The organism is Neptuniibacter marinus (assembly GCF_001597725.1).
GTDB classification, from domain to species: Bacteria; Pseudomonadota; Gammaproteobacteria; order Pseudomonadales; family Balneatricaceae; genus Neptuniibacter; species Neptuniibacter marinus.
Genome location: NZ_LUTR01000021.1, coordinates 1 through 57,671, shown reverse-complemented (window position 1 = coordinate 57,671; position 57,671 = coordinate 1). Strand labels below are relative to the sequence as shown.

56 protein-coding genes and 2 tRNA genes (1 of these 58 running past the window's edge) are annotated in these 57,671 nt (G+C 43.1%); 25 read left to right on the top strand and 33 right to left on the bottom strand.

The window, feature by feature from the left end:
- From A3774_RS13115 to nfuA, 5 genes are all read right to left on the bottom strand, one after another.
- Positions 1-1,587, bottom strand: the 5' portion of a protein-coding gene (locus tag A3774_RS13115; RefSeq protein ID WP_067868346.1) for a SurA N-terminal domain-containing protein. The gene continues 297 nt to the left of window position 1, outside the view; 1,587 of the gene's 1,884 nt are visible here — the first part of the coding sequence; its start codon is at positions 1,585-1,587; its stop codon lies off the left edge, out of view.
- A gap of 83 nt (positions 1,588-1,670) precedes the next feature.
- A tRNA-Asp gene (locus A3774_RS13110) sits at positions 1,671-1,747 on the bottom strand.
- A 29-nt stretch (positions 1,748-1,776) separates the two neighbouring features.
- Positions 1,777-2,052: an HU family DNA-binding protein gene (locus A3774_RS13105; RefSeq protein ID WP_007020114.1), complete on the bottom strand. Its 276-nt coding sequence runs from the start codon at positions 2,050-2,052 to the stop codon at positions 1,777-1,779.
- Between the two features lie 130 nt (positions 2,053-2,182).
- Positions 2,183-4,606, bottom strand: coding sequence for an endopeptidase La (lon, locus tag A3774_RS13100; protein WP_067868343.1), 2,424 nt, complete (start codon positions 4,604-4,606; stop codon positions 2,183-2,185).
- 242 nt (positions 4,607-4,848) lie between these two features.
- Positions 4,849-5,442, bottom strand: coding sequence for a Fe-S biogenesis protein NfuA (nfuA, locus tag A3774_RS13095; protein WP_067868339.1), 594 nt, complete (start codon positions 5,440-5,442; stop codon positions 4,849-4,851).
- A gap of 194 nt (positions 5,443-5,636) precedes the next feature.
- Here nfuA and A3774_RS13090 point away from each other — a divergent pair, with 194 nt between their 5' ends.
- Both A3774_RS13090 and A3774_RS13085 read left to right on the top strand, forming a co-directional pair.
- Complete coding sequence (locus A3774_RS13090) at positions 5,637-6,965, top strand: MATE family efflux transporter (RefSeq protein ID WP_067868336.1); 1,329 nt, start codon at positions 5,637-5,639, stop codon at positions 6,963-6,965.
- A gap of 124 nt (positions 6,966-7,089) precedes the next feature.
- Entirely contained in the window at positions 7,090-8,268 is a 1,179-nt protein-coding gene (locus A3774_RS13085) for a cation:proton antiporter domain-containing protein (RefSeq protein WP_067868333.1), read from the top strand.
- 16 nt (positions 8,269-8,284) lie between these two features.
- Here the strand turns inward: A3774_RS13085 and A3774_RS13080 are convergent, their stop codons facing one another.
- Positions 8,285-9,271: a glycosyl transferase family protein gene (locus A3774_RS13080; protein ID WP_067868330.1), complete on the bottom strand. Its 987-nt coding sequence runs from the start codon at positions 9,269-9,271 to the stop codon at positions 8,285-8,287.
- Between the two features lie 127 nt (positions 9,272-9,398).
- Here A3774_RS13080 and A3774_RS13075 point away from each other — a divergent pair, with 127 nt between their 5' ends.
- The 3 genes from A3774_RS13075 to A3774_RS13065 are packed head-to-tail and all read left to right on the top strand — an operon-like array spanning position 9,399 to position 12,205.
- Positions 9,399-10,163, top strand: a complete 765-nt coding sequence (locus A3774_RS13075; protein WP_067868327.1) for an adenosylcobinamide-GDP ribazoletransferase — start codon at positions 9,399-9,401, stop codon at positions 10,161-10,163.
- Between the two features lie 60 nt (positions 10,164-10,223).
- Positions 10,224-11,579 carry a 23S rRNA (uracil(1939)-C(5))-methyltransferase RlmD gene (gene rlmD / locus A3774_RS13070; RefSeq protein WP_067868325.1) on the top strand — a complete coding sequence of 452 codons (1,356 nt, stop codon included), beginning with the start codon at positions 10,224-10,226 and terminating at the stop codon, positions 11,577-11,579.
- Complete coding sequence (locus A3774_RS13065) at positions 11,579-12,205, top strand: pseudouridine synthase (RefSeq protein ID WP_067868322.1); 627 nt, start codon at positions 11,579-11,581, stop codon at positions 12,203-12,205. Before rlmD ends, A3774_RS13065 begins: the two co-directional genes overlap by 1 nt.
- Positions 12,206-12,224: 19 nt before the next feature.
- On the opposite strand, the gene A3774_RS13060 is transcribed toward A3774_RS13065, so the two are convergent.
- The 3 genes from A3774_RS13060 to dapA all read right to left on the bottom strand — a co-directional run bounded on the left by A3774_RS13060 (position 12,225) and on the right by dapA (position 15,526).
- Positions 12,225-13,184, bottom strand: a complete 960-nt coding sequence (locus A3774_RS13060; RefSeq protein ID WP_067868317.1) for a D-2-hydroxyacid dehydrogenase — start codon at positions 13,182-13,184, stop codon at positions 12,225-12,227.
- A gap of 71 nt (positions 13,185-13,255) precedes the next feature.
- Complete coding sequence (bamC, locus tag A3774_RS13055) at positions 13,256-14,638, bottom strand: outer membrane protein assembly factor BamC (protein WP_067868314.1); 1,383 nt, start codon at positions 14,636-14,638, stop codon at positions 13,256-13,258.
- Positions 14,639-14,650: 12 nt separating this feature from the next.
- Entirely contained in the window at positions 14,651-15,526 is an 876-nt protein-coding gene (gene dapA, locus A3774_RS13050) for a 4-hydroxy-tetrahydrodipicolinate synthase (RefSeq protein ID WP_067868355.1), read from the bottom strand.
- Between the two features lie 326 nt (positions 15,527-15,852).
- Between dapA and A3774_RS13045 the strand changes: the two genes are divergently transcribed.
- Entirely contained in the window at positions 15,853-16,320 is a 468-nt protein-coding gene (locus tag A3774_RS13045; RefSeq protein WP_067868311.1) for a peroxiredoxin, read from the top strand.
- 30 nt (positions 16,321-16,350) lie between these two features.
- Here the strand turns inward: A3774_RS13045 and A3774_RS13040 are convergent, their stop codons facing one another.
- Together A3774_RS13040 and A3774_RS13035 are read right to left on the bottom strand one after the other, a co-directional pair.
- Positions 16,351-17,427, bottom strand: coding sequence for an AI-2E family transporter (locus A3774_RS13040; RefSeq protein ID WP_067868308.1), 1,077 nt, complete (start codon positions 17,425-17,427; stop codon positions 16,351-16,353).
- A 12-nt stretch (positions 17,428-17,439) separates the two neighbouring features.
- Positions 17,440-17,676: a sulfurtransferase TusA family protein gene (locus A3774_RS13035; protein ID WP_067868305.1), complete on the bottom strand. Its 237-nt coding sequence runs from the start codon at positions 17,674-17,676 to the stop codon at positions 17,440-17,442.
- Positions 17,677-17,856: 180 nt separating this feature from the next.
- On the opposite strand from A3774_RS13035, the gene A3774_RS13030 reads away from it, so the two are divergent.
- Positions 17,857-19,293: a M48 family metalloprotease gene (locus A3774_RS13030; protein ID WP_075107974.1), complete on the top strand. Its 1,437-nt coding sequence runs from the start codon at positions 17,857-17,859 to the stop codon at positions 19,291-19,293.
- 47 nt (positions 19,294-19,340) lie between these two features.
- Here the strand turns inward: A3774_RS13030 and nadA are convergent, their stop codons facing one another.
- From nadA to A3774_RS12935, 19 genes are all read right to left on the bottom strand, one after another.
- Positions 19,341-20,396, bottom strand: coding sequence for a quinolinate synthase NadA (gene nadA, locus A3774_RS13025; protein WP_067868299.1), 1,056 nt, complete (start codon positions 20,394-20,396; stop codon positions 19,341-19,343).
- A 389-nt stretch (positions 20,397-20,785) separates the two neighbouring features.
- Positions 20,786-21,565, bottom strand: a complete 780-nt coding sequence (locus tag A3774_RS13020) for a nuclease-related domain-containing protein (RefSeq protein WP_067868295.1) — start codon at positions 21,563-21,565, stop codon at positions 20,786-20,788.
- A 529-nt stretch (positions 21,566-22,094) separates the two neighbouring features.
- Positions 22,095-22,170: transfer RNA gene (locus A3774_RS13015), tRNA-Lys, on the bottom strand.
- Positions 22,171-22,221: 51 nt separating this feature from the next.
- Positions 22,222-22,905 carry a 7-cyano-7-deazaguanine synthase QueC gene (gene queC / locus A3774_RS13010; RefSeq protein WP_067868291.1) on the bottom strand — a complete coding sequence of 228 codons (684 nt, stop codon included), beginning with the start codon at positions 22,903-22,905 and terminating at the stop codon, positions 22,222-22,224.
- A gap of 14 nt (positions 22,906-22,919) precedes the next feature.
- Positions 22,920-23,699: a tol-pal system protein YbgF gene (gene ybgF, locus A3774_RS13005; protein WP_067868287.1), complete on the bottom strand. Its 780-nt coding sequence runs from the start codon at positions 23,697-23,699 to the stop codon at positions 22,920-22,922.
- Positions 23,700-23,702: 3 nt separating this feature from the next.
- Positions 23,703-24,218 (bottom strand): peptidoglycan-associated lipoprotein Pal, encoded by a 516-nt coding sequence (gene pal / locus A3774_RS13000; RefSeq protein WP_067868284.1) that lies wholly within the window; start codon positions 24,216-24,218, stop codon positions 23,703-23,705.
- Between the two features lie 97 nt (positions 24,219-24,315).
- Positions 24,316-25,614, bottom strand: coding sequence for a Tol-Pal system beta propeller repeat protein TolB (tolB, locus tag A3774_RS12995; protein WP_231867987.1), 1,299 nt, complete (start codon positions 25,612-25,614; stop codon positions 24,316-24,318).
- Positions 25,615-25,643: 29 nt separating this feature from the next.
- Positions 25,644-26,534 (bottom strand): cell envelope integrity protein TolA, encoded by an 891-nt coding sequence (gene tolA, locus A3774_RS12990; protein WP_067868278.1) that lies wholly within the window; start codon positions 26,532-26,534, stop codon positions 25,644-25,646.
- A 9-nt stretch (positions 26,535-26,543) separates the two neighbouring features.
- Positions 26,544-26,960: a protein TolR gene (gene tolR, locus A3774_RS12985; RefSeq protein ID WP_067868274.1), complete on the bottom strand. Its 417-nt coding sequence runs from the start codon at positions 26,958-26,960 to the stop codon at positions 26,544-26,546.
- Between the two features lie 21 nt (positions 26,961-26,981).
- Positions 26,982-27,662, bottom strand: a complete 681-nt coding sequence (gene tolQ, locus A3774_RS12980; RefSeq protein ID WP_231867985.1) for a protein TolQ — start codon at positions 27,660-27,662, stop codon at positions 26,982-26,984.
- Positions 27,663-27,867: 205 nt separating this feature from the next.
- Positions 27,868-28,248 (bottom strand): TraR/DksA family transcriptional regulator, encoded by a 381-nt coding sequence (locus A3774_RS12975; RefSeq protein ID WP_067868269.1) that lies wholly within the window; start codon positions 28,246-28,248, stop codon positions 27,868-27,870.
- Between the two features lie 179 nt (positions 28,249-28,427).
- Positions 28,428-29,438, bottom strand: a complete 1,011-nt coding sequence (gene ruvB / locus A3774_RS12970; protein WP_067868266.1) for a Holliday junction branch migration DNA helicase RuvB — start codon at positions 29,436-29,438, stop codon at positions 28,428-28,430.
- 11 nt (positions 29,439-29,449) lie between these two features.
- Positions 29,450-30,082 carry a Holliday junction branch migration protein RuvA gene (gene ruvA, locus A3774_RS12965; protein ID WP_067868263.1) on the bottom strand — a complete coding sequence of 211 codons (633 nt, stop codon included), beginning with the start codon at positions 30,080-30,082 and terminating at the stop codon, positions 29,450-29,452.
- Positions 30,079-30,738: a trimeric intracellular cation channel family protein gene (locus tag A3774_RS12960; RefSeq protein ID WP_067868260.1), complete on the bottom strand. Its 660-nt coding sequence runs from the start codon at positions 30,736-30,738 to the stop codon at positions 30,079-30,081. Before A3774_RS12960 ends, ruvA begins: the two co-directional genes overlap by 4 nt.
- Before the next feature lie 45 nt (positions 30,739-30,783).
- A complete protein-coding gene (gene ruvC, locus A3774_RS12955; RefSeq protein WP_067868352.1) occupies positions 30,784-31,302 on the bottom strand; it encodes a crossover junction endodeoxyribonuclease RuvC in 519 nt (172 codons plus the stop codon).
- A gap of 179 nt (positions 31,303-31,481) precedes the next feature.
- Positions 31,482-32,222 carry a YebC/PmpR family DNA-binding transcriptional regulator gene (locus A3774_RS12950; protein WP_067868257.1) on the bottom strand — a complete coding sequence of 247 codons (741 nt, stop codon included), beginning with the start codon at positions 32,220-32,222 and terminating at the stop codon, positions 31,482-31,484.
- Between the two features lie 125 nt (positions 32,223-32,347).
- Positions 32,348-34,111, bottom strand: coding sequence for an aspartate--tRNA ligase (gene aspS / locus A3774_RS12945; RefSeq protein ID WP_067868254.1), 1,764 nt, complete (start codon positions 34,109-34,111; stop codon positions 32,348-32,350).
- A gap of 87 nt (positions 34,112-34,198) precedes the next feature.
- Positions 34,199-34,426, bottom strand: a complete 228-nt coding sequence (locus tag A3774_RS12940) for an FmdB family zinc ribbon protein (RefSeq protein WP_067868251.1) — start codon at positions 34,424-34,426, stop codon at positions 34,199-34,201.
- A 332-nt stretch (positions 34,427-34,758) separates the two neighbouring features.
- The gene (locus A3774_RS12935) at positions 34,759-35,202 is read right to left on the bottom strand and encodes an HIT domain-containing protein (RefSeq protein WP_067868249.1); all 444 of its coding nucleotides are present in this window, start codon (positions 35,200-35,202) and stop codon (positions 34,759-34,761) included.
- Between the two features lie 142 nt (positions 35,203-35,344).
- Here A3774_RS12935 and A3774_RS12930 point away from each other — a divergent pair, with 142 nt between their 5' ends.
- On the top strand, positions 35,345-36,478 hold the full coding sequence (locus A3774_RS12930; RefSeq protein WP_067868246.1) for a GNAT family N-acetyltransferase: 1,134 nt from the start codon (positions 35,345-35,347) through the stop codon (positions 36,476-36,478).
- Positions 36,479-36,604: 126 nt separating this feature from the next.
- Complete coding sequence (locus A3774_RS12925; RefSeq protein WP_067868244.1) at positions 36,605-37,072, top strand: hypothetical protein; 468 nt, start codon at positions 36,605-36,607, stop codon at positions 37,070-37,072.
- 24 nt (positions 37,073-37,096) lie between these two features.
- Here A3774_RS12925 and A3774_RS12920 read toward each other — a convergent pair whose 3' ends face one another.
- Positions 37,097-37,597 carry a GreA/GreB family elongation factor gene (locus A3774_RS12920; RefSeq protein WP_075107972.1) on the bottom strand — a complete coding sequence of 167 codons (501 nt, stop codon included), beginning with the start codon at positions 37,595-37,597 and terminating at the stop codon, positions 37,097-37,099.
- A gap of 179 nt (positions 37,598-37,776) precedes the next feature.
- Between A3774_RS12920 and A3774_RS12915 the strand changes: the two genes are divergently transcribed.
- On the top strand, positions 37,777-38,346 hold the full coding sequence (locus A3774_RS12915; protein ID WP_067868238.1) for a peroxidase-related enzyme: 570 nt from the start codon (positions 37,777-37,779) through the stop codon (positions 38,344-38,346).
- A 36-nt stretch (positions 38,347-38,382) separates the two neighbouring features.
- Here A3774_RS12915 and A3774_RS12910 read toward each other — a convergent pair whose 3' ends face one another.
- The gene (locus A3774_RS12910) at positions 38,383-39,084 is read right to left on the bottom strand and encodes a response regulator transcription factor (RefSeq protein ID WP_067868235.1); all 702 of its coding nucleotides are present in this window, start codon (positions 39,082-39,084) and stop codon (positions 38,383-38,385) included.
- Positions 39,081-41,981: a cache domain-containing protein gene (locus A3774_RS12905; RefSeq protein ID WP_067868234.1), complete on the bottom strand. Its 2,901-nt coding sequence runs from the start codon at positions 41,979-41,981 to the stop codon at positions 39,081-39,083. The genes A3774_RS12910 and A3774_RS12905 overlap by 4 nt, the downstream gene beginning before the upstream one ends.
- Before the next feature lie 200 nt (positions 41,982-42,181).
- Here A3774_RS12905 and A3774_RS12900 point away from each other — a divergent pair, with 200 nt between their 5' ends.
- From A3774_RS12900 to A3774_RS12830, 15 genes are all read left to right on the top strand, one after another.
- Positions 42,182-42,982 carry an ABC transporter ATP-binding protein gene (locus A3774_RS12900; protein WP_067868233.1) on the top strand — a complete coding sequence of 267 codons (801 nt, stop codon included), beginning with the start codon at positions 42,182-42,184 and terminating at the stop codon, positions 42,980-42,982.
- Positions 42,979-43,740, top strand: a complete 762-nt coding sequence (locus A3774_RS12895; RefSeq protein WP_082792438.1) for an ABC transporter ATP-binding protein — start codon at positions 42,979-42,981, stop codon at positions 43,738-43,740. Before A3774_RS12900 ends, A3774_RS12895 begins: the two co-directional genes overlap by 4 nt.
- Before the next feature lie 65 nt (positions 43,741-43,805).
- The gene (locus A3774_RS12890; RefSeq protein ID WP_067868232.1) at positions 43,806-45,014 is read left to right on the top strand and encodes an ABC transporter substrate-binding protein; all 1,209 of its coding nucleotides are present in this window, start codon (positions 43,806-43,808) and stop codon (positions 45,012-45,014) included.
- Positions 45,015-45,082: 68 nt separating this feature from the next.
- A complete protein-coding gene (locus tag A3774_RS12885; protein ID WP_067868231.1) occupies positions 45,083-45,970 on the top strand; it encodes a branched-chain amino acid ABC transporter permease in 888 nt (295 codons plus the stop codon).
- Positions 45,971-45,979: 9 nt separating this feature from the next.
- Positions 45,980-46,903, top strand: coding sequence for a branched-chain amino acid ABC transporter permease (locus A3774_RS12880; RefSeq protein ID WP_067868230.1), 924 nt, complete (start codon positions 45,980-45,982; stop codon positions 46,901-46,903).
- 50 nt (positions 46,904-46,953) lie between these two features.
- Positions 46,954-48,615 carry an acyl-CoA synthetase gene (locus A3774_RS12875; RefSeq protein ID WP_407937495.1) on the top strand — a complete coding sequence of 554 codons (1,662 nt, stop codon included), beginning with the start codon at positions 46,954-46,956 and terminating at the stop codon, positions 48,613-48,615.
- A 61-nt stretch (positions 48,616-48,676) separates the two neighbouring features.
- A complete protein-coding gene (locus A3774_RS12870) occupies positions 48,677-49,426 on the top strand; it encodes an electron transfer flavoprotein subunit beta/FixA family protein (RefSeq protein WP_067868227.1) in 750 nt (249 codons plus the stop codon).
- 11 nt (positions 49,427-49,437) lie between these two features.
- Positions 49,438-50,364, top strand: coding sequence for an electron transfer flavoprotein subunit alpha/FixB family protein (locus tag A3774_RS12865; RefSeq protein WP_067868224.1), 927 nt, complete (start codon positions 49,438-49,440; stop codon positions 50,362-50,364).
- Positions 50,365-50,461: 97 nt separating this feature from the next.
- Positions 50,462-52,243 carry an acyl-CoA dehydrogenase gene (locus tag A3774_RS12860; protein ID WP_067868221.1) on the top strand — a complete coding sequence of 594 codons (1,782 nt, stop codon included), beginning with the start codon at positions 50,462-50,464 and terminating at the stop codon, positions 52,241-52,243.
- Positions 52,244-52,245: 2 nt separating this feature from the next.
- Complete coding sequence (locus A3774_RS12855) at positions 52,246-53,874, top strand: electron transfer flavoprotein-ubiquinone oxidoreductase (protein WP_067868219.1); 1,629 nt, start codon at positions 52,246-52,248, stop codon at positions 53,872-53,874.
- A 199-nt stretch (positions 53,875-54,073) separates the two neighbouring features.
- Positions 54,074-54,313, top strand: a complete 240-nt coding sequence (locus A3774_RS12850; RefSeq protein WP_067868215.1) for a VF530 family protein — start codon at positions 54,074-54,076, stop codon at positions 54,311-54,313.
- An 18-nt stretch (positions 54,314-54,331) separates the two neighbouring features.
- The gene (locus tag A3774_RS12845) at positions 54,332-54,580 is read left to right on the top strand and encodes a DUF2164 domain-containing protein (RefSeq protein WP_067868213.1); all 249 of its coding nucleotides are present in this window, start codon (positions 54,332-54,334) and stop codon (positions 54,578-54,580) included.
- Between the two features lie 375 nt (positions 54,581-54,955).
- Positions 54,956-55,231: a hypothetical protein gene (locus A3774_RS12840; protein ID WP_067868210.1), complete on the top strand. Its 276-nt coding sequence runs from the start codon at positions 54,956-54,958 to the stop codon at positions 55,229-55,231.
- A 215-nt stretch (positions 55,232-55,446) separates the two neighbouring features.
- A complete protein-coding gene (locus A3774_RS12835) occupies positions 55,447-56,100 on the top strand; it encodes a TatD family nuclease-associated radical SAM protein (RefSeq protein ID WP_067868207.1) in 654 nt (217 codons plus the stop codon).
- Positions 56,101-56,441: 341 nt separating this feature from the next.
- Positions 56,442-57,596, top strand: coding sequence for a Shedu immune nuclease family protein (locus A3774_RS12830; protein WP_067868203.1), 1,155 nt, complete (start codon positions 56,442-56,444; stop codon positions 57,594-57,596).
- The last annotated feature ends 75 nt before the right edge of the window (positions 57,597-57,671 follow it).

Below are 57,671 nucleotides of genomic sequence, written 5' to 3'. Positions count from 1 at the left end.
AGCACCCATAGCGACATTCTCTAAGCTATCTCCTTGCTTTAGTTTAGCGATAAGTTCATCCGCTTGAGTAGTTAAAGCCTGCGCTACCTTTTCATTTAACAACGCTTCTTTAATCATGGCAGCAACTTCTTCAAGTGTTTTCTCACGAGGTAACTCATGTTGAACCACTCTTAACACTAAAGCCCGACCAGAATCTAATTCGATAGGCGTACTATTCAACCCATCTTTAATCAACTCTTCATCAAAGGCGACGCCCAATACTTTAGGGTTAGCCGTAATTCCACCTTCACTACCCATGCGGGAGAAAAGCTCTGTCTTTTGAATTTCAAGATCGAGGACTTCTGAAGGCTCAACCAAATCACCAGAAGAGAAAGATATATCAGCTAAGCGCTCTAACTGAACTACATATTCTTCCTCAGATAATTGATTTAGCAGATCGCTTGCAAGATCAGCTTTAGCTTTTTCAAAAGAAGGCACTTCAGTTGCTTCAATATCGATAAGCTTAATAATATGGTAACCAAATTCAGTCCTAACAGGCGATGATACTTGTCCTTTCTCTAAGGCAAATAGTGCATTATCGAACTCATCAGAAAATACACCTTTCTCGTTAACACCTAAATCGCCACCCATCTCGGCGGACGCAGGGTCATCGGATTCAGCTTTAGCAATAACCTCAAAAGCCTCACCCATCGCTATACGTTCAGCAATATTATCAGCCTTAGCTTTTGCTGCAGCATAATCCTGCTCATCTGAGATAGCGACGAGAATATGCGCAGAGTGTCGAAGCTCTTGTGCTTGAAAGGCATCAATTAATAGCTGATAAGCACTTTCTAACTGCTCATCCGTCACTGTTATTTCAGTTTCTAACGCACTACGATCAAGTAATAAGTACTCTATAGCAACCTGCTCATCAGTTAAGTACTCTGAACGATGCTCATCATAGTAATCTGCAATTTCTTGGTCACTCACATTTAAAGATGAACGAAGCGGGGATGCAGGAAGTGTAAAATATCGAAGATCTCGTGTTTGGCTGTCCAATTGAGCGATTGAGGTCAACTCAGAAGGGAGAGTAAAAGCAGATAACATAAACGCTGCACGTTCCTGTTCCGTTATCTTGTCTTTACGTATTAAATCACGATACATCATCGGTGTCAGACCGGCATTACGTAAAACAGCTTCAAACTGCGCACGATTAAATTGCCCATCCTGTTGAAAATCTGCTGTTGTCAAAATCAGTTGATCAATCATGTTGTCAGAGAATGTTAATCCCTGATCGCTGGCGGATTGAACAAGAACAGCCTGCTCTATAAGGCCTTCCAGTACCATGTTGTTGATTAAGTTATCATCAAGCAGCGCTGGATCGGCGCCTTCTCCCATCTGGGAAAGCATTTGACGTCTTTGACGCTGAACACCTTGAACGAGATCCTGTTGACTAATCTCTTCGCCATTAACCGTAGCAGGCGCATTACTGCCAGCAGTTAAACTAACAAGTGATTCAACACCAAATAAAGCAAAAGTAACTGCAATCAAACCAACAATAATCTTGGCGATGATTCCTTGGGAGTTATCCCGAATGGACTGTAGCATTATGCCTATAAACCCCTGAGCATTTTTTCACACAAAAAAAAAGCGCATTCTAAACGAATGCGCCTTTCTTGGTTTCTTTCTGTTGGCGGAACGGACGGGACTCGAACCCGCGACCCCCTGCGTGACAGGCAGGTATTCTAACCAACTGAACTACCGCTCCTTAAAGTAAGATCGTGACGCGATCAGATCTTACTTATTAACTGCGTCTTTTAAAGCCTTACCAGGTTTAAAAGTAGGCAGCGTAGCAGCGGCAATCTCAATTGGTTTGCCTGTCTGCGGATTGCGACCTGTACGAGCTGCGCGCTCTTTTACAGAAAATGTACCGAAACCTACAAGTGCCACAGAATCTCCGTTCTGTAATGCACCAGTTACTGCTTCTAGAGTCGCATCAAGTGCACGACCAGCAGCTGCTTTAGGAATATCGGCTGAAGCTGCGATAGCGTCGATCAGTTCAGACTTATTCACATTGTTCCCCTTTAATAGATCGTTATTTTTAGTTTTCGTAATCCATGCCCAGCAAGATGGTAAGCATTTATACCAAGTGGTAGAAAGCGGTGTCAAGACAACTTGTGTACCTTTCTACTCCTTATGAACTCTAATGAGGCTTTATTTGCCCCGGCTCAGCTTTTCCAGGCTTTTCCTTTGCTGCTACAACCTCACCGTCTTCTTGCTCTATTGGCTTCGGTTGATACTTAAGTGCGATATCTAAAACTTCATCTATCCACTTAACAGCTTTTATATCTAAATCCGCTTTGATATTGTCAGGAATTTCCTTCAAATCACGCTCATTTTCTTTAGGAATAAGAACCGTTTTGATTCCTCCTCTATGAGCTGCAAGCAGTTTTTCTTTCAATCCGCCTATAGGTAAGACTTGTCCCCTAAGGGTTATCTCACCTGTCATGGCAACATCAGCTCTCACCGGTATATTGGTCAAGACTGATACTAAAGCAGTGCACATACCGATGCCAGCACTTGGACCATCTTTAGGCGTCGCACCTTCAGGAACATGTATATGAATATCATGTTTCTCATGAAAGTCTGGCACAATACCTAATGCCGAAGATCGATTCCGTACAACAGTCAGCGCCGCTTGAATAGATTCTTTCATGACATCGCCAAGACTACCTGTAGTCACCTGACGACCTTTACCTGGTACCACAGCAGCTTCGATACTAAGTATATCGCCACCAACTTGTGTCCAAGCCAAGCCTGTCACTAGCCCAACTTGATCTTGCTCTTCAGCAATACCGAAATTATGTTTCAGAACACCGCTATAGTGCTCAAGTTGTTCAGTATCAACGGTGATAGTCCCTGCCTTATTCGAAAGCGCGAGCTCTTTGACGACCTTACGGCAGATCTTAGCTATTTCACGCTCAAGGCCACGAACACCAGCTTCGCGGGTATAGTAGCGGATAAGTCCAGTAATGGCACTATCTGTAATCTCAACTTCGCCCGTTTTCAAGCCATTATTTTTAAATTGTTTCTCTATAAGGTAATTACGAGCAATATTTAGCTTCTCATCTTCGGTGTAACCCGGTATACGAATGATTTCCATACGATCCAAAAGTGGACCAGGAATATTCATAGAGTTTGAGGTACAAACAAACATAACATCCGATAGATCGTAATCAACTTCTAGGTAGTGATCATTGAAGCTAGAGTTTTGCTCTGGATCAAGAACCTCAAGAAGTGCTGACGCTGGGTCTCCACGTTGGTCCATACCCATCTTATCGATTTCATCTAATAAGAACAGTGGGTTTTTAACACCAACTTTCGCCATTTTCTGTAGCAACTTACCCGGCATTGAACCTATATAAGTACGACGGTGACCACGAATCTCGGCTTCGTCACGCACGCCACCTAGCGCCATACGGACATACTCACGATTGGTCGCGCGCGCAATAGAACGCCCCAGAGATGTTTTACCAACCCCTGGAGGACCTACAAGACAAAGAATGGGACCTTTTAACTTTTTAACGCGTTTTTGGACAGCAAGATATTCGAGGATGCGATCTTTAACTTCCTCAAGACCATAATGATCCTGATTAAGAATTTTTTCAGCTCGCTTCATATCATGTCGGACTTTTGAACGCTTAGACCATGGAATGGAAAGCATCCAGTCGATGTATCCACGCACAACGGTTGCTTCCGCTGACATAGGTGACATCATTTTTAATTTGTTGTATTCCGCCATGGTTTTGTCGAACGCTTCCTGAGGCATTTTCGCTTCAGCAATGCGGTTCTTCAGCTCATCCATGTCGTTTATGCCAGATTCATCCAGATCACCTAGCTCTTTCTGAATGGCCTTCATCTGCTCATTCAAATAGTATTCACGCTGGCTTTTTTCCATCTGTTTTTTGACCCGGCCACGGATCCGTTTTTCGACCTCAACCAAGTCAATTTCAGACTCCATCAACGCCATTAGATGCTCAAGACGCTCTTTATTACCCAGCATCTCGAGAATCTGTTGTTTTTCTCCTAATTTCAAAGACATATGCGCAGCAATGGTATCAGCCAAACGCCCTACATCATCAATATTTTGCAGTGAAGACAATACTTCTGAAGGTATCTTTTTATTGACCTGAACAAAACGTTCAAACTGTTCAAGCACCGTACGTTTGTACAAAGTATCTTCAGCTTCAGTCAACTCTTCAATAGGCAATACAGAAGCTTGCGCAGAGAAAAAGCCTTCATCTTCATGCAAACTGTGAATAGTCGCACGGTAATCACCTTCGACAAGCACTTTCACTGTGCCATCCGGTAGTTTCAGCATCTGCAAGATACTGGCAACAGTACCTACTTCAAACAGATCATCCGCCAGAGGTTCATCATCAGAAGCGTTTTTCTGAGCCACTAATAAGATTTCTTTCTCGCCTGACATTGCTGCTTCAAGTGCATCAATGGATTTTTCCCGCCCAACAAAAAGTGGGATCACCATGTGCGGATAAACAACGACATCCCGTAATGGGAGTACGGGCAATTCAATAACTTGTGACTGTGATTCGTCATGTTGAGTCATGCAGCAATAGCCTCATCAAACAGGTCCGCGGTGCTCTGCGGATAAATTCTTTAAATACGCGATAAACGATTAATGATTACATGGGGGTGTTTCTATATAAATGCAACCAGCGGGATCAAAATAATACAGTATTTAGAGTGTCATGAAGGTTGTAGATATTAGAAGCATTGTTATTTTATAACAGCATCTTAGGGCGGAGACAATTAAAAAGGGGAAGCAAGCTTCCCCTTTTTAATCACATGTTATTTGTAATATGCGTTTTCACGCACACTATGGTCGGTTACATCACGCACCCCAACCAAATCTGCTATACGCTCAACTAAGGTTGCCTCAACCCCATCTTTCAGAGTCATATCGACAGCACTACACCCTTGACAACCACCGCCGAATTGAAGAATAGCAATCTGTCCCTCTTCCTCCTCGACAACTTCCATTAGTTTCACCTCACCACCATGAGACGAAAGGCCTGGGTTAATTTCTGAGTAAAGAATATAATTAATCTGCTCACCTATCGGACTATCTTCAGACACTTTAGGTACTTTAGCATTAGGCGCTTTTATCGTCAGCTGGCCGCCCATACGATCTTTTGCGAAGTCCACATGCGCCTCATCTAAATAAGGAATGCTGTTCTTTTCAACATAAAAACGTAATTTAGCCAACTCCATGACTTCATCATCTTCAATGATTTCATCAGGGCGACAGTATGCAAGACAAGTTTCAGCGTATGAAGTACCTGGCTGAGTGACAAACATACGCACCGCCATGCCTTCTACATCTTGCTTGCTAAGAAGTTCTACTAAATAATCTTCAGCCGTTTCTGTAACGGTAATATTCATACGATGTCCTGTATGTTAAATCTACACTTTAATTAGCTGTAGGATACACCCAAACTATTCCCGAGTAAATTGATCAACTATTAATCGAATCCCTATTATAAATCCATCCTAAGGAGTAATTCTATCCACTTGTATATTTGTTCAACTTTAAAACTAAGTGTTCTGTTAGAATAGGCCTTTTGCGCCGATCCTATATGTCTGCATTTCTTCGACAGAAAACAATTATCCTCCTCGGACTACCGATCATCGCGGGTATGCTCTCTCAAAGCGTTATCAATTTGATAGATGCGGCCTTAGTAGGCCAACTTGGTGAAGCCTCGCTTGCTGGCGTAGGCATTGGGAGTTATGCCAATTTTGTTGCTATCAGCTTAATACTAGGATTGTCTTCAGGTGTACAAACGCTCGTTGCAAGAAATCGAGGGCAAGGACAACATAATTATGCAGCGACGCCTGTCCATTGGGGATTGCTAACCTCTTTTCTTGTTGCGCTCCCCCTTAGCATAATCTATATCCATTATTCCGATAGTCTCGTTGCTATAATGTCAGAGGATTCTTCTGTTCAAGATATTGCTTCATCCTATTTTGATTACCGAACAGCGGCTATGCTTGTCGTTGGAATCAACTTATCCTTTCGCGGGTGGTGGAATGGTAATAAAACACCTATTACTTATTTTAAAATCCTTGTATTTACCCACTGCCTAAATATAGTTATTAGCTACTGCCTTATTTTTGGACATTTAGGCTTACCGAAAATGGGAGCGCCGGGCGCAGGATTAGGCTCAGCAATTGCACTTTGCTCAGGTGCGCTTATCAATGCGGTTTTTGTGTATAAAAATGCAAAACCTGCTGGTTTATTTAGGTGGCATTCGGGCAGCATAATTGAGTTTTCAAAATTATTACGTTTATCTATCCCCCATTCACTTCAGCAGCTTTTTCTAGCCCTATCTATCTGCGTACTTATTTGGATCATTGGGCAACTTGGCACGAGTGATCAAGCGATCGCGCATGTGTTAATTAACTTATCTCTATTCTTAATTTTACCCGCAGTAGGACTTGGAATTGCCTCTACATCGTTGGTTAGTCACTCTATAGGCGAGGACAAACCGCAGGAAGCGCTCACATGGGGATGGGCTGTGTTAAAAACTGCACTCGCTTTTATGCTGCTCCTAAGTTTACCTTTATGGCTCATGCCAGAAACAATACTCGGTTTCTTTTTACAATCGAACATATTAATAGAGCAAGCAGTGCTACCGTTACAGATAGCAGCTTTAGCTATATGTCTAGATGCAGCCACCATTGTATTAACTCAAGCATTGTTTGGTGTAGGCGCAAATCGTATAGTATTCATTATATCGACCTGCGGCTTATGGGGATTTTACCTTCCTTTAGCTTGGTTATTTGGTCCTGCTTTAGGCTATGGACTCATTGGAATCTGGATTATCCAGTTGATATATCGCGCACTATCGTCGCTAGTTTTTATCTATATTTGGCAACAACAGCGCTGGTCAATGATCAAACTGTAATGATTAAAAGCTTCAACCTAACGCATTATTATCCATATCTACATTTGGATGCGTAACATCTAGCTAAGTTCAAGCCAGACGATCTGGCTTATCATTCTAATCTGCATAATTAAGGATCTATTGTATGGCTGAGCAGTCACTGGTCTTTTCATTTTTCTTAATTTTCACAGGCGCAGCTATTGTTGCCTCATTGGCTCTTTACACACGCCAACCTTTGCTGGTTGCTTATATCGCTTTAGGTGCGCTCCTCGGGCCTTATGGCGTAGCTATGGTTACCGATACTAAGTTATTAACAGACATATCCCATATAGGTATCATTTTTTTACTGTTTTTACTCGGTCTTGATATGCAACCCTCCCACCTTATTCATATGCTTAAAAAAGCAACATTAGTCGCTATCGCAAGCTCCGTTTTATTTTTTATCATTGGCTATGCTGTCGGCTTTAGCTTTGGTTATACACAAACAGAATGCATGATTATCGGTATCGCTATCATGTTTTCCAGCACGATTATTGGAATCAAGTTACTTCCCACTACCGTTTTACATCACCGCCATACAGGTGAGCTTGTTGTAGGCTTATTACTACTACAGGATGTGATCGCCATTATGATGCTGTTATTTCTTTACAGTGGTACAGGGGAAACTAGCGATTCAGAAACAATGATTATCTTCGCCAAAACCTTAGTAGCCCTACCTCTGCTTATCTTTGGTGCTTTTATATTTGTCAGGTTTGTTTTATTAAAACTGATACAGAAATTTGACCGTTTTCATGAATATATTTTTCTACTAGCGATTGGCTGGTGCCTTGGACTAGCTGAACTCGCAAACCTTGTTGGCTTATCAGCCGAAATAGGTGCTTTTGTAGCAGGCGTTTCCATAGCGACTAGTCCTATTGCTCAATATATAGCTACAAGTCTCAAACCCTTGCGTGATTTTTTCTTAATACTGTTCTTCTTTTCAATCGGTGCTAGCTTCAATCTCTCTTTAGTGGGACTCATTGCAATTCCAGCTGTTATATTGGCATTACTCGTATTAAGTTTAAAACCGATGATTTTCCGTTTTCTCTTAAACGGTATTAGCGAATCACCGTCAATCGGCTGGGAGGTAGGATTTCGACTAGGGCAGATCAGTGAATTTTCGTTACTGATCGCTTATATTGCCGCAGGCTCCATGATGATTGGGGAGGAGGCATCACACGTAATTCAGGCAACAGCGATTTTAACTTTCCTGCTTTCCAGTTATGTAGTGATTTTCAACTTCCCATCACCAATCGCTGTATCAGATAAATTGCGCCGTGATTAACGGCGCAATTTATATACTAAAATAGATCTATTTTACGAGTTTTCCAAAGCACCTCCGCACGTTTAAGCAAATCATCGACCTCTCCATCCTCACCCAACAGCCTTAAGACAACAGCCAAAGTTGAGAGAATAGCCTTCTCTCCGTATTCATGCTGAGTGTCACCCTGCCAAACAGAAAGTAAGGTTTGCGGATCTAATTTATCTTCCTTAACAAAACGCTTAGCGACGATCCTTTGCCACTCATACTCAACCAACTCACCCTCTTCTACCCACTGCAACAGGCACTCTGCATCAGGCCGAATCTCTGCCTCTCCTCCATCGCCTTTAACCGTTAAATTCCGCTGCTCACCGAGCAACTGAGCTGTCTTTTGATGCATAGGACCATAAGCAGGATGAAATACACCATCAATACTGTTAGGCGCTTCAGAAGGATTTAACATACGACACAGAGTATGAACGGGTGAGCGTAAGCCTAAGATAGATCTAAGCTGAATAATCTCTCCTAAAGGTGGGCAGAAATTATCGATAGACATATAAGCAAACCCCACACGTGCCAGCTCTGTTTCTACCTCATCCCAAGCAGCACAAGGCTGAAGCTTAAATAGGCTTAACATATCTTCAAGATAGATTCTCCCTGGCGTATGCCCTTTAGCCCCATGCATAAAAATTTTATAGCCATGACTAGCAAGACAGAGTGCTACTAACAAGTACCAAGGATGACGATTTTTTTTGCCCGCATAAGTCGACCAATCTAAATCAGTATCAATCCTACGACCCACCGCGTAACGTGTACGCACAGCATCAGCAAAACCGGCTAACTCTTCCGGCGCCTCTTCCTTAACGCGTAACAGCATAAGAAACGCGCCAAGCTGTTCAGGCCGCACCTTCTTATCCAAAATCATTCCCATGGCCTCAGCAGCCTCTTCACGGGTAAGTGAACGTGTCCCAGTCTTACCTTTGCCTAAAATTCTTACAAAGGGGGCAAACTTATGCTCTTCAATCATTAGCAGCTTTAACCTTATTCTGTGCAAACGAAATAAATACAGTAGAATTAACCCATTACTACATCATCGCGCATATAACCTAATTAGTACTCAATAACGGTTTTGGATTATCTGGATCAATAGTGTAATGAAATCATACCCTCGCCAGCTACATGTTTTTTTTAATGCACTAACCTACTACACTAGATTTAGCGCCCCCAGCTGGGTTGAATATTCCAAAGAGAACCAAGCAGAATCAACTCGTTACCTACCTTGGATTGGCTTATTAATAGGTTTTTATACCGCTTTAATTTACTGGCTTGGAACCTTTATTTTTCCTGACACTATCGCGGTTATCTTATCAATCGCCACAAGTATATGGATGAGTGGCGCTCTACATGAAGATGGTCTATCCGACTGTTTCGATGGATTCGGCGGCGGATGGGAGAAACAGCGCATTCTGAACATTATGAAAGATTCAAGATTGGGCAGTTATGGGGTGTTAGCGATTATACTGGCCCTAATGTTGAAATATAACGCTCTACTCACTGTACAAGAGACCGTGCTAATCATCATCAGCGCTCACTGCCTGAGCCGCTTTTTTCCGCTATTAATTATCCACAAGGAAAACTATGTCGGCCTTACAGAACAAAATAAAGCCAAGGTCATGACTACCCACAGAATAACTAAAACTGATCTTATTATTGCCTTTATCCCAGCCTTGCTCTGTTTAGTCTTTAGCCCTCTTGTTTATATCAGCGTATTAGTTCCCCTCTTAGGGCTTACATTCTGGTTAGCATCGTACTTCCGTTCCTGGATAGACGGTTATACCGGCGACTGCTTAGGTTGCTGCCAACAACTATCTGAGTTAACTATTTATATTTGGTTCTGTTTGCCTTGGTTTATTGGCTAATTTCTATATAACATCTATTAATCTCTGCTAAAATCGCCCGCTAATCTGCTGGTATCCCTTATGAAACGAAAAAATAGCCTATTTAGCCGTCCAACTGCATCAAAAACACCCCAATCAAAAAAAACGATTGAGTACCCTGATGTCATCGAAGTACAGGGACTAAGCCATGAAGGCCGCGGCATAGCTAAACAGGACGGGAAGACTCTCTTCATATCAGGAGCGCTTCCAACAGAGCAAGTACGATTCAAAATTGAAGCAAGACACCGTCGCTATGATGAAGCGATCTACACAGAAATAGTCACCCCATCAGCCCATAGGGTCCCAGCGTCCTGCGATTATTATGAACGTTGTGGTGGCTGTGACCTCCAGCACTTAAATCATGAGCAACAAATCACCACAAAACAAGCACTAGTCATCGATCAATTATCAAGGCTGGGAAAGTTCACACCATTACAAGTAGAACAACCCATTACGAGTCCTAGCTGGCACTATCGTCGCAGCTGCCGTCTCGGAATTAATCAATTAACAAGGGACAATAGTGCCATTGTTGGCTTTCGCCGGAAGGGTAGCAGCAAACTGATCAAAATAGACCACTGCCCAGTATTATCGGAACCACTCGATAAAATTTTATCTTCGCTACCCGCGGTACTTGAAGAGACAGAAAATTTTAAAGAGATCACCCACGCCGAAATCAGTATGGGTGATAACGAAGGTGCATTAACCTTAAGGGTAAAGAAAACGCCTAAAGAGCCACTTATCACCCAGTTAAATGAACTTGCGCAAGCAAACAGTTTCAAACTGTACTTTGATTTCGGAGACCGAATTGAAGCCGTTGATGGTGAAGCTCAACTCAACTACCGAATAGCTGAGACAGATACGCTCATCCATTTCAAACCTGGTGACTTTATTCAAGTCAATGCTAAGGTTAATGAGCAGATGATCCAGCGGGCTTTATCTTGGTTACAACTTTCAAAAAATGATCGCGTATTAGATCTGTTTTGCGGTATAGGTAACTTTACACTACCTATAGCCACACAAGTTGAAAGTATCGTCGGCATAGAAGGCGTAGAAGAGATGGTCATTCGCGCCAATGATAATGCCCAGATCAATCAAATCGATAATTGTGAATTTCATAAAGCCAACCTAACCAATGACCTACGCGCCATGCCTTGGTACAAGCAAGGCTTCAATAAAATAGTCCTTGATCCCCCCCGCACCGGCGCACTGGACATTATTAAACAACTGAAACAACACTCTGCAGAGATGGTACTCTATGTCTCTTGCAACCCTGCAGCACTTGCCCGTGATGGGGCAGAGTTAATATCCCAAGGTTATAAAGCAACGCGTTTTTGCGTTATGGATATGTTCCCACATACATCTCATGTTGAATCTCTTGTCCTATTTGAGCGTATCTAATGGTTGATATTATCTATGCTGACGACGCTTTTGTAATCGCCAATAAACCCTACGATGTTTTATCCGTTCCTGGCCGTGGTGAAGACAAGCAAGATTGTTTATGGCGACGAGTACAAACAATATTTCCAACAGCTAGAGTCGTTCACCGGCTAGATTATGCAACATCCGGAGTGATGGTATTAGCCTTAACATTGGAAGCACAAAGATCGCTCAATCGTAGCTTTCAAGAGCGTCAAACCCATAAGCGCTATCAGGCCATTATCTCCGGTACGCCAGAGCAATCAGAAGGCAGTGTAGAACTCCCTTTACGATGCGATTGGGAAAATAGACCTTTACAGATCGTCGATTTTGAACAAGGGAAAAACGCGTTAACACACTGGAAAGTACTGGCTAAAGAGAGCTCTGAGCAAGATACTCGCGTTGAGCTAACACCTATCACTGGCCGCTCTCATCAATTAAGAGTGCATATGCAAGCTATGGGACACCCAATTTTAGGGGATCGGTTTTATGCGGATACAGAAGGCCAAGCAAAATCTGACCGTCTACTGCTCCATGCCGAACAGCTATCCTTTCCCCACCCGATTACGGGTGAATTTGTTGAGTTTTTTGTACCCTGTCCTTTTTAAAGAGAAATAGCACACAAGCCTAAACGGTACGAATTGGCGTACCGCTTAGAAACGCTCTCATATTCTCAGCCGTCTGTTCAATAATACGATTGCGCGCTTCTATACTTCCCCAAGCGGTATGAGGAGTCAGGAGAAAGTTGGGAATACTTTGATCGAGCAAAACATTACCATGAACCGGAGGCTCCTCCGTTAATACATCAAAGGCAGCACCAGCGATAACCCCATTCCTCAGCGCATCAGCAAGATCAGCCTCATTAACAATACCACCACGCGCTGCATTAATGATAAAAGCCTCAGGCTTCATCTGTTCAAAAACCTCTGTAGTAAAAAGGTTTTCCGTTGCATCAGTCAGCGGACAATGCAAACTAATAACATCCGCTTGCTGAATAAAATCATCAAAAGGGCAAGTAGTATCAGAGTCCTGTTCAGCCCCTCCAATTTGACCTATTTTTTGGCATACAATGATCTTCATACCAAAGGCTTCAGCTATTTTAGCCACACCTTTACCTAAGTTTCCATAACCGATAATTCCAAGCGTTCGTCCTTTAAGCTCAATAATCGGGTGAGTTAGAAAGCAAAATTGTTCTGAACGCTGCCACTCACCCGCGACAACATCTTGTGCATAACTCGGCAGGTTAGTGTGTAAAGCTAAAATCAGTGACCAGACATGCTGAACTACAGAATCTACGCCATAAGCCACACAGTTAGACACGGGAATGCCCAACTCACATGCCGCTTGCTTATCGATCACATTAGTTCCGGTAGCCAGTACACAAACCAGTTTTAATTGGGAGGCCTGCTCTAGGTGATGACGTGCTAAAGGCGTCTTGTTTGTTATCACAATATCGAAACCTTGAATTCGGTTACCTATCTCCTTATCCGGTGTCAGATCATAACAAACTAGCTCTTCAACTAAGAATTCGATGGCACTCAAATCTAAGGCCTCTAGGCCTTTTAAATCAAGTATAACTGCACGCATACCCCTCTCCCTCAAAAACCCATAAAAAAGGGCCCTAAGGCCCTTTCTACAACATAAAACTATTTAAACGATTAAGAGCGAGGGAGTTTCTCTTTAATCTCCCAGAGTATCTCTTCACCTATAACTGCAGGGGCTGCAACCCCTTCCGCCGTCAAGACGCTCAGATAAACACCGGTACGCGTACGAATAAGTTTTAATTGATACTGACCGGTGTGCTCGAACTTACCGGAGTTTTCATTGTATACACCAGAATCATTCCCACCAAACACATAGATAGGTTTACCTGCAAACCAGATTTTATATCCCTTCTTATTAGCAGCGTCATCAGGATTATTGAAGGCACTAGCAGAAATTTGACTCTCTGTATTTTGGAAGCGAGCAGCCGTTTTTCCACTGGTATAACTGATACCTTCAGAATCATCACTACCAACACCTAGAGCAGCAGAAATTGCACTCGTATCAATTTTAATAGGACCACGTTCTGCGTGTAGCCATTCAAAGAAGCCCATCTCTTCTTCATTTTCAAAAGGTGTTGACGTCGTGTAGGTCATATAAAATAAACCCAAATCAGGATCGCGTGTACCTACATCCATATCGGCTTTATCTAATGCAGCACTCACATTATTCCAGGCAGACTCTACATCAGCATCAAGTTTTAATACCGCATTACCGCGTGAGTCACGTCCTAACTGCGTGCCTAAACGGCGCTGTTCTTGGAAAGCAACCAATGTTTGAGCACTACGATCACCGGTCGCTTTACCTAGGTAACGTAACATTTCAAACATCATATCAGCTTTATAACTTACACCTCGTGCTTGCTCACTCCAATTGACTTCCGTTGCGTCATCATCTTCAGCAAAGCGTATATGCTGCATCGCTATAGAAGTACGATTTGGATCACCATCAACAGGTTTCAAACTGACCTGTAATTTATCCTTAGTTGCACCCGGAAGGTCTTGGAATGTAAGGCGCTTCACCCAAGAATCGACAAAGCTTAGCTCCTTGGCTTCATGAGTAATCCACTGAGTCTCCATAACCCCTTGACGCGGATCCGATTTAACAATGTCGATACCGTTAAACTGCCAAAATTCCTGCAATTTAACCCATACATTTGTTATACCTTCATCAACGATAATCAGTTTATCGCCACCCTCACGCTTTAAACTAACCGATTCCGTACCAGATTCAGCATAGAAAAACTCAGGTCTAGGAACAATAAAGTCCCCAGTACGCGCTGTTGCGACATCACTGATTTCTGGAATAGTAAGCGACTCTTCTGTCTGCTTAACACTAAGATGTTCAGGAACTTCTAAACGCTGGCTGGTTTCAGCTAATTCATAATCTTGGCTACGATCACGAACAATACCGTTGTCACCATAGATTGGATTATTATCCAACGCACCACAGCCCGCTATTAACAAGCTAACTGACGATAGAGCTAAAATCTTTTTCATTATTATGATCGCTTAAATAATTTCACTGCTACGTAACGCTTCACGCACAGTTGTATGATATTCATCAGCTAATACGGTTAACGGTAAACGGATACCAAGCCCCATTAACCCCATTTCAGTCATAGCCCACTTTACTGGGATAGGATTCGCTTCAACAAAAAGTTTTTCGTGCAAAGGCATTAGTTTTTCTTGTGTTGCACGGGCGGCATCTGCATCACCGGTAATAGCAAAACGGCAAAGCTGGGACATTTCCGCTGGTGCGACATTAGCAGTAACCGATATATTCCCATCGCCTCCGGCAATCATTAATTCAACCGCTGTGGCATCATCACCAGAATAGATCGCAAAATCGGCGGGAGAATTGTCAATCAAAAAACGCGCACGCTCTAGATCGCCAGTCGCTTCTTTTATACCAACGATATTATCCACTTCAGCAAGACGAAGAACAGTCTCAGGTAACATATCGCAAGCCGTACGTCCTGGAACATTGTAAAGAATCTGCGGAATATCCACCGCTTCAGCAACGGTTTTATAGTGCAGAAACAAACCTTCCTGAGTTGGCTTATTATAGTAAGGCGTGACCAATAGGCAGGCATCCGCCCCTACATTTTTAGCTTCTTGAGTTAACTCAATCGCTTCAGAAGTAGAGTTAGCGCCCGTGCCTGCAATAACAGGGATACGGCCAGCGACTCGGTCTACCACACGTTTAATAACCTGGCAGTGTTCATCGCAGTTTAAAGTAGCAGACTCACCCGTAGTGCCTACAGCGACGATAGAATCAGTGCCCTTATTCAAATGCCAATCAACAATTTTATCGAGATTATCCCAATCGATATCACCGTTAGAATGCATAGGGGTAACAAGAGCAACAATGCTGCCAGTAATCATTTTTTTCTCCATGAGATAAATATCAGGTTTAGCAATGCCCAAATTACTCTGAGACACCACTTATTACAACCTTAAAAGCGTTACTAATCTTATTCTAGCTATATGAAAGTAATGAATATTTAGCTAGATAATTAGTCAATTATCCATACCGATACAAAGGGACTCTTAACAATATAAGAAGCCACATAAACAACCACCATTATCTATGATAATGTGGGCATCAAATAGCCCCTTAAAATCTAAAAACTACCTAGTATCGTATAAAGGGTCGTTATTCTATACGATTTTGTACTTTGTTGAGTAGCCATCATTACTAAGGATTTACTATGAACTGCGTTTCAATCGATAAAAAAGTGCCATCTTTTACTTCTCAAGCAACCAGTGAACAAACAATTACCCTATCAGAGCTACAAGGGAAAAACGTAGTTATCTATTTCTACCCAAAAGATAGTACTCCTGGCTGCACTACAGAAGGCCAAAATTTCCGCGATTTAATTAATGAATTTGAAGCAGCTAATACCCTTATATTCGGCGTTTCCCGCGATAGCTTACGTGCACATGAAAACTTCAAAGCTAAACAATCATTTCCCTTTGAATTGATTAGCGATCCCGATGAAACCTTGTGCAAATTATTTGATGTTATCAAACTCAAGAAAAACTACGGTCGTGAATATATGGGGATTGAACGTTCTACTTTTCTCATTGACAGTGAAGGCGTACTTAAACAGGAATGGCGTGGCGTAAAAGTAAAAGGGCATGTAGATGAAGTTTTAGCCGCTGCTCAAGCGCTATAGCTCCTTGGTCTATCTGTACAGAAAGCAGCACTAAGTGCTGCTTTCCTCTGAGGCCAGCATCTTCGTCTTAGGCCAAGCATTAATAATGGCTTTGAAAAGTGTTGCTAAAGGTATAGCAAAAAATAGCCCCCAAAACCCCCATAGCCCACCAAAAACAAGCACCGCCACAATGATCGCAACAGGGTGAAGGTTAACCGCTTCAGAAAACAACAAGGGCACTAACACGTTACCATCTAGCGCTTGAATAATACCGTAAGCTATCATTAGATACATAAAATCACCGCTCCACCCCCATTGGAAGAAAGCGATAAGCCCTACAGGAATCGTAACCAAGGCAGCCCCTATATAAGGAATCAAAACTGACAAGCCGACTAATATGCCCAATAATGCCGCGTAATTAATGCCTAACAAAATAAACGTCACATAAGTAACAACACCAACCACAACTATTTCTATCGCTTTACCCCTAATATAGTTTGCGATCTGATCATCCATTTCAGTCCAAACCGCTCTCATCATATCCCGTTTTTCTGGCAGAAAAGAAACCCACCACCGCGAAAGCGAAGCGCCATCTTTTAAAAAGAAAAAGACCAATATAGGCACTAAAACCAGATAGATCAAAAGCGCCATAATGGACGTTAGTGAGTTTAACGAGAAGGTCACCACCCACTGCCCCATCTGAGAGAGTTCAGACTTAGCAAGATTGATCAACTCTAACACTCGAGTTTCAGATATATACTCAGGATAACGTTCAGGTAGTAATAGAAGCACCGATTGTATCTGGGTCATAATCCTCGGTAATTCATTAAATAGATTAACAGACTGCTGCCAACCTAATGGCATCACTATAAATAACAATGCAGCAACACAACCAATAAAGGCTAAAAAAACTAAAATAACAGACAGCAGATGGGGAATTTTAAGCTGCTTAAGTCTATTGACTCCACCCTGCATCAAAAACGCCAAAATAATACTTGAAAAAACAGGTGCCAGCGCCTGTCCTAACGTTAAAATAACTAGTAACGCAGCAGCCAATAAAATGAAGAGCAGTATAGCTTCTTCATCAGAAAAATAGCGTTCGACCCATTTACTAAATATTTTCCGCATTGACCTTCTTTTTTAACCTCTTCGAATAATGTAAACGTACGGTTCCACATCAGTGAACGAATCAACCAAATCATGGTCAGACTGATCTGTAAATGCTTTAAAATCACGGATTGAGCCTGCATCCGTAGCAATTACTTTTAAAATAGTGTCAGGCTGCATTTTATTTAACGCTTGCTTAGCCTTTAATAAAGGTAAAGGGCAGTTTAACCCCGATGTATCAAGGGTCAAATAGATATCATAATCAGTCATGAACATGTCTTAAGTGTAAAGTTTTAAAAGCAACGAAGATATACGCCCTTTTCGCTAGTAAAATATCGCCTTACATAGGTAATGACGCTCCTTGAACGGTTTACTATTGTCGAAAAGGATTTAGTTCAGCACTATATACCATTATTGTTTGCATTAGCACGGGCTTTTTCGGATAGATATATGCGTAACAGATATTTAATTTTTCTGCTTTCTCTAATGATTTCATGGCTACCTTGTTCTGTATCGGCAGAGCCGCAACTACCTGATATAGGAAGCAGCGGATACAGTATCATTTCACAACAGCAGGAATACCAATTAGGTAGAGCTTGGGCACGCGTACTGCGTGGCAGTACCCGTATTTATGATGATGCTCTAGTTAGCCAATATGTCGAAGAGCTAACATGGAGTTTAGTGACTCATAGCCAATTGACTGATCGCCGTTTAGAAGTGATTGTTCTAGACAATCCGACCATTAACGCTTTTGCTGTTCCTGGTGGCATCATTGGTGTTCAAACCGGCCTACTATTAACTGCCCAAAATGAAGCACAGTTAGCCTCAGTCCTTGCCCATGAACTTGCCCATCTAAGCCAACGCCACTTTGCCTCACAGCTTGAAGAACAGCGCCGTAATCAACCCTTTTTTATCGCCTCAATCCTAGGCAGTATTCTACTTGCCGCGGCCAACACTGAAGCTGGCGTAGCGGCCATGCAAACCTCAATGGCGGCATCGACATCATCTAAACTTTCTTTCAGTCGCCAAAACGAGCGCGAAGCCGATTATATAGGCCTACAAACCTTAATCGCTGCAGGTTATGCACCATCCCAAATGGCGAACATGTTTACCCAGCTACAACAAGCTGCTCGTTTTAGCCGTACAGTGCCTGAATTCCTACTCACCCACCCGGTTACTCAATCAAGGATTGCGGATGCTCAAAATAGAGCGGCCAACTTCAAAGGTAAGGCAACAAAAGAGAATTCAATTTCATTTGATATTGCCAAAATACGTATTCAAGTTAACTACGCACAAGATATAAAGAAACTACTGGCAAAATATCAAGATCAGCTCGCCCTTCATGGCAGCGATTCGCACAGATATGCCGTTGCCTACGCAGCCTTAAAGGATAAAAAATTCGATATTGCTAAACAGCAGATGGCGCAATTTTCATCCGTATTTAAATCAAAACTAAGCAGCCAACTGCTCGATGCTGAATATTTCATTGCCCAAGAGAATTTCATACAAGCGGATAAGATTCTATCTAAACTGCACAACATTTACCCCGGCAACCACGCTATTAGTTATGTCTACGCAGACAACCTTGTCTATTTAAATAAGCCACATAAAGCAACAGAGCTATATAAAGGGTTAGTAGAAAATAACCCCAACGATAGCCGTGCTTGGTACCTACTAGCGGAATCTTATGGTTTAGAAGGTAATATTCTTGGCGTGCATGAAGCACGTATAGAGTACTTTCTACTCACTGCCAATATAGATAGAGCACTTAAACAAGTGGACTATGCGCTTAAAGAGCCAAGTCTAACCCCCAATGAGAAAGCCCGCTTAGAACAGCGAAAAGAAGATGCAAAAAAAATCCGAGAATCACTCGAATTTGATTTCTAACCATAAAAAATCCCGCTGATGCGGGATTTTTTATGTTCAAAATTCAATTAACGATTATTCAGTGCCGCTGAAAAATCTAGCATACGCTGCAAAGGCTCACGCGCATCCGTAATTAAAGCAGGATCTACATGTATCTCATCCTGCCCAGACTCAAGCGCATGTAATACACTTTCTAAGCCGTTCATCGCCATCCACGGACAGTGTGCGCAGCTTCGACAGGTAGCCCCTGCTCCACCCGTAGGCGCCTCAATAAACTCCTTGCCCGGCGCAGCCTGCCTCATCTTGTAGAAAATCGCATTATCCGTCGCAACAATAAACTGCTTATTCGGCATATTTTTCGCTGCATTAATTAATTGAGTCGTCGACCCTACCGCATCAGCAATATCGACTACCGAATCCGGTGACTCAGGATGAACTAAGACCGCCGCATCAGGATAGACCTTCTTAATATCAAGAATACCTTTCGCCTTAAACTCATCATGCACAATGCAGGCACCATCCCACATCAACATCTCGATACCCGTTTGGCGCTGTACATAAGAGCCCAAATGCTTATCAGGAGCCCAAATTATTTTTTTGCCTTGATCTGCCAGATGCTCAACCACATCGAGTGCAATACTTGAAGTTACCACCCAATCAGCACGCGCTTTAACCGCCGCAGAGGTATTCGCATATACAACTACCTCATGGTCAGGATGGGCATCACAGAAAGCGGAAAACTCATCGATTGGACAACCAATATCTAAAGAACAGGTCGCCTCAATCGTTGGCATAATGACACGTTTATTTGGCGTCAATATTTTCGCAGTTTCGCCCATAAACTTAACACCCGCAACCACCAACGTACTAGCTGAGTGCGCATTACCAAAACGTGCCATCTCTAACGAATCAGAGACACAACCACCGGTCTCATCCGCTAATTGTTGAAGCACCGCATCCGTATAATAATGAGCAACTAAACACGCATCTTTCTCTTTCAATAACGCTTTAATACGCTGTTTATAATCATCCACCTGCGCCTCACTCATATCTAGAGGCAGATGCTCTTTGGCAAAGTGCTCTTGCACAAGAATGCGGTCTGAAATGTCTTGTTTGCTCAACATGTGATGTTTGTACTCATATATCAAGGGAATAAAACGCTGCCTATCTCACCAATAACCAGCAGCGAAACCACTGAAGACTAGCGCTCAGCAGAAAAAAATAAATTATATCACAGAGATTAAAAACCTAACGACTATAAAGCGGAGATTTAATAACCGCTAAACGTGAGGTGGCCTGCTTATCAGCTGTGCGTTTTAATGTTTTGTCGAGGTTCTTACCTCTAGCCACCTGTAAAGCACAAGGATAACGCTATCGAAACCAGCATCTTTTGACACTAAACCTAAACCCTTCGCTCACGGGGTGAGCTCCTACAAAAAATTCTTTACTTCCGTTTCCCATTTCATAGTGATATTTCACTTAACGATTTAATAAATTTACTTAATACAGCCAATTATGGAGTGATTTTTACCACGCCCTTACATTTGGGAAAAGTTGAACAACCCCAAAATTTAAGACCCACATTAGCTCCTTTTTTCGATTCACGCATCACCATTTTTGAACTACATCGAGGACAAACCTGTTCGCTATTCTTCGACGCTATAACCTGCTTAACGTGTGCCACATGCTCTCGGTTCGTTTTGATACTCGGCTGGAGCCTACCCGCCTGAATAATTGAAATCACCTCTTGCACCTGATTTTGGCTAAGTCTTTCAGTATTTTTTGATTTGATATACCTAATACAGCCACTGGCATAAGTTACATTGCCAGGCATCTCGGTTTTGAAAGTACTGCTACCAATAAAAACAATAACTGAAAAAAGAGAATCAGCGGGGATATTTAAGCAAGACTCAAGGGTTTTTAGATGCTTATAGTTTTGATGTATTGGGTTTTGAAATTTATTTGAATGCTTAAATATTTTCTGAGTCCATTGCTTTTGGTTAGGTGAGCCAAAGATCCATCCTTTCATATTCTTTGTTTCAAGAATAAAAACACCGTATTTTGAAACAAGGATATGATCTATCTGTGTGGTCCCATCTTCGGTAGGTAACATAATATTTTTAAGCAGGTGGTATCTATCTTTTGGTAAAGAAGTCTTTAACAGCACATTAACCTGAAACTCACCAAACACTCCCTTAAACCATGGCGATTTTAAAACACCGATTAACACAACCAATGGCAGGAAATACCAGAACATACTGAAGATTTGATTCATGAAAAGCGTGAAGTCCATTTATTAGTCATCCCTTTGTAATCTGTACCCTCTAGATGGAAGGATACATTCCTAATTATAAAAAAACAGTCATCTATATGATTTATATAAGCTTCTAACCTAATAAAAAATGCAATACAAGCGTTCATTGTACTTCGCTTACAACAATCACTCTCCGCAAGAGGCCAAATGATAGTTTAAGGCAGCTATGCTTTTCGAGGCATGAGTTTATCAACGTCCTAATAAGGCACGTCGATCACAAAGTATGACGCCTAAAGCAGCAAGGATAACCCGCAAATATTTTAGGCATAAAAAAACCAGCACAAGGCTGGGTTCTTTAAGTGGTGAGTCGTACAGGATTACTATTCCCCTTCGGGCCATCGTCGCAAGCTCCGATGTTTTCTTATGACTTCGTCATGCGAATCGAACCTTTTTAATCTTTAAGTGAGGTGGTTCGCTCCACATAAAAAGCAAAACCTCGCTCAGGGGCTGAGCTCCAACAAATAAATTACAGGCATAAAAAAACCAGCACAAGGCTGGATTCTTTAAGTGGTGGGTCGTACAGGATTCGAACCTGTGACCAATTGGTTAAAAGCCAACTGCTCTACCAGCTGAGCTAACGACCCACTTGGAGGAGGCGTATTCTACGCACCAAAAGCGGGAAAGCAAGGCTTTTTTTACTGGTAGCGTGTTGGGTCTTTAATTCCTGCGTCCACAAAACCTTTTGTACGTAACCGACAGCTGTCACAAACACCACAGGCACGACCTTGATCATCCGCTTGATAACAAGAGATCGTCAATCCGTAATCAACATTCAGCGCTGTACCCGCTTGGATAATTTGCTCTTTAGTTAGATCGATCAACGGTGTCTCTATACGAATAGGATCACCGCTTACACCACGCTTAGTGGCAAGATTAGCCACAGTTTCAAAAGCAGCAATATACTCTGGTCGACAATCAGGATAGCCGGAGTAATCCACCGCATTGACACCGATAAAAATAGCATCCGCTTCTAACACTTCAGCCCAACCTAAAGCTAAGGACAGAAATACCGTATTACGTGCTGGCACGTATGTCACTGGAATCTCATCCGTTTCCTCTTCAGGAACATCAATACTATGATCAGTCAGCGCAGACCCGCCAAAATCTTCAAGGTGGAGGCGAATCACTTGATGCTCAACCGCTTTTAGCTGTTTAGCTATCTCTTTAGCTGCATTAAGCTCTGTCAGCGAACGCTGTCCATAATCAAAGCTCAGTACATAGCAGTCATAACCACGGTCAGAAGCGATGGCTAGCGCTGTTGCTGAGTCCAAGCCGCCAGAAAGCAGTACCACTGCTTTAGGGGAAGCAGGCGTATTCATGTATATTTCCAGATTTATTGAAGGCGTTTAAATTCTTCAGCCAAACGAACAGCGGAAGAGTCCGGATACTTAGTAATAACAAGATCTAAATATTCAGTCGATTTTGCACTATCACCTAGCTGGTCATAGACAATACCAAGTTTATAAGCAGCGTCCGGTGCTTTACGGTGATCAGCAAATCGTGTGACAACCTGCATAAAAGATTCACGCGCCAACTCAGGTTTCTGTTCAGCCAAATTCACTTCACCAAGCCAATAATAGGCATTAGCTAAGCGTTCACTTTGCGGATAATCTTTAATAAAAGCTGTGAATGCTTCAGCCGCTTTAGGAAAGTTCCGCTCTCGCACTAACCCAAAGGCTTCGCGATAGGCTTTAGCATCACTAGGTGCTGCATCAGACTGCACAAGTTCAGGCTGGGATTGCGTAACTGTTGAAGTTGCCTCAGCATTATTCAGATCAGTAGAAACGGGCGTACTTGGAGCTGAGGTTGTAGGTATAGATGATATACGTCGATCAAGATCGCGATAACGGTCCAATTGCTGACGTTCCATCTGTTTTAGACGGTAATCCTGCTGCTCTAACTGCCCTCTTAATGATCGCACCTCATCCTGCAATTGCTGGACAATAAGTACAAGCTCACTACCGCTTGATGTTTGGGGAGTATAAGTCGCCGTTTGAGATGAGCTTTGGCCACTATCGACGCCTAACTCAATCACCGGAACTTCTTCAGCAACAGCACTAGCGCTGAGAAACAGCGCCAGTGTTGATGTATAAACTGTGTATTTTGAAGTCATAAATTAACGAGATACGTACTTCAATTCCACACGACGGTTCTGGCTCCAGCTAGAATCGCTGTGACCCAAAACGGCTGGTTTCTCTTCACCGAAGCTAATAGATTCAACCTGAGAACCAGATACACCATTAACTTGTAGGAAGCGAGAAACTGCTTTAGCACGACGTTCACCTAGAGCCATGTTGTACTCACGAGTACCACGCTCATCAGCATGACCTTCAAGTATTACTTGTGCTGATGGGTTAGCTGCTAAGTAAGCCGCGTGCTTTTCTAAATCAGCAAAACCGTTTGCTTTTACAACAGACTGGTCAAAGTCAAAGTAAAATACAGTTTGAAGGTTTGCAACATCGTCCATAGAGGAACCGCTAACACCTGTGTTCTGGCTTACGCCTTGAGTAGAACCCGTATCAGTTCCTGCTGTAGAACCTGTGCTTTCTGTTGTGCCAGATGTACTACAACCTGCTACCCATGCAACGGATAGGGCTAGTGCAACTGCTTTAGTTACGTTGGAAGCTCGCATTGATCACTCCTGAAAAATTTACTGGTTTACCCAGCATTTTTAATGTTATTGATGCCGCCATGTCCAAATCAGGACATAAGTTAATGTCTATAAGAAATTATTGCAAGTAGGGACTCCATGCGGGTTCCCTAACATCACCACTCGTTGCCGGCAATATAAAGCGCACGTTACCGTCTAGGGTCACGCCACCAAGCACACCTTTCACTCCTTTTTGAGTAGCATAAAGAATAATACTACCGTTTGGCGCTATGGTGGGCGACTCATCAAGATACGTATCAGTTAGCGTATCTAAACGGCCTGTTTTCAAATCTTGAACAGCAATTCGAAACACATTGTCATCACCTCTGTGTACCATCGCGAGGAAGCGACCATCATAGGTCAAACGTCCACGTGAATTATAATTGCCTTCATAAGTCACTCGTTCCAACTGACGGGTCGGCAGATAGATCCGATAGATCTGTGGCTGACCACCTCGGTCGGAGGTAAAAATAATAGATTGACCATCAGGAGACCATGAAGGCTCCGTATCAATCCCATAATGATGAGTAATTCGGGCTAAACTACGGGACCTTAGATCCAATACATAGACTTCTGGATTACCATCTTTAGATAAGACTATCGCTAATTTATTACCATCTGGTGACCATGCCGGCGCACCATTAAGACCTCTAAATGATTGAACTTTTTCACGTTTACCTGTTGCCAAGTATTGGATATAGATAGCTGGTCGGCCACTTTCAAAAGACACATAGGCGAGTTTCGAGCCATCTCGTGCCCAAGCCGGTGACATTAAAGGCTCACTCTGCTGACGGATAGTCATCGGACGCGCACCATCAGAGTCCGCCATTTTAAGACGGTAACTCACTTTACCTTCACCATATTGTTGAGCGGTAACATAAACAATTCGTGTGGAAAACGCACCGCGAATCCCCGTCAACTTCTGATAGATCATATCCGATATATAGTGTGCTATATCACGTAAATTATCTTGTGTGCCAGATACTCGTTCGGATAACAAACGCTGTTCTTTAAGGACATCATAAAGCTCAAATTCAACTTTTATTTGATTACCTTCAGCAGGTATTTGACGGCCAATGACCAAAAACTCAGTTTTGCTAATTCGCCAATCCCTATAATAGATCTGAGTTTGCTGAGTTGGGAAACTCAACATATTTTTAGGATCCATAATTTTAAACAGGCCGGTTCGACCTAAATCAGCTGAAACAATCTTAGCAATATCTTCTTTTAATGCTGACGCCCCACCCCAAGCAAAAGGTACAACCGCAACAGGGGTTGGCTCATCAATGCCTTGGGTGATCTCAATCGCTAAATCACTCTCAGCACTAGCAACAGAGGAAAGCAGTAACGCACAACTCACAATTAATAGATGAAACACTTTCTTCACGCTTAACTCCCCTTTAAAACTTAATCCCGTAAATCTTCAGGTCTAAACCGAAGAACACGCTTCCTAAAATAACGGTCAAACACAACAGGATCTAACTCCTGTAGCTTTTCAAATACAGTAACACGATCAATCGCTCTCAGTGCATCATTATCAAACCGAGAATCACCACTTGATTTAGTCACATAACGATCATTAACACGGCCTGAGGGTAATAGATGAACAGTCACCTCAACCACCATTCCATTTCTTGCTGTTGGAGAACGTCGCCAATTACGCGTCACCTGATCAACAATATAAGCTTCATAGCTCATGGCGGCTGCGCGTTGTTCTTCTGCCGCAATCGCAGCCTCTTCCTCTTCTAAAGCCCGAATCAAGGCTTCATTTCTAGCCTGCTCTTCTGCAGCTTTACGTGCTTCTTCTGCTTTGCGTTCTGCATCTGCCTTTTTCTTAGCCGCATCAGCTTTAGCTTTTTTTGCTGCGGCTTCTTTAGCTTTCTTCGCTTTTTCTGCGGCTGCTTTCTTTAACTTAGCCTCTTTCGCTTTCTTCTGTTCTGCCTGTTTTTTAGCATCGGCTGCTTTTTTCTTAGCTAACTCTTGTTGGCGTTTTTTATCGGCTGCTTTCTTTTTAGCCGCTTTCTCTTTCGCTAACTGTTTTTTCTTCTCATCTGCTTTACGTTTTTTATCAGCATCCGCCTTACGCTGTAGGTCGGCTTTCTGTTTCGCTTTAGCCTCTGCCGCGGCTTTATTTAGCGCGTTCTTTGTTTTCATATCCACGATCGTAGCTTGAACATGCCGTGGCACTTTACGCGCCGAATCTTCATGATCAAACCAACTCTGTGCCAACAGGGCAACCACAACCCCATGCAGTAAAACAGCAAAAAAAGTGGGAAGCAGGTAACTACTTAAACGCAAAATTTGAACCTACTCTGTCACCAAGCCAACGCTAGGAGCGCCAGCTTGTTGTAGTAAAACCATCAGTTGCACAACCGTATTGTAATCAACACTGCGATCACCACGAACTAATAGCATTTTATCTGGATTGGTCGCCAAAATCTTACTGATTCGATCTTGGACTACCTCTGCGGTAACCGCCTCTTCTGGGTCACCACCAATATCGATAAAGTATTCACCATCAGCATTTACCGTCACAATAACGGGTTCATTATCCTTATCATCTACAGGTTCTGCTGCTGCTTTAGGTAACTCAACATTAACCCCTTGCGTGAGCATTGGCGCAGTAATCATAAAGATAACTAACAACACCATCATTACGTCTATATAGGGCACAACATTAATGTCTGCGTTTAATTTACGCTTTTTCTTATGCCTTCTAATCATCTGACCACACTCCCTGAAAAATTAGTGTGATGCATGCATACGACGATGCAAGATAGATGAGAATTCATCCGCAAAGGTTTCATAATTACCTAGCAAGTATTCAACTTGCGCCGAATAACGGTTATATGCAATTACAGCGGGGATAGCAGCAAAAAGACCTATCGCAGTCGCGATCAGCGCTTCTGATATACCTGGAGCAACCGATGCTAACGTTGCTTGATGAACATTAGCTAAACCACGAAAGGAGTTCATAATCCCCCACACAGTACCAAATAGTCCAACATAAGGGCTTGTGGATCCCACGGTCGCAAGGAAAGGTAGATGACGTTCTAATTTATCTTCTTCACGGGCTAAAGCAACACGCATGCTTCGCTCAACGCCGTCCATTACAGAATCTGGATCATACCCCTGCTGCTGTGTTAAGCGGGTGTACTCTTTAATACCTGCACGGAAAATATTTTCAGCACCACAATCAGAATTAGGCTGCTGATTTACCTCACGGAAAAGCTGACCTAAATCCACACCAGACCAAAACCGTTCTTCAAACTTCCTGAGGCTTTTACGTGCTTTGGAAAGCACTGATTGACGCTGAAAGATCATTATCCAAGAAAGCACTGAAGCTAACAAAAGCATTAGCATAACCAGTTGCACAACTAAACTCGCATTTGCAACCAAACTCCAGATCGACATTTTTTCGACCACAGTACTATCCTTCTTATCTATTTAAGCAGTTAAAGAGACCCCAAACCTGCTTTCTGATTACTCAAAAGCAGATAAGTTCAATCTATTTCCCAGCAGAGAAATTTAGGATCAACAATAACAGTCAGAAGAATTAATACAAGAAAAAAACCAGCCTAGAAAGGCTGGTTTAATACAAGAAAAGTGATGAAGGGTTTTGTAGAAAAAATTATGCGCTTTTTTGCAAACCTTGCTCATATAAAGACTGACAACGAATACATCGAGCGGCAGTTGGACAAGCCTTTAAACGACTCAATTCAATCTCCTCACCGCAATCGGTACATAAACCGAACTCCCCTGCATTGATCCGACTTAACGCAGATAAGCATTCTGCTATCTCTTCGTTATGCCTAGACAGGGATTCAACTTTCAACATAAAGTCTGCGGTAGCATCCGCATCTTCCCCGGAATCATGAACCTCTAGCGTTTGCACTCCAGTGCTCATCTGCGGCCCCATTTCCTCTGTCACTTCAGTTTGTAACTGCTCTAATAGGTAGAGAAGTTCCTTTTTAAAGGCCGCCACCTCTGATAACGTAAGATTAACCGTCATAACAATACCTGCACTTACTTTATTATAGTAATCGGTATATTAGACTCAGGACCTATAAAACGGGCTTGACGGAGATCAGTTTCAACACAAAAACATACTTAAAATAGGGTTTATTGATCTGAATCGGATTTGATTTATTTAAGAAAGCCAGCATCAATCATTAACCAATACAGCAATTATTAACTTTCGTCTGGTCGATCAATCCCAAAATGCTTATAAGCGTAATCAGTAACGACCCGCCCTCTAGGAGTTCGCATAATAAATCCTTGTTGGATAAGATAAGGCTCCAAAACATCCTCAATCGTATCTCGTTCTTCACTAATAGCCGCTGCTAAATTCTCAACGCCTACAGGGCCACCAGCGAATTTATCAATCATTGTCATCAACATACGTCGATCCAGATGATCAAAACCATGATGATCGACATTCAGCATATTTAGGGCCCGATCTGCCAGATCATTATTGATTCTACCGTCACCTTTAACCTCAGCGTAATCCCGCGCACGACGTAACAGGCGATTTGCTATACGTGGTGTCCCTCTAGACCTTTTTGCTACTTCCGAGGCGCCCTGCTCATCAATATAAGTACCAGAAAGATTAGCCGAACGGGAAACGATGTTGGTTAGATCTTCGACATTATAAAACTCTAAGCGCTGAACAATACCAAAGCGATCGCGCAGTGGAGATGTGAGCAAACCGGCTCGTGTTGTTGCTCCCACTAAGGTAAAAGGTGGAAGTTCTAATTTAATAGAACGAGCTGCAGGGCCTTCACCAATCATAATATCAAGCTGATAATCTTCCATCGCAGGATAAAGCACCTCCTCCACATTAGGGCTAAGGCGATGAATCTCATCAATAAACAGAACATCATTAGGTTCTAAATTGGTTAAGATTGCTGCCAAATCCCCTGCCTTTTCAAGCACTGGACCAGAAGTAGTTTTAATCTCCGACCCCATCTCATTAGCAATAATATTAGCCAGTGTAGTTTTACCTAAGCCTGGAGGACCAAAAATAAGCGTGTGATCTAAAGCTTCCTTACGCATCTTCGCAGCCTGAATAAAAATTTCCATCTGCTCACGTACAACAGGCTGCCCCACATAATCTTCAAGGGTTTTAGGGCGAATAGCGCGATCTGTCGCCTCTTCTACAGGATTACTTAACGGCGAAATAAATCGGTCAGCTTCTATCACTTACAATACTCCTACCCAACCATTGCTCGTAGAGCGTAACGAATAAGCGCTTCACTACTACTTGTAGCACCTAACACTTTTACCGCCTGCGCTACCGATTTAGTCGCTTGAACAGGCTTATAACCTAAAGCGACCAAGGCGCTTTCAGCCTCAGATCGAGAATCAGCAACAGGTTCAAAAGCGGCCATATCTGGGCCATCCGCAGCTGACAGCTGAAATTCGCTTGAGCTTTCAAGGCCCAATGCCTGAATTTTATCTTTCATCTCAACAATCAAACGTTCTGCAGTTTTTTTGCCTACACCGGGTAATTTTACTAACGATGCGGTATCACCATCATTAACACAACGTACAAATTCGGCGGTAGAAATACCCGATAAAATTGTGATTGCAAGTTTGGGCCCTACGCCATTGGCTTTAATCAGCGTTCGAAACAGTGTGCGCTCCTCCCGTTCATAAAAACCATAAAGTAACTGCGCATCTTCACGGGTCACAAAGTGAGTAAACAAAATCAGCTGCGAACCACATTCGGGTAAGCGATAGAAAGTGTTCATTGAGGCTTCAACCTCGTAACCCACTCCATTCACATCAATAACCAATTGTGGAGGGCGCTTCTCTATTAACTCACCTTTTAATCGACCTATCACTGATCCTGTCCCTTTTTCATATCTTCTAACTTATGCCCTGCGACAATAAATTCTGGCAATTTCAAGTTCGCAAAAATGGTAGCCATGCGAACAACAAATACTATCGACATGGCTATAAGTACCAATAACTGCTCTTCTACCACCTCATAAAACGCAATATAGAATATCGCACCGACAATAGAACAAGTCGCATAAAGCTCGCCGTCACGCTGAAGTATTAACGGAATTTGACCTGTGAGAATGTCACGAATCATACCTCCGGCACAACCCGTTATTACCCCCATCATAACAGCGATAATCGGTGAAAATTCTAATGCTAAGGCTTTTTCAGCACCAAGAACTGTAAAGAGCGCTAACCCCATCGCATCAAGTATTAACAATAACCTTCTTGGGTATTGCATATAGCGACACACCACAAAAGCAACAACCGCAGAAATAATCGCTACCCAAAGGTAAGTCGTATCAGCAATCCAAACAACCGGGTGAATATCCAATGTGATATCACGAATAGTTCCGCCACCAATTGAGGTCACAATAGCTAACACTACCACCCCTAAAATATCTAAACGCTTCCCTTGGGCTGCTAAAGCTCCCGCAGTGGCGAAAACCGCAACACCCAGAAGGTCGGCAATATAGATAAAATATTCGTAACTCATGATTAAACTCTTATAAGTAACAATGCTGCCTAAGCAACTAGAAAATTAACGGCGCCAACTCGCATTTCGCGACGACATACTGCCCGATGTCTTAATCAAACTGCTACGTGTATGAGAATGACAAAGCGCAATGGCCAAAGCATCAGCGGCATCCGCTTGAGGCGCGCCTGGCAACTTAAGAATTTGAGTCACCATATGCTGGATCTGTGCCTTGTCAGCTGAACCTTTGCCCACAACAGATTGCTTAACTTTACGCGCTGCGTATTCATAAACAGGAAGGTCTGCATTAGTGCCTGCCACAATAGCCACGCCACGCGCCTGACCTAGTTTTAAAGCGGAGTCAGCATTACGTGCCATAAACACCTGTTCAATGGCCATCTCTTGAGGACAATAACGCTCTATGACCTCAGAAACCCCTGTAAAAACCTGCTGTAGTCGCTCTGGCAGCTCATCACCTTTGATGCGTATACAGCCGCTAGCAACATATTCATTTTTATTGCCAACACTATTAATCACACCGTAACCTGTGATGCGCGACCCTGGATCTATTCCTAATATAAGCATCTGTTTAATACATTCTGATTCAAATTGCGGTTCAAAATCACCAACCCAAAAAAAATACTGTTTATTTATACAGCAAAGAATACAGGAGCTAGCCCATTTTAAAAACCCTGAACCCACTAATATTGAGGAATAAAAAAAGCCGAGAGTATAATCCCGGCCATTAGAAAGAGGAAAGCAAATTATTCGTCCATCGATTCTTCAGGGATAATGGCATTGTGATAAACGTTCTGAGAATCATCAAAATCCTCTAGCGCATCGATCAGCTTTAGTATTTTTCGCCCCGCATCTACATCCAACTCAACCGTTGTTGATGGAATCATCGCAATTTCCGCATGAACCGGCTGCAAGCCTGCATCTTCCAAACCTTGCTTTACATCCATGAACTCATGCCAATCGGTGAACACATCTATAGAGTTATCATCATTAGTAACCACATCTTCAGCACCAGCCTCAAGTGCGGCTTCCATAACAATCTCTTCATCCAGATCGTCCCCAAAGGTGATCTGACCTTTCTTATCAAATAGGTAAGCAACCGAACCACTTGTACCTAAGTTTCCACCAAACTTATTAAAAGCAGCGCGTACTCCAGCAACCGTACGATTAACATTATCTGTCATACACTCAACAAGAATTGCCACACCATTGGCACCATAACCTTCATAGGTTAACTCATCGTAATTATCGCCTTCTGCGCCCCCTGCTCCACGTAGAATCGCTTTATCGATGGTATCGCGCTTCATATTAGCGCCAAGGCTTTTATCAACCGCCGCACGTAAACGAGGGTTGTCATCAGGATTACCGCCGCCCTCTTTTGCAGCAACCACAAGTTCACGAATCAGCTTAGTAAAAACCTTACCACGCTTAGCGTCTTGCGCCGCCTTACGGTGTTTAATATTTGCAAATTTAGAATGACCAGCCATCACCCTCTCCCTATCTACCGTATGTTTTAAAATAATGGTCTATAAATACAAATAAACTGCCCGAAGGCAGTTTATTATTAAGACTAAAAGGCCTCTTTAAGCGCCCTATTACTATAAAACGAAAACTAAGGCGTTTTACGTAATTTAATATTTAATTCACGAAGCTGAACAGCGCTCACTTCACCTGGCGCGTTGGTCATCGGGCAAGATGCACTCTGCGTTTTAGGGAAAGCGATAACTTCACGGATAGACTCCGAACCAGTCATCAGCATAATCAAACGGTCTAAACCAAATGCTAAACCACCATGCGGAGGCGCACCAAACTTTAGGGCCGTTAGTAGGAAGCCAAATTTATCCTCAGCTTCTTCGTCAGAAATACCTAGGATTTCAAGTACTTTGGCTTGCATCTCTTGATCATGGATACGGATAGAACCGCCACCCAGCTCACAACCATTAAGCACCATGTCATACGCACGTGACAGGGCCGCTAGCGGATCAGCTTTAAGCTCTTCTGGTGAGCAGCTTGGTGCCGTAAATGGATGATGAAGCGCAGTTAAACCGCCATCACTTGTCTCTTCAAACATTGGGAAATCAACAACCCAAAGTGGCGCCCACTCGCGCTGAGACATTTCAAGATCTTCACCTACTTTAATACGTAAAGCGCCTAGTGCTTCAGAAACCACTTTTTCTTGATCAGCACCGAAGAAAACAATATCGCCATTTTCTGCGCCTAAGCGTTCCATAATCGCCATCGTTACATCATCACCTAAGAACTTGATGATAGGTGACTGAAGGCCATTCGCGCCGTTTTCAATTTCATTCACTTTGATCCACGCCAAGCCCTTAGCACCATAAATGCTAACAAACTTAGTGTAATCATCGATATTTTTACGTGTCAGCTTAGCGCCGCCTGGTACTTTAAGTGCTGCAACACGGCCTTTAGGATCTTTAGCTGGGCCGGCAAAGACTTTGAACTCAATCTCGGCCATTAAATCCGCAACATCAACCAATTCCATTGGAAAACGGAGATCTGGCTTATCAGAACCAAAACGCTGCATCGCTTCAGAATAAGGCATGCGTGGGAAATCGCCCAGGTCAATACCCTTAAGCTCAAGGAATAGTTTACGAACCATTTTTTCAGTTAGGCCCATGATTGATTCTTCATCCATAAAGGATGTTTCAATATCAATCTGGGTAAATTCAGGCTGACGGTCTGCACGCAGGTCTTCATCACGGAAACATTTAGCAATTTGATAGTAACGATCAAAACCAGAGACCATCAGCAACTGTTTAAACAGCTGTGGTGACTGCGGCAATGCAAAGAACGATCCCTCATGGATACGGCTTGGCACCAAGAAGTCTCGCGCACCTTCAGGCGTTGCACGGTTAAGAATAGGCGTTTCAATATCTAGGAAGCCGTTATCATCTAAAAAGTTACGGATCGAGTTAGATACTTTAGAACGGAAACGCAGTTTTTCCTGCATCTCTGGACGGCGTAGATCGATGTAACGATGACGCAAACGAACATCCTCACCCACCTGTTGATGTTCATCCAACTGGAAGGGAGGTGTTTCAGACTTGTTCAATAGAACCAGTTCTTTACCTAATACTTCGATCTCACCTGTCGGCATATCAGCATTAGTTGTACCTTCAGGACGCGCACGCACAGTCCCTTTAATTTCGATAACAAACTCATTACGACAGCTATCAGCAAGAGTAAAACTCTCTTCACGATCGGGGTCGAATACAACCTGCGTAATACCTTCACGGTCACGCACGTCTAGGAAGATAACGCCACCATGGTCACGGCGACGGTGCACCCAACCTGCCAGTGTAATGTCTTCACCGATATGCTCTTTTCTAAGATCGCCGCAATAATGACTGCGCATAATTTACTGTTCCTGTTAACTTAAATAGATCGGGTCTACACCCAATCGTCTATGAATTAATAACCTATCCAGTACTCTTCGCTAACCTTAGCTAGCGGAGCTGTCCGGTGTACCTGCAAGATTTTTCTTCTTACCGGTTTTAAAATCTGTTTCATACCAACCAGAGCCTGATAAACGAAAGCCCGGTGCTGATACTTTTTTAACTACATCACTGCTTGCGCATGAAACACAAACTGGCGCTGGTGCATCACTTTTAAGAACTAACTTCTCAAATTCGTGACCACAGCTATCACACTTAAAATCAAAGATTGGCATTCGAAATAAGTCCTCAAACTGCTAAGGATAAACCTATTAAAAACGGCGGATTATACCTGAATTATTTGATGGTGACAGGCCCCTACCCGCATTGATCGCAGAAAGAGCTATTTGAAGTGAATTTAACAGAATGAAAGTAACTAAACCTAAGTAGTTTTATAGGTTTTTAGATTATTGGCTTCACAGTAGAAGGTCCGCCTTATTATGATCAGAGCTTATATCTAAGCGAATACTTAAACACTTACCTTACATTAAAAGGCAGAGCCTTAACCCGTAGACGCCAGCTCCTTTAAATGCTTAATATTTTATCCACTAAGCAAACGTCTACAGGTTTAATGAAGCTCAAATGTGAGCTCACCTGCCAATAAGACTTCAAGCTTAGAGCGCACGTCATCTAGCTGTTCAGCCGTGTAAGGTTGCACAGGAAACTTACCCCAGACCGGCGCAGGCCAAGCTTTATCAGATTCGTAACGCACAATATGATGAATATGAAGCTGAGGAACCACATTACCCAAAGCGGCAATGTTCATTTTTTTAGCGGCAAACGCATCAGCAAGATTAGACGCTAAAAAAGAGGATTCTTTCATCAAAATACATTGATCTTCATCTGACAGGTGATAAGTTTCGGTGACTCCTGCACGGCGCGGAACTAAAATAAACCAAGGATAGTTCGCATCATTCAACAATAATAAACGACTAACAGGAAAGTCCCCCAATACAATACAATCAGCTGCAAGTTGGGGATGAAGTTCAAATTCAAGTTCTAGCTCATCCATTTTTATGCCCCTATATGCAATGGGGATGACGCCCCATACAATCAAAGAAAGATAGACCTATAAATTAGTTTAAAAGGTCACTAACAATCATTATCCTCAAATTAAAGCTTAGCAACTATAAAAGAAAGCGGGTACCAACAATATGCTGGAAATAAAATTCAGCCATAAGATCAGCGATATAGATAAAAACCTATGGAATCAGCTCTCTCCCACTGATAACCCTTTTCTCCGCTATGAGTTTCTTCACGCATTGGAAGAATCAGGCAGCGCCTCCGCTCAATCAGGCTGGCAGCCGATACACCTACAACTACAAGATAACGGTATAACTATCGCTATTATGCCGCTCTATCTAAAAAACCACTCTTACGGTGAATACGTGTTTGACTGGGCGTGGGCCGATGCTTACCAGCAACATGGGCTCAAATACTATCCTAAGTTGGTCTGTGCCATCCCCTTCTCCCCCGTTATGGGCCCGAGGCTATTAACACAACAAGATCCCGCTCCTTTGCTAGCCACTATTCGCGCCCAAATACCTGTACTCTGCGAGAAATTAGGCGCTAACTCGTTCCATCTCCTTTTTCCAACCGAATATGAAAAGAACCATTTAGCGCAGCCCAAATTAATGTTGCGCAAAGGCTGTCAGTATCAATGGTTTAATCAAGATTATAAAAGCTTTGAACACTTTTTAAGCTATTTCACCTCAAGAAAAAGAAAGAATGTAAAAAAAGAACGGCAGAAAGTGATCGAGCAAGGGATCAGCCATATACAGCTCAGTGGCCATGAGATAAGCCACCAGCAGATCGAGCAGTTTTATGATTTTTACCGTATGACCTACTTAAAGCGCGGACGTGAAGCTTATCTAAACAAAGATTTTTTCTTTAAGTTACAAGAAACAATGCCCGATAACCTTCTCCTTGTTATAGCCATGCAAGGGGAACGCCCCGTTGCTTCAGCCTTATCATTTAAAGATTCTGACACTTTGTATGGTCGCTACTGGGGCTGCTTTGACGAATACGACAGCCTACACTTTGAAACCTGCTACTACCAAGGCATCGATTACTGCATCCAAAACAATCTAAAACGCTTTGATTCAGGAGCCCAAGGCGAGCATAAAATTCAACGGGGTTTTCAACCTATAGCTACCTGGTCTAGTCACTACGTAAAAGAGGTAGGATTTAACCAAGCGATTAAGAACTTTATCGCGGAAGAAACGGCTATGGTGGATGAACAGATGATAGAACTCAGTAAATTTCTTCCCTTCAAAGCCAATGAGTAATTAAATAGCCAACAATTTCCATTGTTTATGTAGATATGCCACTATCGGAAAACAGTATTTAAATCGGTGTGATGAAGCTATCTATACCATCCGACCGCTAGACAATAAATGGATAAAGGAAGATCAATGAATATTAGCAAAAACCTGTTACTCGCGGTTCTTATCACACCACTAGCGACCTCTGCACTCGCTGCGCCTTCAATCAATAATATGCAGACCTGCCAAGGGGTTATAGATTTTGTTGAATATAAATTGGATTCTGCACCTGATAAATACCCACAAGAAGATCTAAATGCCGTACGTCTTGGGTTAGGTGGATATGACAACTTTATTCAACAAGAGATCGTAACACCGGGTCTACTTAAATTTAATGGTGGCGATGCAGCCAAAGCCAAAGCGATGCAAAAGCAAGTGGATGAGTATAAAGCCACCATAGTCGGCGGACTTAAAAAGCAATACAAAGACACCCGTTTTTATACCGACTTTGCGGTTGCTATCAACGATTGTGCAAAACAATCAGTACCTGCAGGCCAAGCATTAGAGAACTTAAAAGTTGCCATCAACACGTTAGTTAAACTTGCCAAAATGGGTTAATCATCACCTTCCTAGCGCGATAATTTAATAACACGCTGCTACTTGATAACTCTTTTTATCAGTAGCAGTTCCTATATCAACCTGATCACCAAGCCCTAAGCCCATTAACGCTTTACCTAATGGAGATGAGGGCGTTATTACCATCACCTCCTGCCCAAGATTGTGATCATCATATTTCACCTTTAAACCACCGGCTAAACGCCCGATAAGCAGGTATTTCACTGCCCCTATTTCACCCTCAAGCTTAACTAATGAGCCCACACCAATCTCATCGACCTCCTCATCATTGCCTGAAGATTCAAGTAACTGCTGAAACGACCTTAACTCCTCTTCACACGCCATAACCCGTCTTGATTGACCTTCGGCAAGATACGCCGCCTCCAAGCCCAATGTATCGTACTTATTTTCAGCAACGTTCTCTTTATCCGTGGCACTTTGATGTGCTCGTTCTGCAGCGGCTATAGCGTTTTGATAGTCTCGCTCTAACGCCATAACAACCTGTTTAAGTAATTTATATTTATTCAAGAGAATCTATCTACTTTTTATCAATCTGATTGGTCGGTCTTAGACGGAGTATTAAATCATTTCTGGTTACATTTCGTTAGGATTCACTCAACATTGTGCAGCATTTCCTGTTTTTACTCTTAGCTATCTGAATGCATTTATATCAGAGCAAATAAACCCTATAAAAATAAGGAAAGGCCATGTTTAACACAGACGTATGTCGCTATCACTATATCAACCTGAATGATCTACCTGAAGATATTCAGGCGATCATCACCGAAGTACAAGAGAAAACAGGGTTTATCCCTAATGTATTTTTGACCTTAGCTCGCCGCCCTGATGAGTTTCGTGCATTCTTCGATTACTACCAAGCAATCATGAATAGGGAAGCTAATTTGAGCTTAGCTGAGAAAGAGATGATTGTGGTTGCTACCAGTTCAGCAAACGGCTGTCAGTATTGTGTCGTTGCTCACGGCGCCGTGTTAAGAATTATCACGAAACAGCCTATACTCTCTGACCAAATCAGTATTAACCATAACCACAGTGCAATAACTCAGCGGCAAAAATCAATTCTCGATTTCAGTATGAAACTATGTCGTACACCGGAGCAGATTAACGAAGAAGATTATAACCATCTCTACAAACAGGGATTAGATGATGAAGATATCTGGGATATCTCCAGCGTCTGTGCGTTTTTTGGCCTATCAAACAGAATGGCGATTATAAGTGCGATGCAGCCTAATCCTGAGTTTTATACGATGGGTCGATAAACCTAAAGGTAGCGTCACCTAAAAGCTAAGGTGGCGCTACTGCCATTTAACCTCCGTCGTTAGCATATAACCAGCCCCATAAACGGTTTTAATCAACTCTGGATGCTGAGGATCTGACTCAATTTTCTTCCTCAAGCGAGACATTCGCACATCAATGCTTCGATCATAGGGAACGCAATTTTCCCCCAATAGCTGATCTCTAGATAAAATCTGAAAAGGATGTTTTAACAGGGCTAACAGCATATCCCCTTCCGCTCGACTTAACGACTCACTGTATTGATCTCGGCTTAAATGAAGCGACTCTGGTTGAAATTTCCAATTCGCAAATAGTGCTTGTTTAGGACACTGAGCCGATTGCTGTTTCTGTTTTTCAAGACGGCGATGTAAGCTTTGTACCCGCGCCACTAGCTCCCTAGGTTCAAAAGGTTTAGTAATGTAATCATCTGCACCAAACTCTAGGCCTAAAACACGATCAGCTAGACCATCACGGCCAGACACAATAATCACCCCAACCGCCTTATGCTCTAACTCTTTTACTAACTGCATACCATCAATATCTGGCAAGTTCAGATCAACAATACAGATCTCCGGCAGCTGACGATCTAAAGCAGCAAATAACTGTTCGCCATTAGCGCAATATTCCACTTGATAACGGTAACTACTCAAGGAAGAACAAATCAACGTCCCTAGATCTTCTTCATCTTCAACAACGTAAATTAATGGACTGTATCCATTCATGGATTATCCTTCTTATTCTTATCAACTAACTCGGGTGAGATCGCCTGTGCTAATGCATCTGCATCAAAAGGTTTTTGTAACAAATTAAAATCAAAATCGGTTTCAGGAGGGTTCTCCGTGTAACCGGTCATTAAAACAACAAAAGCATTTGGGTGCTGCATTTTAACCAGCGCCGCAACATCGTAGCCATTCTTATGACCTGGCATCACTACATCGGAAACAACACCACTAACCCTCTCTAATCCAGCCAGCAACAACGCAGCCTCATCGCCACTATTAGCCTCAATAACAACAAACCCCATGTCCGTTAATTGCTTACGCACTAATTGACGTAGATCTTGGTTATCTTCCACCAACAAAACTAAAGCGCGATCCCCTTTTGCTGAAAAAGGAGATCTGACTACGGCCTGCTGGTTCACCTTACCTTCAAATTCAATACCTAGCGTTGCAGGCAGTAAAAGATCTATCTGAGCACCCGTTTCCCCTTCATGAATATCGCATCGATTACGTATGCGCAGATAACCCTTCGACTGTTTTACAAAACCATACACCATACTTAAGCCCAGTCCTGATCCAGCTCCGGTACCTTTAGTGGTAAAAAACGGCTCATAGGCTTTTTTAAGCGCTTTTTCCGTAAACCCATCCCCTGTATCGGTAATACAAATTAAAACATACTCACCCGCCGCTACCGCTTCATCAAATCCGCCACTGACAATATCTGACGCGGTAGATGTTGTACCCGAAACGGTTAAACACAACATCCCTCCCCGACTCATTGCATCCACTGCATTCAATACTATATTAACTAAGGCATCTTCCATTTGAGCAGCGTCAACATAAACATCCGGTGTTTCGGGCTTAATCTCGGTCAGTAAATTGATATTATCTGGCAATGGTGCCGCCAATAAATCAACGAGCTCATGGATTAATCCACCTAATTTAATACGTGCAGGAGATAACGATTGTCGACGAGAAAAAGCCAATAACCGTTTTGTCATATCAGCACCCCGCCTTGTCGCACGAATAGCTGGATTCAAGTTATCTTGTAGTTCTTCCGGTATAGATTTATGCCGTTGAAGCTCAAGCAAATTACCTAAGATAATAGTCAATAGATTATTAAAATCATGAGCTAATCCGCCTGACATCTGACCTACCGCTTTCATTTTGCTGACTTCAGCCAAACGCCGTTCCGTTTCCCGCTCATGGGTAATATCGATAGAAAGGTTAAGAAAACCAACCACTTTTTTCTGATCATTATAAAACGGCAATACAGTTCGACGGGTTAGCATCTCTCTGTCTTGTTCCTGAAATAGGTACTCATATACTTCAGTTTGCCCTTCAAGAGCCCGTTCTATATTCGGCCGAATCTCTCTATACATATCATCGCCAACCACCTCTTTAAGAGTTTTTCCCTCAATCTCATCTTTACTCTGGTTAAATAAATCTAGGTACTCACGGTTAGCAAAGACAAAGCGCTGTTCTTTATCTAAGTATGCAACTTGAGCCGGTAGCGCATTAAGAATAAGTCGCTGCCGCGTTTCAACTGCACGTAATTCTGTTTGAGCCAACTCCATAGAGAGAACAGCATCACGTAACTGGTAGTTGGATTCAGATAACTCTTTAGTACGCGCTTTTACACGTGAATTAAGGGTATTAATATTATCCCGCAGCTGATCAACCATATAATCAAACGATTCAGCTAAAAGGCCTAACTCATCATTACGATGAATACCTGTCTTCGCAGAATAATTACCTCGGCTGATTTTATAAGCTGTCGATGAAAGCTTCTTAATAGGCGAAGTCAGCCACTCAGCAAATAGAAAAGCGAGAACAATAGCGGCAAGTAATGCAAAGAACCCCATCGCCATCAGCCGCTGACTTAATTGTACTGAGCTCGCTTTAAGGTCATCCAAATAGACGGAGGAACTGATATACCAATCAAAGCCCGATAAATGACGTACTAAAGATAGTTTTTCATAAATGTAATTGCCCTGATCATCGGGCCGGTCCCACTTATAGTAAAGCTCCTTACCCGAATCAGCCACGGCCATAAGATCCTGATAGATCGGTTGCTGTGTGACGGGGTTAAGCTGCTTTGTAAAGTTAGTTCCATGGATATTCTGGTTGGGATGAAATAGCATATTCCCTTCTGAGTCAAAGACATATAGATAACCATTCGTTGCAATTTTTACATTTTTTAATGCTTTATTAATCTCAAAAATTGCGCGCTGCTTCTGTAACTCAACTTCATTCTGAATATCATCAATATAAACACCCGCCCCCATAACAAAGCCCCACTCAGAGAAGTCTTTTACATAGGAGTATTTATCAATCACTTTGGTATTATTATTCAGGCGCTGCCATTTATATTTATAAAACCCTTGTTTATCCTCACGCACTTTATCTAATATTTCAGGAATAATAAGCTTACCCTCAGGGCCTATAACCCTCGACATGCTCTTATTATTGAACTCACTATCGGGGTGAGATAACAGGCGAGCATCATAATCAGCGATCCAAATATAATCACCATTACCAAAGTCAAATTCACGTAGATCAGCAAACACTTTCTGCCAAACTTGCTCATCACTTAATCCCGCAGTTTGCCCATCTCTCAAGCTAACCTCTATATGTTTTTCAGCGATATCTAATACTGACTTTAATCGCTGCTCATGGGAATTAAGGGTGTTATCTATATAGGTTTCTGTACTGGCGTACATACGGTTTGCCAAATCATAAACAATATTTAGCACTTGGCGATTAGAGTGCAGCTCTAAGCCAAAGACATTTTCTTTTATTAATGGAACCGTTAGCCAATAGATCGAGCCAAAGATGCTGCCGATCAACACAAGCAGCATTAAAAACAAACGGATAGTAATAGAAGCGTGGCGCTGCATCAGTAATTCATCTTCCCATCATTGCTCAACAACCCGAAGAATGTAACACAAAGTTACCACTCTCAACTCGCTTGTTACATTTGGTTAGATTCTCAAAATAGTTGAGCAAGATTTAAGCTTTAATCTGCTGTTAATAAAAATAACAGCAGAAGCCTGATCAACATTTCACAGTGACTTCGGCCAGAATAGAGTAGCAAGCGATGACCCAGCCAGCACAGGATTTCATTCTTGAAACCCGTAATCTGACAAAAGCCTTTAAAGGTTTTACAGCAGTCGATGATGTTAATCTGAATATCCAACGGGGACATATTCACGCTTTAATAGGCCCCAACGGAGCAGGTAAAACGACTGTCTTCAATTTATTAACAAAATTTCTTCAACCAACCTCTGGAAAAATTCTGTTTCAAGGTGAGGATATTACACCATTGAAACCAGCGGCAATTGCCCGTAAAGGTGTGATCCGATCCTTCCAGATCTCCGCGGTATTTCCTCACCTAAGTGTTTTAGAAAATGTGCGTATCGCGCTACAACGTAAAGAAGGCAATAGCTTTCATTTTTGGCGTTCGGAAAAGATTCTTAATCGTTTAAATGATAAAGCTCTCGCGCTACTGGAGTCTGTAGGTTTAGAAAGCTTTGCGAACACCGTTACTGTTGACCTTTCCTATGGCCGTAAACGGGCATTAGAGATTGCAACAACACTCGCCGTAGAACCTGAATTAATGCTACTGGATGAGCCGACTCAAGGTATGGGTCATGAAGATGTAGGCTTAGTATCCGACCTGATTAAAAAGGTATCTAAAGATCGCACTATTTTGATGGTGGAACACAATCTTCATGTTGTATCTAAACTCGCAGATCGGATTACTGTATTACAACGGGGCGCTATTCTAACCGAAGGTGATTATGCAAGTGTTTCTGCCGATGCCCGCGTCCGTGAAGCTTATATGGGTACCGCAGCAGACGATGTAGACACTAAGCAAACAGCGGAGGTGGCATCATGATCGAGCACGCATCAAGCCATAGCGAATCTATTGCTAACCCAGCCTTCCACGCCAGTCACCGAGAAAAAATTCGCATTAATAACTTACATGCATTTTATGGTGAATCACACATTTTACATGGCATCGACATGACTGTGAATCAAGGAGAACTCGTGACCCTATTAGGTCGCAACGGTTCCGGTCGTTCTACCACGCTTAGAGCCATTATGAATATGGTAGGTGAACGCAGCGGGCAAATTGTGATTAATGGTCATGAAACTATCGCTATGCCTGCCCATAAAATTGCACATATTGGCTTAGGCTTCTGCCCTGAAGAACGGGGTATTTTTGCCAGTCTTAATGTGGAAGAAAACCTAATGTTACCGCCGAATGTACGCTCTGATGGGGTCAGCCTTGAAGAGATCTACGACATGTTCCCAAACCTCTACGAACGCCGCACAAGCCAAGGCACTCGCCTTTCTGGTGGTGAGCAGCAAATGTTGGCCTTGGCCCGCATTCTACGCACCGGCGCAAATATCCTACTCTTGGATGAGATAACTGAGGGTCTCGCCCCCGTCATTGTGCAGAAACTGGGCGAGGTCCTTAGGAACCTCAAAGAGCGCGGTCTTACCATTTTATTGGTTGAACAGAACTTCCGTTTTGCAGCACCTATTGCTGACCGTCATTACGTGATGGAACACGGCCACATTGTGGAAGAAGTACACGCCAACGAATTGGAAGCCAAAACTGAACTACTTAACACCTATTTGGGCGTCTAGCCCTTGGTTATATCACTAACTGTTTCCCAACAGAAAATAAAAACAAACCAAACCGGAGTCAGAAAATGAAAAAAACCAACACATCAGTTTTATCTACCGTTGTATCGGGCGCAATCGCCGCAACCATGATTTGTAGCGCTCAAGCAGCCACAGATGGTCAGGTGAAACTGGGCATATTGGCAGATATGGGCGGTACCTACGCAGACATTTGTGGTTCAGGCTGTGTTATTGCAGCAGAAATGGCGATTGAAGACTTTGGTGGAAGTGTACTAGGAAAACCCATTGAAATGGTCAGTGCGGATTCCCAGTTAAAACCGGATGTAGCTTCTGCGATTGCCCGTAAATGGGTAGAAGATGAAGGGGTCGATACCATTGGAGGCTTAGTCTCTTCCGCGGTATCCGGCGCAGTATCAAAGGTAAATGCGGACAGCAAAAATATCACCTTAATTTCGGGTTCTGCATCAAACAGCTTCACAACAAAAGCGTGTAACCCATATAACGTGCATTGGACATATAACGTAGTTGCACTCGCCAACGGTACCGTTAAACCTATGGTGCAGGCGGGCAAAAAGAAATGGTTCTTCATTACCGCAGATTACAGTTTCGGTCATGCACTTGAAGGCATGGCCAGTAAAGTTATTAACGAAAATGGTGGCGAAGTTCTCGGTAATGTTCGTGCGCCACTCGGTACAACAGATTTCTCCTCTTACATTCTGCAGGCCCAAGCCTCTGGCGCAGATGTCGTTGCTCTAGCCAACGCGGGTAACGATACAGTTAACGCCCTAAAGGCAGCTGCTGAATTTGGCCTAACGGAACAGATGGATGTAGCTGGTCTACTGGTTTTTACACCTAATGCACAAGCGATGGATCCCGCTACCGCAGGAGGCATGCGCCTTACATCCGGCTTTTACTGGGATATGGATGATGAAACACGAAAATGGAGTAAGCGCTTTGAACAACGTCATGGTGCGATTCCAAGCATGATCCACGCAGGCGTTTATTCAGTCACAACACACTATCTAAATGCGGTTAAAACAGCAGGAACTGACGACTCCGATATTGTTATGAAAACAATGAAAGAGACAAAACCTAGCGACTTTTTTGCCCGTAACGCAACCCTACGCCCAGATGGCCGCATGATACATGACATGCTTTACGTAGAGATTAAAAAGAAAGAAGAGCGTAAAGATAAAAACGATATTTATAAGATTATTAAAGTGATTCCAGGTAACGAGGCATATAGCCCTATGCTACCTCAGTGTAACTTTTCCTGATCGGTTAGCGGCTCTGAAAAGAGCCGCCTTTATCGCTCTATATAGTTCAGAAAGGTAATTTTTCTGTTATGGCTACACTCTTTGATATTAATCTATTTGCCCTGTTTGGCCAGTTACTGGTCGGACTGATTAACGGCTCTTTTTACGCCCTGCTTAGTCTAGGATTAGCAATCATCTTCGGGCTATTAAAAATCATCAACTTCGCCCAAGGCGCTATGTATATGCTGGGTGCCTTTATTGCACTCCTTGCATTGAAATATATGGGTATAAACTACTGGTTTGCACTCATCCTTGTTCCTTTAACGGTTGGCTTGATTGGCATTCTCATGGAACGTTTTCTAATCCGTCCTATCGCCAATGAAGATCACCTTTACAGCTTATTGTTAACTTTTGGTCTTGCTCTAATAATCCAAGGGGTATTTACCCATGCTTTTGGTTCTTCCGGCTTGTCCTACGCTGTACCAGACGCATTAAAAGGCGGCACAAAGCTCCCTTTCATGTACCTGCCTAACTACCGTGCTTGGATCATTATTGTGTCAGTCCTTGTCTGTGCTGGCACATGGTGGATGATCGAAAAAACTAAACTTGGTGCTTACCTACGTGCTGGCACTGAAAACCCGCAACTGATGCAAGCCTTCGGGATCAATGTGCCGCTCATTGTCACTCTTACCTTTGGCTTTGGAGTGGCTTTAGCCGGTTTTGCTGGCGTTATGGCAGCCCCAATCTACTCGGTATCACCTGATATGGGATCCAATATTCTAATAACCGTCTTTGCCATCGTTGTTATTGGCGGCATGGGGTCTATAGGGGGAGCCATTATTACCGGCTTAGGCATGGGTGTTGTCGAAGGACTCACTAAGTACTTCTATCCAGAAGCCTCTAACACCGTGATTTTTTTAGTAATGGTTATTGTGCTGCTACTAAAACCCGCGGGTCTTTTCGGTAAGGAAGCTTAGGAACCTATTATGAATAATATGAAACTTAATCTCTGTCTTCTCGCCCTAGCTTTGCTAGCACCAACGCTGCTCTACCCTGTTTTTCTGGCTAAAGTGCTCTGCTTCGCTCTGTTTGCCTGCGCCTTTAATCTATTACTAGGTTTTGCTGGCCTACTCTCATTTGGTCATGCCGCTTTTTTAGGAACCGGTGGCTATGTTACCGGTTACTTAATGATCCACAGTGGCTTAACCCCTGAAGTTGCGATTCTCCTAGGTACAATTGCAGGAGGCTTGCTGGGTGCGATATTCGGCAAACTCGCAGTCAAACGTGAAGGCATATACTTCGCCATGGTGACATTAGCGCTGGCACAACTGATCTTTTTCTTCTACTTACAAGCTCCATTTACCAACGGCGAAGATGGCTTGCAAGGCGTTCCTCGCGGTGCGCTATTCGGTTTAATTGATCTATCCGACAATATGGTGATGTATTACTTCGTGCTGGTTATCTTTATCGCCGGTTATTGGTTAATTAATCGCACCATTCACTCTCCATTTGGCCAAGTACTTAAAGCCATTCGTGAAAACGAAGATCGCGCGACCTCTTTAGGTTATGACGTCAACCATTACAAATGGTTAGCCTTTGTGATTTCAGCGGCGCTAGCCGCTCTTGCAGGATCAACAAAAACACTCGTATTTGAACTCGCCTCTCTAACAGATGTGCACTGGCACATGTCTGGAGAGGTCATATTAATGACCTTAGTCGGTGGGGTCGGCACTATTTTTGGCCCCGTATTAGGTGCCGGTTTTATTGTCACTATGCAGAACTACCTATCAGGTGGAGAGATGGGTAACTACATCCACATTATTATGGGTGCAGTATTCGTCATCTGCGTACTTAGCTTCCGTAGCGGCATTGTTGGCCAACTCATGAAGTTTAAGCGCAATAACTTTTAAGCGTAACACTAATTTCGGCTACTGGGATAACAACAAACATGGAGAGCATCGTGAATATAAATGAAAACAATAACGAATCTGCCTTCGAAACAGATCTGGATAAAAACCAAGCCAACTACGCGGCACTGACGCCTATTACATTTATTCAACGGGCGGCCAGCGTCTACCCTAACCGAACGGCAACAGTACACGGCGATACCCGTTATAGCTGGTCTGAAACTTACACACGTTGCAAACGTTTAGCCAGTGCGCTGCATGAATATGGTGTCAAGCCTGGGGAAGCGGTCTCCATTTTGGCCCCAAACCTACCCGAACATTTTGAAGCTCACTTTGGCGTACCTATGTGTGGTGCAGTGCTAAACTCAATCAATATTCGCCTTGATGCGGAAGCGGTCGCGTTTATTCTGCAACATGCAGAAAGCAAAGTACTTATCACCGACAAAGAGTTTAGTGACGTTGTTAAAGTAGCTCTTACACTTGTCGAGAACAAACCTCTAGTTATTGATATAGATGATCCCTATTGGCAACACGGCGAACTTATTGGCGATTTGACCTATGAAGCTTTTTTGCAAAAAGGCGATGAAGATTTCACCCCCTACTCCGTTAAAGATGAGTGGAATGCGATAACTCTAAACTACACATCAGGTACTACAGGGGATCCTAAAGGCGTTGTGTATCACCACCGCGGTGCATATCTAAACGCCATTAGTAACGCTATATCTTGGGGAATGGAGCAACATCCTGTTTATCTCTGGACACTTCCTATGTTTCATTGTAATGGCTGGTGCTTTCCTTGGGGTATTGCGGCTATGGCAGGGGTTAACGTTTGCTTACGTCATGTCCGTGCAGATCATATCTTTAACCTAATTAAACAAGAAAAAGTAGGTTATTTCTGCGGTGCTCCTATCGTATTAAACATGCTTAATTCTGCCGATGATGACCTAAAAACCGGTATAGAACATCAAGTTAATGTAATGACTGCAGGCGCTGCACCACCTGCATCAGTGATCTCAGGTATGGAAGCTCTAGGATTTAACGTCACTCATGTTTACGGTCTAACCGAAACCTACGGCCCCTCTGTAATTTGCGCTTGGCACGATGAGTGGAATGACAAGCCTTTAGATGAAAAAGCGCGTCTTAAATCTCGACAAGGGGTTCGCGCCCCAATGCTTGATGGCTTGATGGTTGCGGACCCAACAACAATGGAGCCGGTTCCTCAAGATGGCGAGACTATGGGCGAGATTTTTATGCGCGGCAACTTAGTGATGAAGGGCTATCTTAAAAATCCAGACACCACTCACGCAGCCTTCGAGGGTGGATGGTTCCACTCCGGCGATTTAGCTGTATGGCATCCAGATGGATATGTAGAAATCAAAGATCGTTCGAAAGATATCATTATCTCCGGTGGCGAGAATATATCCAGTATTGAAGTTGAAGATGTGCTCTATCGCCACCCGATGATTCAAGAAGCCGCCGTTGTTGCTAAAAGTAACGAGAAATGGGGGGAAACCCCTTGTGCCTTTGTCGCCTTAAAAGATCTCGATCGAGAGGTTACCGCACAGGAAATTATCGCTTTCTGCCGCGAGCATATGGCCCACTTTAAAACGCCAAAAGATATTATTTTTGGCCCACTGCCTAAAACATCGACAGGAAAAATCCAAAAATATTTACTCCGCGACAGGGCCAATTATTCAGACGAACAAGATAGTTAAGAACATGATTAAAATAACCTCAGTGGATTCAACACCCCTGAGGAATAATAGAGGTACCGAAATGAAAATATTAGTCGCTGTAAAACGCGTTATTGATTACAACGCCAAAGTGCGGGTTAAAGCTGACAATTCAGATGTTGACTTAAGCAATACCAAAATGGCGATAAACCCTTTCTGTGAGATCGCTGTTGAAGAAGCCGTTCGTCTTAAAGAAGCAGGTAGCGCTCAAGAGGTAGTTGCAGTATCGGTTGGGCCCAAAGCCTGTCAGGAACAAATTCGGGCAGCACTCGCCCTCGGTGCAGACCGTGGTATTCAGGTCGAAACCGACGATAACCTTGAATCACTAAATGTGGCAAAACTGTTAGCTCAAGTTGTCCGCGATGAACAACCCGATCTCATCATTATGGGTAAACAAGCCATCGATTCCGATAACAACCAGACGGGACAAATGCTATCGGCACTACTCAATATGCCACAAGGTACTTTTGCTTCAGAGATTAACCTTCAGGAAGGTGAAGTCCAAGTTATCCGCGAGATCGATGGCGGCTTACAAACCCTTGGCCTTACCCTACCCGCCATTATCACGACAGACCTTCGTTTAAATGAACCTCGCTATGCATCACTACCCAATATTATGAAAGCGAAACGAAAACCACTGGCAGTTGTTACCCCCGAAACTTTAGGGGTTGAGCTAAAACAGCACAGTAAATTGCTTAAAGTTACTCCTCCAGCTGAACGCAGTGCTGGCATATTAGTAAGCAGCGTTGATGAACTGATCGAGAAACTCAAAAACCAAGCGAAAGTAATTTAAGGGGTGAACAAATGGCTATTCTAATTATTGCTGAACATGATAACTGCACCCTTAAAGGTGCCACACTCAATACCGTAACAGCCGCGGCTCAAATGGGCCAAGACCTCCACCTTTTGGTTGCTGGCTCTAATTGTCAAAACGTGGCCGATGAAGCGGCTAGTGTCGAAGGAATTAGCAAAGTACTACTTGCTGACAACTCTGTTTATGCTCATCACCTCGCAGAGAATACGGCACAGTTAATCAGTCAATTAGGTACGGCTTACAGCCACATACTAGCGCCTGCAACGAGCAACGGGAAAAACATTTTGCCTAGAGTGGCAGCGCTACTTGATGTAGGGCAGATCTCAGATATTACGGCGGTGGAATCCGCAGATACTTTCCAACGCCCTATCTATGCAGGCAATGCCATTGCGACACTCCAGTCACTCGATAATATTAAAGTTATTACCGTCCGTGGTACCGCCTTTGAAGCGGCATCTACAGGTAACGATGCACCTATTGAAAATGTGGATCTACAGATTGAAAGTAACCTCTCTAGCTTTGTTTCAGAAGAGATAGCGCAATCGGACCGTCCTGAATTAACCGCAGCAAAAGTGGTTATATCTGGCGGCCGAGGTATGGGAAATAGCGAGAGCTTTACTCTGTTAGAACAGGTCGCTGACAAACTAGGTGGAGCCGTTGGCGCTTCCCGTGCAGCGGTCGATGCAGGCTTTGTCCCTAACGATATACAAGTTGGGCAAACCGGCAAGATTGTTGCCCCTGATCTCTATATTGCGGTCGGAATCTCCGGTGCAATCCAACATCTTGCAGGGATGAAGGATTCGAAAATCATTGTCGCCATCAATAAAGATGAAGAAGCACCCATATTTTCCGTAGCAGACTATGGACTAGTAGCCGACCTGTTTGAAGCAGTACCTGAGCTTGAACAGAAACTATAATCCTTTATTCATGTACCACCCCTGCTTGACCTTAAGAGGCTTGGACTACGTAAAACCGTTTCCAGTCTAAGCCTCCTTTTTAAAAAAGAGGATCGTTATGAGCACTTATACTCCCCCGTTGAAAGATGCCAGCTTTGTACTGGATCAACTCATCGGACTCAACCAGCTTTGTGAAAAGCTGCAATTAGAAGATATTAATACTGAACTAGCCACCGTCATTATCGAAGAAGCCGGCAAACTGGCTTCAGATATACTCGCCCCTCTAAACAGCGTTGGTGATGAAAAAGGGTCATCGGTTTCTGCCGGTAAAGTACAAGAAACTGCTGGTTTTGCCGACGCTTACCAACAGTTTGTAGAAAATGGTTGGGCCACACTAACCGGTCCTGAAGAGTTTGGAGGACAGAACCTACCTAATGTTATAGGTACGGCCGTTAATGAGCTTTGGCATTCATCAAATATGTCTTTCGCACTCTGCCCAATGCTAAGCCAAGGTGCTGTCGAAGCCCTGATTGCCCATGGTAGTGAAATACTCAAAGCGCACTACCTCCCACCACTTATCAGTGGTGAATGGACAGGTACAATGAACTTAACCGAACCAAATGCAGGCTCAGATCTTGCAGCGGTTGCAGCTAAAGCTAAACCTGAAGGTGATCACTACAAAATTAGCGGCCAAAAAATATTTATCACATGGGGGGATCACCAAATGACCTCCAACATCGTTCACCTTGTACTAGCCCGGCTGCCTAATGCTCCCGCCGGAGTAAAAGGGATCTCCCTCTTTATCGTCCCAAAATATTGTTTAGATGAGCAGGGCCAACCCGCTGAATTGAACGATGTTAGCTGCATCTCTTTAGAACATAAAATGGGGATTCATGGCAGCCCAACTTGCGTAATGAGCTTTGGCGATAACGACGGAGCGATTGGCTACCTCGTCGGCGAAGAGAACAAAGGCTTAAGCTATATGTTCACCATGATGAACCATGCCAGACAAGCTGTTGGCTTACAGGGTTTATCTATCTCAGAACGAGCCTATCAGCAAGCGCTGCAATACAGCCAAGAACGCTTTCAAGGTAGTCGTCGTGATGGCCAAAAAATTGCCATCATCGATCACCCCGATGTGCGCCGCATGCTAATGGCTATGAAAGCAGGTAATGAAGCGATGCGCGCACTCGCTTACAGTGCCGCCGCAGATATTGATCACGCCCATAGTGGCGATGAAGCAGCCAAAGCCAGAGTAGAGCTATACACACCTATTGTTAAAGGTTGGATGACCGAATTAGCGCAAGAACTAACCTCACTTAACATCCAAGTACACGGTGGCATGGGTTTTATTGAAGAAACCGGCGCAGCACAGCACTATCGTGATGCCCGTATTCTTCCGATCTATGAAGGCACTACAGGTATCCAAGCACTCGATTTAATCGGGCGTAAAACTTTACTTGATAAAGGCATGGCCCTTAAAGCACTACATGCAGATATTAATGAAACACTCAATCAACTCACAGCCTCCGATAACAAACAACTGCAGGCCCTTCAACACCCATTAAAAGTAGCCTTAGAAAGTGCTGTATCAGCCGGTGATTGGATTCTAGAAAATACGGCCGATGATCCACAAACCATGGGTAATGTTAGTTTTGATAACCTGATGATGATGGGTTATTTAACCGGTGGCTGGTTGTTGGCTCGCAGCGCCCTTTTAGCGAACAAACTAATCACACAAGAAAACCCTTACGGGGACCCCTTCTTACAAGGAAAAATTGCAACCGCCAGTTTTTATGCAGAACACTATCTACCGCGTGTTAAGCAACATGCCGATACGGTACTCACCGGCCTATCCAATACGTTTGCATTAGATATAGAGCAGATGCAGGGAGTGTAGTTATGGAACATGAAGTGATGGAGTTCGACGTCCTCATTATTGGTGCGGGTCCTGCTGGCTTGGCCAGTGCCTGTCGACTGAAGCAACTAAACCCAGAGCTAAATGTGTGCGTCGTAGAAAAAGGTTCAGAAGTTGGCGCTCATATACTTTCAGGCGCTGTTATTGACCCTAAAGCCTTGAACGAACTATTCCCTGATTGGAAAGAGATGGGCGCCCCCTTAACAACAGCCACAGAACAGGATGAAATCGTCCTGCTAAAAGACAGCACCTCTTCGATAAAAATTCCACATTGGATGGCACCGAAGAGCATGCATAATCAAGGTAATTATATTGCCAGCCTCGGTAATTTCAGCCGCTGGTTAGCAGAGCAGGCAGAATCCTTAGGGGTAGAGATATTTCCTAGCTTTGCCGCCTCTGAAGTTGTATACGATGATAATGGGCGCGTAAAAGGCATCCTAACCGGTGACATGGGTGTAGGCAGAGATAATATGCCTAAAGATAACTATATGCCGGGCATGGAGCTTCACGCCCCTTTCACTATCTTTGCCGAAGGCTGCCGAGGGCATTTAGGTAAAGCGTTAATCCATAACTTCAACCTTGATAAAGATAAAGATCCGCAACATTACGGTATAGGCCTAAAAGAACTCTGGGACATTGATCCTGCTAAACATCAACAGGGACTCGTTATCCACGGCTCGGGCTGGCCTTTACATGGTGATACGAGTGGTGGCTTTTTTCTCTACCACCTAGAAAACAATCAAATAGCCGTTGGCTTAATTATCGATCTTAATTACAGCAACCCTTGGCTGAGTCCATTTGATGAGTTCCAACAACTTAAACATCACCCAATGATTTCCCAATACTTGGAAGGCGGTAAACGCGTATCTTACGGTGCAAGAGCGATCACTAAAGGCGGCTACAACTCGCTTCCTAAAATGCAATTCCCTGGTGGGATTCTGATTGGCTGTGATGCAGGAACGCTAAACTTCTCCCGTATAAAAGGGGTTCACACGGCCATGAAGTCAGGCATGATCGCAGCGGAAGCGATTAATAACGCCTTAAAAAGTAGCGATAAAGAAGCTGAAACATTCGATACTCTTTATAAGGAAAGCTGGCTGTATAGCGAGCTATTTAACGCGCGAAACTTTGGCCCCGCTCTGCATAAATTTGGCCCTTGGATTGGTGGCGCTTTTAACACCTTAGATCAGAATATTTTCAACGGAAAGATACCGTTGACACTTCATGACCGTCAAGAAGACCACGCTAAACTACTGCGTATAAGTGAAAGTAAAAAGCTCACTTATCCTAAACCGGACGGAAAACTATCCTTCGATAAACTCTCCTCTGTATTTTTATCCAATACAAACCATGAGGAAGATCAACCTTGTCATCTACAACTAAGCAAAGAGGATATTCCTCTTACCGTAAATATCCCTTTATATGATGAACCTGCACAACGTTACTGCCCAGCAGGAGTCTATGAAGTCATCGAAGATGAGGCTGGTAAAAAACTGCAAATTAGTGCACAGAACTGCCTACACTGTAAAACCTGTGACATTAAAGACCCTTGTCAAAATATTCAGTGGGTTCCACCAGAAGGCGGAGGAGGTCCCAACTATCCAAATATGTAACTGTTAAAGCAGCCCGTAAACGAATCATCGGAAACCATTTATGGTTTCAAGGCTCGGTGCCTTCTTGCCCTCTTCTGGAGGGCCTTTTTATAGGCCACACTTGCCGACGACTTATCAGAAATATCCCCGCACTCTATGGTTCTCTGCTCAGCAACCCCGTATCATCGTTTATCTTAATCCTTGCAAACCTGTGACCTAAATGACAACTCAACCCAACAACCCCTTACACGGGGTAAAACTTGCCGATATAGTTACTCAACTCGAAACCCACTACGGTTGGGACGGTTTGGCCGAAAAGATCGACATCAACTGTTTTAAAAGCGATCCGTCGATTAAGTCATCACTGAAGTTTTTACGAAAGACACCTTGGGCAAGAGAGAAGGTAGAGCAGCTTTATCTATACACTTTCTCAAAGCAGAATCCTTGGAATAGCAAATAAAACAGCTGGAAATAAATTATGTCAGAGATTAAATTTTCGACCGATGAAAAAGCGCTCTTAGTGGCAAAACTAAAATCCTATTTCGAAAAGGAGATGGAACAAGATATAGGACAGTTTGAGTGTGAGTTTCTCCTCGACTTCATCTCTAAGGAGTTTGGTGCGCATTATTACAATAAAGGCCTAAGCGATGCTCAGTTGATTGTCAGTCAAAAACTAGAGGATATCTCTGATGCATTCTATGAAATGGAAAAAGTAACCCCTTCCTAAATTAAAAATATTCTCCTTTCTCAGCTATAAAACATCCGTTTTAAATTAACCGCAACCCTACTCTGCTCATACCCTAAAAGCATAAAGTTATTATTTTTTAAAAATCTAGACTTCTCCATGAGAAGCAGATAATCACACGTGCTGTCACGCACAACAACGCTAGTCCTCATCATAGCTGCACAGCATTATTGAACAATTATTATCTACCGCAGCCGCAACATGAATCTAATTTTTTTAATGATTATTCTTGGTGAAATTTTATCCTACTAAATGATTAGAGTTATTAATATTTGTCTCCTACAATCAGTTTTACCGGTTAGCGAATTGACTCGGCAACGCCAAATAGTTTGATAAAAATAAGGCTGAGGGATAGAGATGATAACGTACGAAGAATGCTTAGAACTAAGTGATCTAACTGCTGATGAAGTAGATGCTATTGCTGAACATGAACATATCGATTCAATGATAGCTATGGCTTTAGGACACTACCTAATCACCCATCAAGGTGAACAGAAAATAAAATCTATCATTATCGATGATATTGAAAAGGCAGAGCGTGCGAAGCATTACCAGCATGCAGATATGTTAAGAAAAGTGCTTAACCATTTTATTGCCACTCACCCAGAACATAACGCTAAAAAAGCAGCGTAGAAAATTTTATCATATAGCAAGCAAGTCCTTTCGATACCGGCTAGGGGTGATATCCATTTCAGTTCACCCCGCCGGATCGTTTTTACCTATACAGTTAAAACTAAGTCTTGCGCTGACTCACTCCCCTGGACACTCATTTATTGATAACCATCAACATGACATGCTATCGAGGCTGATAGGATCACAAGCCTACTTAGCCAAATATCCATACTCCAATGAGCCCAAGCAAAAGTCGTCCAAATACAGCCAAACGCAAAACATCGTCTAACCAATGCGATACTTACACTTATCAAATAGACAATAGCCTCTATATCAACTTAACCGATCGCTGCACATTAGCATGCCAGTTCTGCCCAAAACACAACGGCTCAACCGCAGTTAAAGGCTACGAACTTTACTTAACCAAACAACCCAAAGCCGCCACAATTATCAAGCAAATTGGCACTCCATCAAAATATGATGAGATAGTATTTTGCGGTTACGGCGAACCTACACTCCGATTAAAAGCCCTACTTGAGATCGCCCATTGGATAAAAGAACACGACGGAAAAACACGGCTCAACACCGATGGTTTAGGCAGCCTATTTCATAAACGGGATATAGTGCCAAAACTGGCAGAGTGTATAGATGCCCTATCTATCTCTCTTAATGCCCAAAACGAAACGGTATACCAACAACACTGCCACCCCGCCCTTCCCGACTCGTTTAAAGCAGTACAAGCCTTTATAAAACGCGCCGCCGAACTGATCCCTCATGTGCAAGTATCAGCGATTAACGGACTTGAAGGCGTAGATATAATTAAGTGCCGAGAGATAACCGAAAACCTAGGCGCTCAGTTTAAACAGCGCGAGTTGGATGTGGTTGGCTGACCGACCAAGACTTAAGATCAAAAAGAACAAACAACGCAAACCCGCTAATGGCCTATTGAGTTACACGGCGAAATCACAGGTTTTTACCTTGATGATCAATGACAGACAAACAGAGTATTTAAAACGGCCCTCGTTTATGTAAGGATAGCCTGACAGTTTTGTATTTTTCTCCAAGGAAGAGAAAACCCCAGCTAAGGAAAGCTTATGATATTCAAACACCTACGCCACCTTCACCCACTCGTTTCATGTAGATATATGACAACTTGTCGTGTTTAAACGCGACAATCTGTCATATATTTAGCTGTTAGCTCTCCACTAAGCGCGAAGGAAATATATTGAGTATGGATGATTATCAGAATCCAAAAGCTGGAAAAACATACATAAGCCCGAGGCTTAAGGCTTTTGGCGATTCTGATAGAAATGTTCGCATAGCTTCGAAAGTAATCGAGTCACCGGATTCATATGCCTTTGCCAAAATCAAAGACGAAGTTGTACTTCGTTACAAAGAAGATGCGAAGTCGTACATAACGGCCAAATTTCTTGAAGATTCTAGAGGTATATTTGTATTAAGCATCCAAGGCTATACCGTAGCTACAGACAAACCACACAATGCGAGCTTTTCATTCGTTGGGGATGAAATTGGCAAGCTTCTTGAATTTATCCGCAACATTCAAGCAGTCAATCTTGATAACTCTTCACGGATTAATATCACAGATGAGGAGCTGAATAGAATTGTCCTATCAAATAGTCAGGCAAGAAATATTTTGCACGAGAACCAAGAGCTATTTGCTGAAGTCCTTCGTTCAGAAATTACAACTGAAGATATAGTCGCAGTTGGATATCGAAAGAAGCAACTTGATGTGTACGAAAAGCTGCTGAATGACCCCGGCTATTTCAGCAATCTAAAAGAAAAAAAGAAAACAACAAATGAGGGGTTATGGCAAAAGTATTTTGAGAAAAATCCATGGGTTTTCGGATATGGTCTTGGCTATATATTTCTATCGGGACTGGATGATAAAAAATTGGAGCAAGTTGTGCAGGGGCACAATGTTAACTCGCATGGCAAGCGCGTTGATGCGCTCATGAAAACCAAAGGAATTATCTCAAATCTATGCTTTGTTGAGATTAAAACCCACGCTACTGATCTACTTGACTCCAAGCCATATAGATCCGGGTGTTGGGCGCCATCAAAAGAATTAGCAGGTGCAATATCTCAAGTGCAAGGCACAGTAGCATCAGCTGTTGAAAACCTTTCCAGCAAAATAAGCCTAGATGACAAGTCAGGCAATCCAACCGGAGAGGAAATATATAATTATCAACCTAAGTCTTACCTTGTGATTGGTAGTATGGCAGAGTTTTCAACGGAGCATGGAGTCAACAAAGATAAGCTCAGGTCGTTCGAACTACTGAGAAAAAATACTTCAAGCCCAGAAATAATAACATTTGACGAACTATATGAACGAGCAAGATTTATCGTACTACACAACCAAAGCTAATCGGGTAGCCGAGGGTCTCTAACCCTCAGCCCCCACAACACCCTGCATGCGGATCCGCACAGGGCGTTTCACTGA

What these genes read in the sequence shown, in the direction of transcription:
- lon (WP_067868343.1), bottom strand. Translation starts at nt 4,606, where the DNA reads ATGACTCAACATGACGAATCACAGTCACAAGTTATTGAATTGCCCGTA.
- nfuA (WP_067868339.1), bottom strand. Translation starts at nt 5,442, where the DNA reads ATGAATATTACCGTTACAGAAACGGCTGAAGATTATTTAGTAGAACTT.
- A3774_RS13090 (WP_067868336.1), top strand. Translation starts at nt 5,637, where the DNA reads ATGTCTGCATTTCTTCGACAGAAAACAATTATCCTCCTCGGACTACCG.
- A3774_RS13085 (WP_067868333.1), top strand. Translation starts at nt 7,090, where the DNA reads ATGGCTGAGCAGTCACTGGTCTTTTCATTTTTCTTAATTTTCACAGGC.
- A3774_RS13080 (WP_067868330.1), bottom strand. Translation starts at nt 9,271, where the DNA reads ATGATTGAAGAGCATAAGTTTGCCCCCTTTGTAAGAATTTTAGGCAAA.
- A3774_RS13075 (WP_067868327.1), top strand. Translation starts at nt 9,399, where the DNA reads ATGAAATCATACCCTCGCCAGCTACATGTTTTTTTTAATGCACTAACC.
- rlmD (WP_067868325.1), top strand. Translation starts at nt 10,224, where the DNA reads ATGAAACGAAAAAATAGCCTATTTAGCCGTCCAACTGCATCAAAAACA.
- A3774_RS13065 (WP_067868322.1), top strand. Translation starts at nt 11,579, where the DNA reads ATGGTTGATATTATCTATGCTGACGACGCTTTTGTAATCGCCAATAAA.
- A3774_RS13060 (WP_067868317.1), bottom strand. Translation starts at nt 13,184, where the DNA reads ATGCGTGCAGTTATACTTGATTTAAAAGGCCTAGAGGCCTTAGATTTG.
- bamC (WP_067868314.1), bottom strand. Translation starts at nt 14,638, where the DNA reads ATGAAAAAGATTTTAGCTCTATCGTCAGTTAGCTTGTTAATAGCGGGC.
- dapA (WP_067868355.1), bottom strand. Translation starts at nt 15,526, where the DNA reads ATGATTACTGGCAGCATTGTTGCTCTTGTTACCCCTATGCATTCTAAC.
- A3774_RS13045 (WP_067868311.1), top strand. Translation starts at nt 15,853, where the DNA reads ATGAACTGCGTTTCAATCGATAAAAAAGTGCCATCTTTTACTTCTCAA.
- A3774_RS13040 (WP_067868308.1), bottom strand. Translation starts at nt 17,427, where the DNA reads ATGCGGAAAATATTTAGTAAATGGGTCGAACGCTATTTTTCTGATGAA.
- A3774_RS13035 (WP_067868305.1), bottom strand. Translation starts at nt 17,676, where the DNA reads ATGACTGATTATGATATCTATTTGACCCTTGATACATCGGGGTTAAAC.
- A3774_RS13030 (WP_075107974.1), top strand. Translation starts at nt 17,857, where the DNA reads ATGCGTAACAGATATTTAATTTTTCTGCTTTCTCTAATGATTTCATGG.
- nadA (WP_067868299.1), bottom strand. Translation starts at nt 20,396, where the DNA reads ATGTTGAGCAAACAAGACATTTCAGACCGCATTCTTGTGCAAGAGCAC.
- A3774_RS13020 (WP_067868295.1), bottom strand. Translation starts at nt 21,565, where the DNA reads ATGGACTTCACGCTTTTCATGAATCAAATCTTCAGTATGTTCTGGTAT.
- queC (WP_067868291.1), bottom strand. Translation starts at nt 22,905, where the DNA reads ATGAATACGCCTGCTTCCCCTAAAGCAGTGGTACTGCTTTCTGGCGGC.
- ybgF (WP_067868287.1), bottom strand. Translation starts at nt 23,699, where the DNA reads ATGACTTCAAAATACACAGTTTATACATCAACACTGGCGCTGTTTCTC.
- pal (WP_067868284.1), bottom strand. Translation starts at nt 24,218, where the DNA reads ATGCGAGCTTCCAACGTAACTAAAGCAGTTGCACTAGCCCTATCCGTT.
- tolR (WP_067868274.1), bottom strand. Translation starts at nt 26,960, where the DNA reads ATGATTAGAAGGCATAAGAAAAAGCGTAAATTAAACGCAGACATTAAT.
- A3774_RS12975 (WP_067868269.1), bottom strand. Translation starts at nt 28,248, where the DNA reads ATGACGGTTAATCTTACGTTATCAGAGGTGGCGGCCTTTAAAAAGGAA.
- A3774_RS12960 (WP_067868260.1), bottom strand. Translation starts at nt 30,738, where the DNA reads ATGAGTTACGAATATTTTATCTATATTGCCGACCTTCTGGGTGTTGCG.
- ruvC (WP_067868352.1), bottom strand. Translation starts at nt 31,302, where the DNA reads ATGCTTATATTAGGAATAGATCCAGGGTCGCGCATCACAGGTTACGGT.
- A3774_RS12950 (WP_067868257.1), bottom strand. Translation starts at nt 32,222, where the DNA reads ATGGCTGGTCATTCTAAATTTGCAAATATTAAACACCGTAAGGCGGCG.
- aspS (WP_067868254.1), bottom strand. Translation starts at nt 34,111, where the DNA reads ATGCGCAGTCATTATTGCGGCGATCTTAGAAAAGAGCATATCGGTGAA.
- A3774_RS12940 (WP_067868251.1), bottom strand. Translation starts at nt 34,426, where the DNA reads ATGCCAATCTTTGATTTTAAGTGTGATAGCTGTGGTCACGAATTTGAG.
- A3774_RS12935 (WP_067868249.1), bottom strand. Translation starts at nt 35,202, where the DNA reads ATGGATGAGCTAGAACTTGAATTTGAACTTCATCCCCAACTTGCAGCT.
- A3774_RS12930 (WP_067868246.1), top strand. Translation starts at nt 35,345, where the DNA reads ATGCTGGAAATAAAATTCAGCCATAAGATCAGCGATATAGATAAAAAC.
- A3774_RS12925 (WP_067868244.1), top strand. Translation starts at nt 36,605, where the DNA reads ATGAATATTAGCAAAAACCTGTTACTCGCGGTTCTTATCACACCACTA.
- A3774_RS12915 (WP_067868238.1), top strand. Translation starts at nt 37,777, where the DNA reads ATGTTTAACACAGACGTATGTCGCTATCACTATATCAACCTGAATGAT.
- A3774_RS12910 (WP_067868235.1), bottom strand. Translation starts at nt 39,084, where the DNA reads ATGAATGGATACAGTCCATTAATTTACGTTGTTGAAGATGAAGAAGAT.
- A3774_RS12905 (WP_067868234.1), bottom strand. Translation starts at nt 41,981, where the DNA reads ATGCAGCGCCACGCTTCTATTACTATCCGTTTGTTTTTAATGCTGCTT.
- A3774_RS12900 (WP_067868233.1), top strand. Translation starts at nt 42,182, where the DNA reads ATGACCCAGCCAGCACAGGATTTCATTCTTGAAACCCGTAATCTGACA.
- A3774_RS12895 (WP_082792438.1), top strand. Translation starts at nt 42,979, where the DNA reads ATGATCGAGCACGCATCAAGCCATAGCGAATCTATTGCTAACCCAGCC.
- A3774_RS12890 (WP_067868232.1), top strand. Translation starts at nt 43,806, where the DNA reads ATGAAAAAAACCAACACATCAGTTTTATCTACCGTTGTATCGGGCGCA.
- A3774_RS12885 (WP_067868231.1), top strand. Translation starts at nt 45,083, where the DNA reads ATGGCTACACTCTTTGATATTAATCTATTTGCCCTGTTTGGCCAGTTA.
- A3774_RS12880 (WP_067868230.1), top strand. Translation starts at nt 45,980, where the DNA reads ATGAATAATATGAAACTTAATCTCTGTCTTCTCGCCCTAGCTTTGCTA.
- A3774_RS12870 (WP_067868227.1), top strand. Translation starts at nt 48,677, where the DNA reads ATGAAAATATTAGTCGCTGTAAAACGCGTTATTGATTACAACGCCAAA.
- A3774_RS12865 (WP_067868224.1), top strand. Translation starts at nt 49,438, where the DNA reads ATGGCTATTCTAATTATTGCTGAACATGATAACTGCACCCTTAAAGGT.
- A3774_RS12860 (WP_067868221.1), top strand. Translation starts at nt 50,462, where the DNA reads ATGAGCACTTATACTCCCCCGTTGAAAGATGCCAGCTTTGTACTGGAT.
- A3774_RS12855 (WP_067868219.1), top strand. Translation starts at nt 52,246, where the DNA reads ATGGAACATGAAGTGATGGAGTTCGACGTCCTCATTATTGGTGCGGGT.
- A3774_RS12850 (WP_067868215.1), top strand. Translation starts at nt 54,074, where the DNA reads ATGACAACTCAACCCAACAACCCCTTACACGGGGTAAAACTTGCCGAT.
- A3774_RS12845 (WP_067868213.1), top strand. Translation starts at nt 54,332, where the DNA reads ATGTCAGAGATTAAATTTTCGACCGATGAAAAAGCGCTCTTAGTGGCA.
- A3774_RS12840 (WP_067868210.1), top strand. Translation starts at nt 54,956, where the DNA reads ATGATAACGTACGAAGAATGCTTAGAACTAAGTGATCTAACTGCTGAT.
- A3774_RS12835 (WP_067868207.1), top strand. Translation starts at nt 55,447, where the DNA reads ATGAGCCCAAGCAAAAGTCGTCCAAATACAGCCAAACGCAAAACATCG.
- A3774_RS12830 (WP_067868203.1), top strand. Translation starts at nt 56,442, where the DNA reads ATGGATGATTATCAGAATCCAAAAGCTGGAAAAACATACATAAGCCCG.